We start from the raw sequence: 49,067 nt of genomic DNA, 5'->3' as shown, positions 1-49,067 counted from the left end.
GGAACTCGCCAAGGCCAAGGGCGCCGAGGTGAGCCCCGCCATGCTCGAAGGCTTTGCCGCGGCCAAGGTGCTGGTGGAAGGCCTCAAGCGCGCCGGTCCCAAGCCCGACCGCGCCAAGATCCACGCGGCGCTGGAGACCATCCGCAAGTTCGACATCGGCGGCCTGGAGGTCTCCTTCACGCCCGAGGACCACACCGGCCTCGACTTTGCCGACCTGTCCATCATCGGCACGGACGGACGGTTCCGGCGCTGAGCGCCCTGCGCAGTTCCCCAGCAAAAAAGCCCAGGGCAGAAACCCTGGGCTTTTTGCTGTGCGTGCGGGCCGTGCGGGCCCGCCTGCCCTCACAGTGTGAAGGCATCACTGCGCGCTGGCTGCCGAGGCGGGGGCAGATGCCGGCGCCGCGGGCGCGCTCGCGGCAGGCTCGGGTGCGTGCACGGCATCCGCGCCGTGCTTTTCACCGCCCATGTCGGCCTTGTCACCCGCCGTGATGATCACGTACATCGACAGCGCGGCAAACAGAACGAAGCCAACAACAATCTTCCACATATCAATATCTCCTTGGGATGGTTTGTTCAATCAAGGGGCCTGGGCCGGGCGTTGTATGTCTACTGGATCGGCAGACAAGCCCCTTGATGGAACACAAGGCCCGCCCCTTGCGGAACGGGCCTTGCAAACCGGTCGAAGGCGATCAATGGATACGTGCATCCATCGATCCATCCGTCATCAGTCGTTGGCGTAGATGTCCACGTCCTTGGTTTCCTTGATGAACAGGCCACCGATCACCACCGTCGCGCCGGCAATGATGATGGGGTACCACAGGCCGTTGTACATGTTGCCGGTCTGGGCCACGATGGCGAATGCCGTGGTGGGCAGCAGGCCTCCGAACCAGCCGTTGCCGATGTGGTATGGCAGGGACATGGACGTGTAGCGGATGCGGGTGGGGAACATTTCCACCAGCATGGCGGCGATGGGGCCATACACCATGGTCACCAGCAGCACCAGGTACGTCAGGATCACGGTGACCATGACCTTGTCGATGCGGGCAGGGTCTGCCTTGGTGGGATAGCCTGCGGCCTTCAGCGCATCGGCCACGGCCTTCTTGAACTCGGTGTCCTTCTTCTTGGCTTCATCAGCGGGCAGGCCCTTGCTGGTGTAAGAGGTGATGACGGTCTCGCCGATCTTGATGGTGGCGGGCGTTCCGGCAGCGGCCGTGGCGTTGTCGTAGCTCACCGAAGCGCCAGCCAGCACCTGCTTGGCAATGTCGCAAGAGCTGGTGAACTTGGTCGTGCCGGTGGGGTTGAACTGGAACGAGCACTCCTTGGGGTCGGCCGTGATGATCACCTGGTTCTTGGCCTGGGCTTCAGCCAGCGCGGGGTTGGCCGCCTTGGTGAGCGCACCGAACACCGGGAAGTACGTCAGAGCGGCCAGCAGGCAGCCTGCCAGGATGATGGGCTTGCGGCCGATCTTGTCGGACAGGGCGCCGAACACGATGAAGAAGGGCGTGCCGATCAGCAGGGAAACGGCCACGAAGATGTTGGCGGTCGCGCCGTCCACCTTGAGCGCCTGCGTCAGGAAGAACAGCGCATAGAACTGGCCGGAGTACCACACCACGGCTTGGCCGGCGGTCAGGCCGATCAGGGCCAGGATCACGATCTTGAGGTTCTTCCACTGGCCGAAGGACTCGGTCAGCGGGGCCTTGGAGGTCTTGCCCTCGGCCTTCATCTTCTGGAACGCGGGCGATTCGTTCATCGACAGGCGGATCCAGACCGAGATGGCCAGCAGCAGGATCGACACGATGAACGGAATGCGCCAGCCCCAGTCGCCAAAGGCTTCCTCGCCCAGCACCGTGCGGGTGCCCAGGATCACCATCAGCGACAGGAACAGGCCCAGCGTGGCGGTGGTCTGGATCCAGGCCGTGTAGGCGCCGCGCTTGCCGTGCGGAGCGTGTTCGGCCACGTAGGTGGCAGCACCGCCGTATTCACCGCCCAGCGCCAGGCCTTGCAGCAGGCGCAGGATGATCAGGATGACGGGCGCCGCCACGCCGATGGAGGCATAGGTCGGCAGGATACCCACGATGAACGTGGACAAGCCCATGATCAGGATGGTGACCAGGAAGGTGTACTTGCGGCCGATCATGTCCCCCAGGCGGCCGAAGAAGATGGCGCCGAAGGGCCGCACGATGAAGCCCGCGGCGAACGCCAGCAGCGCGAAGATGAAGGCCGAGCCGGCGTCCAGTCCGCTGAAGAACTGCTTGGCGATGATGGCTGCGAGCGAACCATACAGGTAGAAGTCGTACCACTCGAAAACGGTGCCGAGCGACGACGCGAAGATGACTTTCCTCTCTTCGGGCGACATCGGCCGCGGTGCGGGATGAACGGTTGCCATGTTGGTTGTCTCCAGTGTTGTTGATCAAGACCGGAAGCCACGGGGCCACCGGCAGGGCACGCTGGGGTGCTGGAGCGGAATATCCGTTTGGCATCTGACCGAAAACTGACAGGAAAAATCAGCTATTTCGCTCGGTTACTTGCTCGGCAAATTTGCCTGGGACAAACCCGGGGATTTTTTTTCTCGATGTGAGAAACGCCGGCATTTCGCCCCCCTTCATGGCGTCGAAACCCGCGTTTTCCAAGGGTTAGTACCAACGCCGCGGCTAGGGAAACCCTGCACAGGACAAACCCTAGGAATTTCATGTTGCACTGCCGTAAGAAGGGGGTCAGGGCCCGTTCCCAGAATTCGCTCCGTTTCGTGCATCACCCCGGCCGGGCTCGCGAGAGACGCATTCCGATAACTCAAGGAGATCACCATGACGGATCCCGTGGCAACACGCATCCAGAGCCACCCGCGCTACCGCGAACTCCGGCAAGAACGCAACCGCTTCGGCTGGACTCTCACCGCCCTGATGTTGTTCGTCTATTACGGCTACATCGCACTCATCGCTTTCAACAAGCCGTTCCTGGCCCAGCCCATCGGCGGCGGGGTCACCACCCTGGGCATTCCCCTGGGCCTGTTCGTGATCGTCTTCACCATCGTGATCACCGGCATCTACGTGCGGCGCGCCAACAGCCGCTACGACGCATTGACCCAAGACATCCTTCGGGACGCCCAAAAATGAACACTCCGAACCTTTCGCGCCGCGCCCGCTGGGGTCTCGCGGCAGCCGGCTGCTGCGCGGCCGCGGCCCATGCCGCTGGCGGCGATGTAGGCCAAGCCGCCAAGCAGGCCACCAACTGGACGGCCATCGTCATGTTCGCCCTCTTCGTGGCGGGCACGCTGTGGATCACCAAGTGGGCGGCGGCCAAGACGCGCTCGGCCGCGGACTTCTACACCGCCGGCGGCGGCATCACGGGCTTCCAGAATGGTCTGGCGATCGCGGGCGACTACATGTCGGCCGCCTCGTTCCTGGGCATTTCGGCGGCCGTCATGGCCTCGGGCTATGACGGGCTGATCTACTCCATCGGCTTTCTGGTGGGCTGGCCCGTCATCACCTTCCTGATGGCCGAGCGCCTGCGCAACCTGGGCAAGTTCACGTTCGCCGACGTGGCGGGCTACCGCTTCCAGCAAACTCCGATTCGCGCCTTCGCGGCCAGCGGCACGCTGGTGGTCGTGGCCTTTTACCTGATCGCGCAGATGGTGGGCGCGGGCCAGCTGATCAAGCTGCTGTTCGGCCTGGACTACTGGATCGCCGTGGTGCTGGTGGGCGCGCTGATGATGATCTACGTGCTGTTCGGCGGGATGACGGCCACCACCTGGGTGCAGATCATCAAGGCCGTGCTGCTGCTCGCGGGCGTGAGCTTCATGGCCTTCATGGTGCTGGCGCAGTTCGGCTTCAGCCCCGAAGCGCTGTTTGCCAAGGGCGTGGCCGTGAAGAGCGCCATCGCCAGCAACCAGGGCAAGACGGCCGAAGAGGCCAACGCCATCGGCCTGGCCATCATGGGGCCGGGCGGTTTCATCAAGGACCCGATCTCGGCCATCAGCTTCGGCATGGCACTCATGTTCGGCACCGCCGGCCTGCCCCACATCCTGATGCGCTTCTTCACGGTGCCCGACGCCAAGGAAGCCCGCAAGAGCGTGTTCTGGGCCACGACCTGGATCGGCTATTTCTACGTGCTGATCTTCATCATCGGCTTTGGCGCCATCACCCTGGTGCTCACCAACCCCGAGTTCTCCGACACCGCCAATGGCGTGATCAAGGGCGGCGCGGGCACCGCCAACATGGCGGCCGTGCTGGTGGCCAAGTCGGTGGGCGGCGACGTGTTCTACGGCTTCATCTCTGCCGTGGCGTTCGCGACCATCCTGGCGGTCGTGGCGGGCCTCACGCTGTCCGGCGCCTCGGCCGTATCGCACGATCTGTACGCCACGGTGTTCAAGAAGGGCAAGGCCGACAGCGCCTCGGAACTCAAGGTCTCGCGCATCACCACCTTGAGCCTGGGCGTGATCGCCGTGGTGCTGGGCATCGTGTTCGAGAAGCAGAACATCGCGTTCATGGTGTCGCTCGCCTTCGCGATCGCCGCTTCGGCCAACTTCCCCGTGCTGTTCATGAGCGTGCTGTGGAAGGACTGCACCACCAAGGGCGCCGTGATCGGCGGCTTCCTGGGCCTGGTGTCTTCGGTGGGCCTTACGGTCGTGTCGCCCTCGGTGTGGGAAGCCGTGCTGGGCAACCCCAAGGGCAGCGCGCTGTTCCCCTACACCTCGCCCGCCCTGTTCTCCATGACCATCGGCTTCGCGGGCATCTGGATCTTCTCGCTGCTGGACCGCAGCGCCAGCGCGCAGCGCGAACGCGCCGCGTTCCCAGCACAGCAAGTGCGTTCGGAAACCGGCCTGGGCGCCGCCGGGGCCTCGGGACACTGAGGGACCGCCCGCTGCTTCGTGCCCTGCGGGGCACGCACTTCCTCAGAGCCGGGCCCCTTGCCCGGCTTTTTCTCGCCAGGAGTCTGCGCAGCCGATGCTTCTTCTGCCGCGCAGACTCCCAGGCCTCCGTTGACCCATATCAAGACGCCTTCACCGTCCGCGCCTACAGTGGAGCCCATCGCAGGCATGGCGGTTCAACCCACCCTATCCCCTTCAGCCGCCATGCTCTGCGCCTACATTTCCCATCCGGACTGCCTCCAGCACGACATGGGGCCCGGCCACCCCGAGTGCCCTGAACGCCTTCACGCCATCTCCGACATGCTGCTCAGCAAGGGCTACAGCGACTTCATGGTGCCGTACGACGCACCGCAGGCCAGCGTGGAGCAGCTGACGCGCGCACACTCGGCCTTGTACGTGAACGAGCTGCTGGCCCGCGCGCCCACCGAGGGCTATGAGCGGCTGGACCCGGACACGCTGATGAACCCCCACACCGTGCCGGCGGCCCTGCGCGCCGCCGGAGCCGCCGTGCTGGCCACCGATCTGGTGCTGCGCGGCGAGGTGGCCACGGCGTTCTGCAACATCCGCCCGCCGGGACACCATGCCGAACGCGGCGCCTGCATGGGCTTTTGCTTTTTCAACAACGTGGCCGTGGGCATTCGCCATGCGCTCGATGTACACGGCCTGGAACGCGTCGCGCTGGTCGACTTCGACGTGCACCACGGCAACGGCAGCGCCGACATCCTGGCTGGCGACGAGCGGGTGCTGATGTGTTCGATTTATGAAAAGGGCCTGTACCCACTGGGGCCTGGCGAGCAGCCCGGCGGCAGCAACATGGTGCACGTGGGCATGGACAGCCGCACCGGCAGCGCCGAGTTCCGCGCACTGGTGGACGCCACGTGGATGCCGGCACTCGAAGCCTTCCGGCCGCAGCTGATCTACATCTCCGCCGGCTTTGACGCCCACCGCGAGGACGACATGGGAAACCTGGGCCTGCTGGACGCCGACTACGAATGGGTCACGCAGCGCCTGCTCGACCTGGCCCGCCGGCATGCGCAGGGGCGCGTCGTCTCGTGCCTGGAGGGCGGCTACGTGATGAGCCCCCTGGCGCGCAGCGCCGCCGCGCACGTCAAGGTCCTGATCGGCGCGGACTGACACCGAAACCTATTGCCACCACCATGGACAAGCACTTCCTGCAGCCCCTTTTCAACCCGGCCTCCATCGTCGTGTTCGCTGGCGGCCTGGACCCCGACGCGCTGGAGCCCGGCCCCGCCCGGAATCTGGCCGACCAGCTGCGCAGCTGCGGCTACGGGGGTGAGCTGCGCTTTGTCGACATTCGCATGAGCGGCACGCTGGCCGACCTGGCCCGCTCGCGCGCCGAGCTGGCCGTGATCGCGCTGCCCACGGTGGACGAGATGGACAACGCGCTGGAGGTGGCCGGCCGCATCCGCTGCCGGGCGGCGCTGGTGGTTTCCTCAGGCCTGAACGCGCAGGACGCGGGCCGGCTGCACGCCACGGCCCAGCGGCACCAGCTGCACCTGCTGGGTCCCAACTGCAGCGGCTTCCAGCGGCCCCACCACCACCTCAATGCCAGCACCATCGGCGCGCTGGCCAAGGCCGGGCCGCTGGGGCTGCTGTCGCAGTCGGGCGCGCTCACGGCGTCCACCCTGGACTGGGCGCAGCGCAGCGGGGTGGGGTTTTCGGCCGTGGTGTCCCTGGGGCCGAACACGGCGCTGGACCTGGCAGATGCGCTGGACTTTCTGGCAGCGGACGCGCACACGCACAGCATCGTGATCTACATGGAAGGCATCCGCAACGCGCGCCGCTTCATGAGCGCGCTGCGCGCGGCCGCCAGTGCCAAGCCGGTGATCGTGCTCAAGGCCGGCCGAAAGCCCGCAGGCAACGAGGCGGCGCTCACGCATTCCGGCGCCATCGTGGGCAGCGACGATGTGTTCGACGCCGCACTGCGCCGCGCTGGCGCGGTGCGCGTGCGCACGTTCTCGCAGCTGTTCTCGGCCGTGCGCTGCCTGGCCTCCCGCTACCAGCCCTCGGGGCGCAACCTGGCCGTCATCACCAACGGGGGCGGGCCCGGCGTGCTGGCGGCCGACTGGGCCAACGAGCTGCGGCTGCACCTGGGCAAGCTGGACCACGCCGCGGCCACCGCGCTCGCGCCAAAGCTTTCGCCGCAGGCCTCGCTCAAGGACCTGATCGACCTGTCGGAAGACGCCACGCCGGAGCACTTCACCGCCGCCATCGAGGCCGCGAGCGGCACACCCGGCATCGACGGCATTCTGGTGATCTATTCGCCCAAGCTCGGCGCCGACCCCACCCGCGTGGCGCAGGCGCTGGTGCAGACGCACCTGTCGGTCAGCAAGCCGCTCTTCACCTGCTGGATGGGCGACACCACGGTGAACGAGGCACGCGCGGTGCTGAACGCGGCCTCCATCCCCACCTTCCGCACGCCCGAAGCGGGTGTGGACGCGTTCTCCAACATCGCGAACCACCACGAGAACCAGCTGCTGCTGCAGCAGACGCCGCCCCCGCTGGCGCACGACCTGGCCAAGCCGGATGTGGAGGGCGCACGCCTGCTCATCGAGAGCGTGCTGGCCGAGCGCCGCTACGTGCTCACCGAGCTGGAATCCAAGGCGCTGCTGGCAGCGTTCCACATCCCCGTCACCAAGACCATCCTTGCGCGCAACGCGCACGAGGCCATGATGATCGCCACGCAGCTGGGCTACCCGGCCGCACTCAAGATCGATTCGCCCGACATTCCGCACAAGTCCGACGTGCAGGGCGTGGCGCTCAACATCGCCAACGCCACGCAGGTGCGCGACACCTACAACGACATGGTCAAGCGCGTGGCGCAGCTGCGGCCGGAGGCCCACATCAACGGCGTCACGGTGCAGAACATGTCTGCCCAGCGGCGCGGGCGCGAGCTGTACATCGGCCTGGTGACGGACGACCTGTTCGGCCCGGTGATCACGTTTGGCGCGGGCGGCACGATGATCGAGCTGATCGGCGACCGCAGCATGGACCTGCCGCCGCTCAACCAGTTCCTGGCGCGCGGGCTGGTGCAGCGTGCGCGCGTGGCTGCCACGCTGGGCGAGTGGCGCGGCGCCCCGCCCGTGGACATGGCGGCGCTCGAACACGTGCTGCTGCGCGTATCCGAAATGGTGTGCGAACTGCCCCAGCTGCGCGAGATGGACATCAACCCCATCATCCTGGACGAGTCCGGCGCGCTGGCGGTGGATGCGCGCATCGTGGTGCAGCCCACCTCCGCGCACGGGCAGCACTACGGGCACCTGGCCATCCTGCCCTACCCCTCGCACTTCGAGCAGGAATGGCCCATGCGCGGCGGCGGCCTGTACACCGTGCGCCCGGTGAGGCCGGACGATGCCTCGATGCTGCAGGCGCTGGTCAAGGGCCTGTCGTCCGAAAGCCGCTACTTCCGGTTCGCCTCGTCCATGCCCGAGCTGCCCTCGCGCATGCTGGCGCGCTTCACGCTCATCGACTACGACCGCGAGATGGCCCTGGTGGCCGTACACCGCGAACGCAAGCTAGGGGCCGATGGCGAGTTCATCGACACCGAGCGCATCATCGGCGTTTCGCGCTACGTGACCAACCCGGACCTCCGAACTTGCGAGTTCTCGCTGCTGGTGGCCGACGAATTCGCGGGCCAGGGCCTGGGCTCGCGGCTCATGGCCGCCATCACCGAGTTCGCGCGCAACAAGGGCCTGGCGCAGATCGAGGGGCTGGTGCTGGCCCACAACAGCAACATGCTCAAACTCATGCGCCACCTGGGTTTTCAGATCAAGCCCTTTGATGAAGATCCGGACTTCAAGCTGGCGGTGAAGGTGCTGTGAGCGAGGCTGGAGGCCACTCGCGCCGGGCGCGTGTGCGGCCTCCCCGCCGTTCGCCCTGAGCTTGTCGAAGGGCTGCTCAGGCACAGTGCCCTGGCTTCGACAGGCTCAGCCCGAACGGTTGAAGGACAGGCAAAGCACTGCCAAGCCGCAAAAGCTGCTTTAGCGCTTGATGGATAAGCGCAAACAGCTATAAATTAGATAGCAAAGAGGACACAGGAAGTGACCTCACGCCCCGCCCAGCAGCCGCCGCAGCTTGATGAACGCCAGCGCAGCAGTCACCGCGTCGTTGACCGCATCGTGCGCCTCGCGCGGGGGCAGGCCCAGCTCGCGCACCAGGGTGGCCAAGCGCAGGTCGATGTCGGCGTTGGCATGCTGCTGGTAGGGCGGCAGCTGGCGGAACTGGTAGTCGTAGTACAGCGCCGACACCTCGATGCATGGCTGCGGCAGGCCGATGCCCAGCCAGGGACGCACGGCTCGGTTGAGCATGGCCACGTCGAACTCCAGGTAATAGCCCACCAGCGGACACCCGCCGATGAAGCGCAGCAGCTGGGGCAGCAGTGCCTCCAGCGGCAGGGCCTGCGCCACGTCCTGGGCACGCAGGCGGTGGATGCGCACGCTCTGCGCGGGCACGGGCCCGGCGGGCCGCACCAGCAGTTCCAGCCGCTCGCTGGCCACGATGCGCTGGCCGCACACACGCACGGCGCCAATGGAGACGACTTCGTCCGTGCGCACGTTGAGCCCCGTGGTCTCGCAGTCCAGTGCCACCCACTCATCGGGCGGCCCCGGCTCCAGAAGAAACGCGTACTCGGGCCGGCGCAGACGGTGCTGCAGCCAGCGGCGGCGCGCAGCGGACCAGGGGCTGTGCAGCGCCATTTAGAGCATCCCCAGATGAAAGCGCGTGCGCAGCATCTGCTGAAAGCGCTTGACCACGCCGAGCGCGTCCTTGAGCAGATCCCGGTCCAGGCTCCCCAGCTGGTCGGGCGCCACCGTGCCGGTGACGGGGCGCTGCTGCTCGCGCTCGGCCAGCCCCGCTTTCAGCCGCAGGGCCATCAGCACTTGCAGAGCCTCGGCCAGGTCCTCCCCTTCGCCGGGGCTCAAGGCGCCCAGGGCCACCAGCGCCTCGATGCGGTCGGTGGTGGCGGTGACGGTCACCCGGTGGGCCAGTGCCAGGCTGCGCACGCCGTGCACCAGCGGGAACAGCCCTTCCTTCTTGATGTGCCAGGGCTCGGGCGCGGCGCCGGGGGTCAGCAGCCGGCTCCACCAGCTGGAGCTGCTGACATGACCAAATGCGTCGATGGCGGCCGCAAAGCGGCTCTGCAGGCCTTCATGGTCGGTGGCCAGCGACAGCAGATGGGACCGCGCCGCGTCCAGCAGCGCGGCGTCGCCCGCCACGGCGTGTGCGTCCAGAAAGATCGCGAGGTGCATCAGCGCTTCGCCCTCGGGCCGCCACACCCAGTCCTGAAGCTGGCGCGCCCATTCGCTGCCGGTGCGCCGCCACAGCGGCTGGCTGAGCATGATGCCGCCGGGGCACGGCGGGTAGCCGAAGCGGCCCAGCGCCTGCGAGAAGCGTTCGCAGATTTCGGCCAGATCGTGCGGCGGCGCGTACCCGTCGCGCAGGATCAGGCCGTTGTCCTGGTCGGTCTTGAGCAACTGCTCGCCCCGGCCTTCGCTGCCCATCACGAACAGGCAGCTGTTCGCCACCAGGTCCGGTGGCGCGATCAGCTGCCAGGCGCGCAGGAACAGGCGCGCATTGAGCTGCTGCACCAGGTGCGCCACCAGCCCCACCCGCGTGCCGCTGCGGAACAGCACGGTGACCACGCGGTCGATCTGCGCCGCAGCATCGGCGAGCGCATCCAGCGAGGTGGCGTTGTCGATCTGCAGCGCCACCAGGTGCGAAGGGTTGGACACATAGCTCAGCAGGTCCAGCGACTCCAGCATGCCCAGCGTGCGCTCGCCATCCACCACCACCAGGCGGTGAATGCGGTGGCGCAGCATCAGCGCCATGGCATCGCCCACGGCATCGCCTGCACGCACCTCGATCACCGGGAAGCGCGCCCAGTCGCCCACGGGCATCTGGTCCAGGGGCCTGCCCGACAGGATGGCGCGCTCGAGCAGCGTGCGGCTGAAGATGCCGCGGCGCGGCGGGGTGGCAGCATCGTCGCGCACCAGTACGCTGGCCGTGTGCTCGCGGTGCATGTGGCGCACGGCGCTGAGCACGTCCAGCGTGGCGGGCACCTCGTGCACTGGCCGCAGGAAGGCATCGGCCACGCGCGACAGGCTGAGCGAGGGCACATCGCGCGGGTGCTGGCGCTCGGCCAGCACGCTGAGCTTGTGGCCCAGGTCCGAAAACAGCAGCGCACCGAACGTGGCGTTGCGCGCGATCAGCTCCAGCACCGTGGCGCGGGCCAGCTCGTAGGTGATGACCTCCTCGGTGGCCACGAAGCGGCTGCTGGCGCGGCCTGCGACCAGACTGCGGCCGTCAAAGCAATCGTCGGGGCCGTAGGTGACGACCGCGTCGCCCTGGTCTTCTTGCACCACATGGCCCTTGACGACCACGAACAGGTGCGAGGGCGCCGCGCCGCGCTCCAGCAGCACCTGGCCGGGCGCGTAGTAGCCGATGTCGACGTGGTCGCGCACCATGCGCTGCTCGTCGGGCTCCAGACAGTCGAAGGGCGAATGGACAAAGGAGAAGGCGTTGGGCATGCGGACCTCGGTGGCGGCGAGGCCATTGCACCACCGGCCCCTTGCGGGGCGCTTGCATTGCTACGGGTGCGCTGCGGGAGTCCTTGCGCCAGCGCAACAAAGGCGCAGGCGGTCCGGTCGCCGGCTTTTTCGGCAGCGGTATTTTCCACACTGCAAAACCGTTGGGCTGAGCCTGTCTGCGCCTCGCGCGGCACTTCGACTGCGCTCAGTGAACGGTTTTTGAAGGGCTGACCGAACGAATCAACGAGCCACGGGCGGCAGCCCCGACGGCGTGCGCGGGGCGGCGTCCCAGTCCGGCCCGTCGAACCAGGCATCGCCCTCCAGATAGGCGCGCAGCATGGGCAGCGCGTCCAGCCCCCAGAACACCTTGCGGTCCACCACAAAGGCGGGCACGCCAAACACGCCCGCGGCCTGCGCCGCCTCGGTGTTGGCGCGCAGCAGGGCCTTGGGCTCGGCGCTGTTCACGTCCTGCCCGGGCCGGATCTGCTCGGCCAGCTCGGCCGCGAGAGCAGCCAGGCGCTCAGGGTCCAGCGCATCGCGCCCGCCTTGCCATACATGGCGCAGCACCGTGCCGGCCACGAAGCGGTTGACAAAACCGTCGTCGCTGCATGCCAGCGCCTGGCGCAGCAGCGGCAAGGGGTTGAACGGGTGGCGCAGCGGCATCTGCAGCGGCGTGCCCTGCGCATGGCCCAGCCAGGTCACATGGCGGTAGGTCCAGTCGCGCTTGGGTGCGATGCCCGCCGGGCCGGGGTTGGCGTGCTGCTGCAGCAGCGCTCCCAGCAGCACGGGCCGGTAGGCCACGCTGTAGCTCAGACCCGCCAAGGCCTCCGGCAGGCGCTCGAAAGCCAGCCAGGCATACGGCGATACGAAGTCCAGGTAGAAGGTGATGTGCTTCATGGCTGGGGCTCCGGATGGGCGGCCATATCGGTCAGCGGTGCAGGCAGCGGGACACCGGCGCGCCCAAGCAGCTGCACCCAGATGGCACGCCGCTGCGCGCTGTCCGCGCCGGACCAGGCCCGGATCTCCTCCAGCGTGCGAAAGCAGCCCACGCAGCCGCTGCGATCATCCGAGAGGCGGCAGACCGAGATGCAGGGCGAGGGCACCACCTCGTCAGACTGCTGATCAAAATAGCCCGCATCGCTCATCAGATGAGCGCGAGCAGCTATGGATTCAGTAGCATTCATGGTGCGGAGGCTCCCGGCGCCTCGGCCGCCATGGCCTGCACCACGTCCACCACCGGCGCGCCGGTCAAGCGCTGCAGGTCGCTCGGGTGCAGCGCAAACACGCCGTGCGGGTGCCCCGCCGCCGCCCACACCACGTCAAAGCGCAGCAGGTCCTGGTCGATCAGCGTGACGGGCGGTGTGGCATGCGCCACGGGCGAGACGCCGCCAATGGAGAACCCGGTCCGGCTCTTCACAAACTCCGCATCGGCGCGGCCGATCTTGCTGCCCACATGGGCCTCCACCTTCTTCTCGTCCACGCGGCGGTCGCCCGAGGTGACCACCAGCACCGCCGCGTCGTCGCTCTTGCGGCGGAAGATGATGCTCTTCGCGATCTGCCCCACGGCAATGCCCAGCGCATCGGCTGCCTGCTGCGCGGTGCGCGCGGCGTCGTCCAGCATCTGCGGGCGGTGGGGGTGGCCCAGGGATTCCAGCGCTGCAGCCACGCGCTGCACGCCTTCGGGCAGGTTTTTCACTTCAGCTCCACACATCGTTGCTCACTCCGGAATCAAAGTCGTTCCACCCATTTTCCACACCGCCAATAACCTCTGCGAACCCACGGCTCCCCACAAGGGACGCAGCCCCGCCGAAAGACGGGGAGAAGACGCCGAACGCGCCTCCCGAGATGCCTCACCCCATTCGCTTGGTGAGCAGGGCGTTCGCTGCGCGCGAGTTGGGTTTGCGGCCTAGAAAGTCGCTGATGTACGCGCCCGCGTCAATCAGCTTGTCGAGGTCGATGCCCGTCTCGATGCCCATGCCCTGCAGCATGTACACCACGTCCTCCGTGGCCACATTGCCGGTGGCGCCCTTGGCATAGGGGCAGCCGCCCAGCCCGGCGACAGACGACTGGTAGTTCCACACCCCCATCTCCAGCGCCGCCAGCGTGTTCGACAGCGCCTGGCCATAGGTGTCGTGGAAGTGGCCCGACACTTCGTCGATGCCGAAGTGCTGCAGCGTGGCCTCGATGGCGCGCTGCACCTTGCGCGGCGTGCCCACGCCAATGGTGTCGGCCACGTCCACGCGTTGCACGCCAATGCCCTTGAGCAGGCCTGCCAGGTAGGCCACGCGCTCGGGGGCAATGTCGCCCTCGTAGGGGCAGCCCACGGTGCAGCTCATGGCGCCGCGCACGCGGATGCCGGCGGCCAGCGCCGCCTCCACCACGGGCGCAAAGCGCTCGATGCTCTCTGCAATGCTGCAGTTGATGTTGCGCTGGCTGAAGGCCTCGCTGGCCGAGCCGAAGACCACGATTTCGTCGGGCCGGTCGAGCACCGCCGCCTCATACCCCTTGAGGTTGGGCGTGAGCACCGAATACGCCACGCCGCTGGCGCGCGCAATGCCAGCCATGACTTCGTGGTTGTCGGCCATCTGCGGCACCCACTTCGGGCTCACGTAGCTGGTGACTTCGATCTCGCGCAGGCCAGCCTGCTGCAGGCGGTGCACCAGCTCGATCTTCACGGCGGCGGGCACGGGGGTCTTTTCGTTCTGCAGGCCGTCACGGGGGCCGACATCGATGAGGTTCACGCGGGAAGGAATGCTGCTGCTCATGGGGGGTGCTTTCATCAAACAAAAAGGAAGACGGCCAGCGCCCCGTCAATCCAGGGTGGCGTGGGCCGCGATGGCGATGGACCTGGGCCGCAAGCGCAGCAGCAGCCAGCCCACGAGCACGCCGATGCCGCTGAACAGCAGCAGCACGCCGCCGCCCAGCACCTTGACCGTGGTGGAACTGCCGATCTCGGCCCGCGAGGGATCCTGGGCGTCATAGCGCACCGTGACGGTCTCGCCGATCTTGTGCATCGCGAGGCCTTGGCGTGCCACGCCGTCGGTGAAGCGCTGCGTGCGCCCGTCGCCCGTGGCGAACTCGACAATGCTTTGCCGGGCCAGGCTGCGGCGCCCCTGCGAGCCGAGGGTCACGTCCTGGTGCGCCACCACGCGGCCCGTGGCCGTGTGCGTGCCACCCAGCATGCCCAGGCCCGAGGCCAGCATCCACGCCGCGCCCAGCGCCGTGAGCGCGCTGGGAACCAGAAGGATCCAGCCCAAAAGGCCAAAGAAACGCCGGACGGTAAAGGTGCTGGAGGTGGTCATAAGCCTGCCATTGTCCGTGCTGCGTGTGGGGACCGCGCCTTCATTCATTCAGTAGCCGCGCCCGGCGTCCACCACGCCGGCCACGGTGGCACCCCGCTGCAGCGCTGCCATCTTGCGTGCGATCTGGGCGATGCTTTCATCGCGCAGCGTGCGCGCCGAGGTGTGAGGGGTGATGGTGATGCGCGGGTGGTTCCAGAACGGGTGGCCGGCGGGCAGCGGCTCGGTGCGGAACACGTCCAGCGTGGCGCCGGCCACATGGCCGCGCTCAATGGCAGCGAGCAGGTCGTCTTCCACCAGGTGGGCACCGCGCGCCACGTTGATGATGTAGGCCCCCGGCTGCAGGTGCGCCAGTGTGTCCGCGTTGATGACATCGGCCGTCTCGGGCGTGAGCGGAAGCAGGTTCACCAGCACACGGCTGGCCGCCAGGAAGTCGTTGAACTGCTCTGTGCCGCTGAAGGCCCGCACGCCCTCGATGGCCTTGGGGCTGCGGCTCCAGCCGTTGATGGGGAAGTCGAACTGCGCCAGCGCCTTCGCCACGCGCTCGCCCAGCACGCCCAGGCCCATCACGCCGATGGGGAAGTCGCTGCGCAGGCGCGGCTTGCGGTAGCCCCAGCGTCCCGCTGCCATGTCAGCCTCGTAAGCATCGAACTCGCGGAAGTGGCGGATGACCGCGTGGCACACGTACTCGGCCATCTGCACGGCCATGCCCGCATCGTCCAAGCGCACCACTAACGCCTGGGGCGGCAGGCGCAGCTTGAGCAGCGCGTCCACGCCCGCGCCGATGTTGAACAGGGCTTTCAGGCCCGGCTGCTCGTCCATGAACTGCTGGGGCGGCGCCCAGACCACGGCGTAGTCGGCCTGCGGTGCGCCGGGCTGCCACACGGCGATGTCGGCGCCGGGCAGCGCGGCGGCCAAACCCTGGAGCCAGGGCTCGGCCTTGGTATCGGTACAGCAAAAGGTGATTTTCATGGATGCCGAGCGTACCGCGCCCTGCCGCTGCGTGCTGTCACACCGTTGCGTTGGACAGTTTGAGCAGTTCGGCCCCTTCCGTCACCTGGTCGCCCGGGGCGTACAGCAGCTCCTGCACCACGCCATCGGCCGGCGCGGCGATGGTGTGCTCCATCTTCATGGCCTCCATCACCGCCAGCGGCTGGCCCTTGGTGACCGCATCGCCTGCCTTCACAGCAAACGACACCACCTTGCCGGGCATGGGGGCCGTGAGGCGCCCGCCTTCGGCCGCCACCTCCCCCGCATGCGCCAGCAGATCGATGGCGGTGATCTGCGTAGCGCCCAGCGGGGTAAAGACATGGTCCACCTCGCCCTGGGCATACACGGCAGCGCGGGTGCGTTGGCCGGCAAACTGCAGCTCGATGCCATCGGCCTGCGGGGCAAACACCAGTGGCCCGGCCACGGCGGTTTCGCCCTCACCCACGGCCAGATGCAGGCTGCCACCGCGCTCATAGGTGAGCCAGGCCTTGGCATGCTCGCCGCCAAATTCAAACTCGAAGCGGCGGCGGTTTACCCCATGCGAATGGAAGCCATCGCGGCGGCTGAACGGGTCTGCGCCTTCGCTGGCGCGCTCGCGCAACAGGGTCTGGGCCACCGCAGCGGCGGCGGCCAGCGGCAGGCCCACGGGTTCCTGGTGGAACAGCACGGCCTGCTCGCGCGGGATCAGCGCGGTGTCGAGCTTGGCTTGTGCAAACGCATCCGTCTTCGCCACGCGGCGCAGGAACTGCACGTTGGTCGCCAGGCCCACGATGTGCGTCTGCGCCAGGGCCTCGTCCAGCCGTGCCAGCGCCTGCTCGCGCGTATCGCCGTGCACGATGAGCTTGGCCACCATGGAGTCGTAGAACGGGCTGATCGCATCGCCCTGGCGCACGCCGGAGTCCACACGCACCGTACCTCTTTCAAACGTCACGCACTCGGGCAGTGCATACACATTGAGCGCGCCCGTGGCGGGCAGGAAGTTGTTGTCGGGGTTCTCGGCACAGATGCGGGCCTCAATGGCATGGCCTTGGATGCGCAGGTCTTGCTGCTGCAGGGGCAGCGGTTCGCCCGAGGCCACACGCAGCTGCCACTCCACCAGGTCCAGGCCGGCGATGGCCTCGGTCACGGGGTGCTCCACCTGCAGGCGGGTGTTCATCTCCATGAAGTAGAACTTCATCTGGTCGGGCCGCTCGTAGCCGCCCGGCTGCTCCACGATGAATTCCACCGTGCCCGCGCCCACGTAGTTCACGGCCTTGGCGGCGGCCACGGCGGCCTCGCCCATCTGCGCGCGCAGTGCGGGCGTCATGCCGGGGGCCGGGGCCTCTTCCAGCACCTTCTGGTGGCGGCGCTGCACGGAGCAGTCGCGCTCGAACAGGTAGACGCAGTTGCCGTGCGTGTCGCCAAACACCTGGATCTCGATGTGGCGGGGGCGCTGCACGTACTTTTCGACCAGCACTGCATCGTCGCCAAAGCTGTTGATGGCCTCGCGCTTGCACGACTCGAGCGCGGCGGCGAAGTCTTCGCTCTTGTCCACCGCCCGCATGCCCTTGCCGCCACCACCCGCGCTGGCCTTGATGAGCACGGGGTAGCCAATGCGGTCGGCCTCGCGCTGCAGCAGGGCCGGGTCCTGATTGCTGCCATGGTAGCCGGGCACCAGGGGCACACCGGCCTTTTCCATGAGCTGCTTGGACTCGGCCTTCAGGCCCATGTCCTTGATGGCTGAGGCGGGCGGGCCGATGAAGACCAAGCCTGCCGCTGCGCAGGCCTGGGCGAAGTCCTCGTTTTCCGATAGGAAGCCGTAACCGGGGTGGATGGCCTGTGCGCCCGTGGCTTTGGCGGCCTCGATGATGCGCTCCCAGCGCAGGTAGCTGTCCTTAGGCGCACTGCCGCCGATGTGCACGGCCTCGTCGCACACGGCCACGTGCTTGGCATTGGCGTCGGCATCGGAGTACACGGCAACAGTCTTGACACCCAGGCGCTTGGCGGTGGCAGCTACACGGCAGGCGATCTCTCCACGATTGGCAATCAGAATCTTTTTGAACATTTAAGCCACCTTGGCAGAACCAGAAAAGAAAGAAGACAGGCGCCGCACCACGGCGCGCAGAAACTTGAACAGCACCACCAGCAGCAGCACCGACACGGCCACCATCAGCACCAGCGCGATGCCGAAGGCCACCGGGTGCTGGGTGGCGAGCCACACCACGGCGATCACCAGGCCATCTTCAAAGAACGACAGCCCCCAGTTGGAGAACGGCTCCGGCGAGGTGTTGGCCGCGGCCCGCGTGGTCATCTTGGTGGCCAGCGATGTGGCGGCGAGCGACCCGCCCAGCAGCCCGGCGACCACGCCCATCGTGGCGTTGTCGGCACCGAAAACGCCTGCGGCCAGCAGAGCACCCCCCGGCACGCGGATGAACGCGTGCACGGCGTCCCAGGCGCTGTCCACCCACGGCACCTTGTCGGCGAAGAATTCGACCAGCATCAGGCTGCCGGCCACCAGCAGCACCAGGGGGCTTTGCAGCACCTGCAGGCCGGGCGGCAGCGCGAGCCAGCCGAGCGCACCCATGCCGCCCACGATGAAGACCACGGCATACAGCCGAAAGCCGCTGGCCCAGCCCAGTGCGGCGGCGAGCGCCAGCAGGCTGGGCATGTCGAGCTGCGCCGTGGCACGCGCCGCGCCCGCGGCCACGTCGCGTGCGGTGCCGGCATCGACGTGCAGCCCCAGGGTGTGGAGCCACTGAACGATGGTGAGCCAGAACTGGTCCATGATGGTACGCCCTCAGCCCGTCAGCCGGCCAGCCAGGCCGGCTTGCGCTTGTTCAGGAAGGACTGCACGCCCTCTTTGCCTTCATCGCTGGCGCGGATGTCTGCAATGCCCTGTACCGTGGCGGCGATCAGACCGGCGTTGATTTCGCGCTCGGCCACATCCAGCACCAGCTTCTTGCAGGCGCGCACGGCGTTGGGGCTGGCGCTGGTGAGCGCCTTGAGCAATTCGTCCACCTTGGCATCGAGCTGCTCGGCCGCCACCACCTCGTGCACGAAGCCGATGCGCAGCGCCTCGGCCGCGCCGAAGCGCTCGGCCGTGAGGAAGTAGCGGTGCGCGGCGCGCGGCCCCATGGCGCGGATCACATAAGGGCTGATGGTGGCGGGGATGAGGCCGAGCTTCACCTCGCTCAGGCAAAAGCCCGCCGTGTCCACGGCAACCGCCATGTCGCACGCGGCCACCAGGCCCATGCCGCCGGCATACACATCGCCCTGCACACGCGCGATGGTGGGCTTGGGGCACTCGTAGATCACGCGCAACATCTCGGCCAGCTTGCCTGCGTCGGCCAAGTTTTCGTCGCGCGTGTAGTCGGCCATGCGGCGCATCCAGTTGAGGTTGGCGCCCGCGCAAAAGGCCGGGCCTTCTGCCGCCAGCACGACGGCGCGCACGTCGGGGCGGCTGCCCACGTCCGTGAAGGCGGCGGTGATCTCGGCGATGACTTCGTCGCTGAAGGCGTTGCGCACCTCGGGCTGCGTCAGCGTAATGCGCGCCACCGCGCCGGATTGGGTGATCGTCAGGTTCTGGCTGCTCATGGCTGGGATGGGTTTTGCAAAAAGTAGACAAGGTCCAGCTCGGGGCTGGGCTGGCCCAGGGCCGTCAAGGCCGCCGTGATCTGCCCCCGGTGGTGTGTACCGTGGTTGAACACATGGGCCAGCGTGGCCGCAAACGGCAGCGATGCGGCCGTGCCGCGCATGGTGGTGTAGTCGAGCGTGCCGTCCCACCGGCCGGGCGAGAACGACGCGATCAACGGCGCCCAGCGGGCCGCCCCTTCCCGCAGCCGAGCATCCAGCCGTGCTCGGTCGGGCTCCACCTCGGCGTTCAGCGCCACCGTGGGCGAGCGGCCTTCGGCAAACCGGACGAACCACAGCAGGTGCTCGCCCACCAGCAGGTGGTTCAGCGTGCCGTGGATGCTGTGGAAGAACAGGCCCACATCGCGCCGGTAGTTATCTTCCGGCAGCGCCCGCACGGCATCGAGCAGACGGGCCGTGGCCCATACGTTGTAGCGCGCGAGCAGGTCGAAGTGCGCGGTCCAGGCTGTGCTCATGGCGCGGCACGGGTGGCCAGCACCCGGCTCCAGAATGCATCGAGCGCAGCCAGTGACTTGGCACGCGCTTGCGGGTTGCCACCCTGGTGCACGCCCTGCGGGGAGGTCCCGTTGGGCACATCCGCGCGCAGGCGCACCGGGGCAATGCCGTCAAAGCCGTGGTAGCTGTCTTCGTACACCTGCACGGTGACATCGCTGCCACCACCGCGTGCCTGAAGGCTGCGTGCAAAGTCCACGCAGGGCTGGACCGGCGTCCAATCGTCCAGGGCACCCAGCAGCATCAGCAGCGGCGCGGCCTCCAGCACCGCGTGGCGCCTGGCCAGCGGGCCACAGCCAGGGTAGAAAACGGCCGCACCCGCGATGCCGGGCTCGCCCGGCTCGGGGTGGGTGCGGCGTTGCTCCAGCAGGTTCAGCGCGGTGGTCGCCCCATTGGACCACCCCAGCACACCGATGCGCTGAGCATCCACCTGCGGCTGGGCCGCCAGCCAGGCCAGCGCAGCGCGCGCGTCCTGCACGCGCTGGGCCACGTCCACGCTGCGATCGCGGTAACGGGTCTGGCAGATGTCGCGCAGGCCGCGGGAACCGAAACTGTCGGGCATCAGCACGGCGTAGCCCGCGGCGTGCAGCCGATCGGCGGTCTCGCGATAGCGTGCGGCCAGACCACCGCCGCGGGCGTACAAACCACCACAGCCATGCAGCGCCAGCACCGCCGGGCGACGCTCCGCGTCTTCGGCGGGCAGCCAGTGCGCGCGCAGCACCCCGCCGGAGGGCAACGGCTGCAGGTCCACCTGCTGCAATGCGGGTGCGGCCACGGCGCCCACCGCTGCCCACCAGAGGGCGGCAGCGGGCAATATGCGGCGAAGGACTGCGGCGAGCATGGCGGTGTGTGGGAGACCGTGCCGGACTACATCCGGAAGATACCGAACTTGGTGTCCTCGATGGGCGCATTGCGCGTGGCCGACAGGCCCAGCGCCAGCACGCGGCGCGTGTCGGCCGGGTCGATCACGCCGTCGTCCCAAAGCCGCGCCGTGGCGTAGTAGGGGTGGCCCTGCTCTTCGTACTGGCGGCGGATGGGGGCCTTGAAGGCTTCTTCTTCCTCCATGCTCCACTGGCCGCCCTTGGCCTCGATGCCGTCGCGCTTGACGGTGGCCAGCACGCTGGCGGCCTGCTCGCCGCCCATGACGCTGATGCGCGCGTTGGGCCACATCCAAAGGAAGCGGGGCGAATACGCACGGCCGCACATGCCGTAGTTGCCCGCGCCAAAGCTGCCGCCGATGATGATGGTGAACTTCGGAACACTCGCCGTCGCCACGGCCGTGACCAGCTTGGCGCCGTGGCGGGCGATGCCTTCGTTTTCGTACTTGCGGCCCACCATGAAGCCGGTGATGTTCTGCAGGAACACCAGCGGAATCTTGCGCTGGCAGCACAGCTCGATGAAGTGCGCGCCCTTTTGCGCGCTTTCGGAAAACAGGATGCCGTTGTTGGCGATGATGCCGACGTGCATGCCTTCGATGCGCGCAAAGCCGCACACCAAGGTGCTGCCGAAGCGGGCCTTGAACTCGTCGAACTCACTGCCATCCACCACGCGGGCAATGATCTCGCGCACATCAAAGGGCTTGCGCGTGTCCACGGGGATCACGCCGTACAGCTCTTCTGCCGCAAATTTAGGCGCTACCGGCGCTTGATCCGCAAGCGCGGGAGCCTTGTTTTTATTCAAATTGCGCACCGCCGTGCGTGCCAGCTGCAGGGCATGCAGGTCGTTTTGCGCCAGGTGGTCGGCCACACCCGAGAGGCGCGTGTGCACGTCGCCACCGCCCAGGTCTTCGGCGCTTACCACCTCGCCCGTGGCGGCCTTCACCAGCGGCGGGCCACCCAGGAAGATGGTGCCCTGGTTCTTGACGATGATGGATTCATCGCTCATGGCGGGCACATAGGCGCCACCGGCCGTGCAGCTGCCCATGACCACCGCGATCTGGGCGATGCCCTGGGCGCTCATGTTGGCCTGGTTGTAGAAGATGCGGCCGAAGTGGTCGCGGTCGGGAAACACGTCGTCCTGGTTGGGCAGGTTGGCGCCGCCCGAGTCCACCAGGTAGATGCAGGGCAGACGGTTCTGCGCGGCCACCTCTTGGGCGCGCAGGTGCTTCTTCACCGTCATGGGATAGTAGGTGCCGCCCTTCACCGTGGCGTCATTGCACACGATCATGCAGTCCACGCCGCTCACGCGGCCGATGCCGGCGATCAGGCCCGCGCCCGGCGCATCGTTGTTGTACATGTTCAGCGCCGCCAGCGGAGCCAGCTCCAGGAAGGGCGTGCCAGGGTCCAGCAGGTTGGCCACGCGCTCGCGCGGCAGCAGCTTGCCGCGTGCGGTGTGCTTGGCGCGGGCTGCCTCGCCGCCGCCCTGGGCGACCTTGTCCAGCTGGGCGCGCAGGTCGTCCACCACGGTGCGCATGGCAGCAGCGTTAGCCTGGAAGTCCGCGGAGCGGGGGTTGAGTTGGGTGTCGAGAATCATGCAAGCTCCATCGATATCTTGGGTTTACGTAGCGCCACCGGCTGGCCGGTGGCACTGAAGGCCGCGGAGCAGGCCATGCGCGGGCCGCCGTGGAACCGGCTTTGCCGGGCCAGTGGCTGCGTCCCCCCTGGAGGGGGAAGACGCGAAGGGGCTCAGGGGGTGTTTCATTGCATCAAGCGGTTTTCTGTTCTTCCAGACCCAGCTGGTCCTTCATCTCATCGCGGATCTTGAACTTCTGGATCTTGCCCGTCACCGTCATCGGAAAGCTCGTCACAAAGCGGATGTAGCGCGGCACCTTGTAGTGCGCGATCTGGCCTTTGCAGAAGGCGCGAATGTCGTCCTCGCTGGGCTACGTGCCGGGCTTGGCGATGATCCAGGCGCAGAGTTCCTCGCCGTACTTCTGGTCGGGCACGCCCACCACCTGCACGTCCTGCACCATGGGGTGGCGGTACAAGAATTCTTCGATCTCGCGCGGGTAGATGTTTTCGCCGCCGCGGATCACCATGTCCTTGATCCGGCCGACGATGTTCACGTAGCCCTCGGCGTCCATGGTGGCCAGGTCGCCGGTATGCATCCAGCCGCCTTCATCAATCGCCTCGCGGGTCTTGGCCTCGTCGCCCCAATAGCCGTGCATCACCGAATAGCCCTTGGTGCAGAACTCGCCGCGCTGGCCGATGGGCACCACCGCACCGGTGTCGGGGTCGACGATCTTGATCTCCAGGTGCGGCTGCACCTGGCCCACGGTCGATACGCGCTTGGAAAGCGGCGTGTCGGTGCTGCTTTGGCAGCTCACGGGGCTGGTCTCGGTCATGCCGTAGGCGATGGTGATCTCGCGCAGGTTCATCTGCTCCACCACGCGCTTCATCACCTCGGTGGGGCACGGCGATCCGGCCATGATGCCGGTGCGCAGGGTGCTGAGGTTGAACTCGGCAAAACGCGGATGCTGAAGCTCGGCAATGAACATGGTCGGCACGCCGTGCAGGCCGGTGCAGCGTTCGTCCTGCACCGTCTGCAGCACCGTGAGCGGGTCAAACCCGTCGTTGGGGTAGACGATGGTCGCACCGTGCGTGAAGCAGGCCAGGTTGCCCAGCACCATGCCAAAGCAGTGGTAGAGCGGCACGGGGATGCACAGCCGGTCGGCGGGCGTGAGCTTCATGCATTCGCCGATGAAGAAGCCGTTGTTGAGGATGTTGCGGTGCGTGAGCGTGGCGCCCTTGGGAAAGCCCGTGGTGCCGCTGGTGAACTGGATGTTGATGGGGTCGGTGGCCTGGAGGCCCGCCGCGACCTGCGCCAGGCGCGGGTCGGCCGCGTTGCCGCGTGCAATCAGCTCGGTAAAGCGCAGGAGACCGGGCTCATCGGCGGCCTGCCCTGCTTCGTCATCGATCCACACCACCGTCTTCAGCTGCGGCAGCTTGGCCGCATGCAGGTGGCCCGGCTGCTGGCCTTGCCACTCGGGCGCCAGCTCACGCAGCATGCCCAGGTAGTCGCTGGTCTTGAAACGCGCCATGCTCACCAGCAGCTTGCAGCCCACCTTGTTCAGCGCGTATTCCACCTCGGCCGTGCGGTAGGCCGGGTTGATGTTGACCAACACCAGGCCCACCTGCGCAGTAGCCAGCTGCATCAGCACCCATTCGGCGTTGTTGTGCGACCAGATGCCCACGCGGTCACCGGGGGTGAGCCCCATGCCCAGCAACGCGCTGGCCAGGCGGTGGGCCTCGGTCTGCAATTGGGCATAGGTGTAGCGGCGGCCCTGGTGCACGCTCACCAGCGCCTCGCGCTCAGGCTGGCCGGCCACCATGTCGGCAAAAAAGGCGCCGATGGTCTGCTCGATCAGGGGAACGTCGGTGGCGCCACGGGCGTAGCTGTCCACCAGCGGTGCGGAGTTCTTCGTCGTTGCGGCTGCGCTGCTCGTCACAGGGGTTGTCTCCTTGGCTCTGTCATCCGGCCCTGCGCCGCAAGAAGATGCAGGCGGGCGATCCGTAAGCATAGAAGCGCCTGCCCTGGCCGGGTTGCCACAATGGTTGCAAATCGTGCCACCGCTGGCACACTTTGCGGCGTGAAACCCGCTGCCCCCACCGCCCCTCGCCTGCCCCCACCCGCCAACGCTCCGGCGGCCACGCCCGTCGCATTCGTACGCGCCATCGTGCTGGCGTACGAGCGGCGCGGCCTGAGCCCCGAGCGCGCCCTGGCCCAGGCACAGATTGCGCCGCAGCTGCTGCAGGACGACAGCGCCCGCATCACCGCCTGGCAGATGGAGCGCATCTCCGACGCCGCCATGCAGGAGCTGGACGACGAAGCCCTGGGCTGGTTCACCCGCCGCCTGCCCTGGGGCAGCTACGGCATGCTGGCGCGCGCCAGCATCAGCTCGCCCACGCTGCAGGTGGCCCTGGCCCGCTGGTGCCGCCATCACGGGCTGCTGACGGACGACATTGCCCTGCACCTGACCACCGAGGGCGACACCGCCACCCTGGCCATCACCGAGGCGCGCGACCTGGGCGCGCTGCGCGAGTTCTGCCTGGTGTCGGTGCTGCGCAATGCCCACGGCCTAGCCTGCTGGATGGTGGACTCGCGCATTCCGCTCATCTCGGCCGAGTTTGCGTTTGACCCGCCGCCGCATGCCGATGCCTACGCCGTGCTGTTCCGGGGCCCCTTCACCTTCCACGCGCCGCGCACCGCCATCCACTTTGACGCCCGCTACCTGCACCTGCCCCTGCGCCGCGACGAGCAGGCCCTGCGCCAGATGCTGCAACACGCCCTGCCCCTGACGGTGCTGCACTACCGCCGCGACCGCCTGCTGGTGCAGCGCGTGCGCCAACTGCTAGCCGCGCCCCTGCCCGGCCAGCCCGCCCACGCCCTGCCCCAGCACAGCGCCGAATCCCTGGCCGCGCTGCTGCATGTATCGCCGCGCACCCTGCACCGGCAGTTAAAGGAAGAAGGCGCCACGCTGCAGGGCTTGAAGGATGAGGTGAGGCGCGCCCGCGCGGTAGAGCTGCTGCACCGCACGCAGCGACCCATCAAGCAGGTTGCGGAGGCGGCGGGGTTTGAAAACGAGAAGAGTTTTATTCGCGCGTTTAGGGGGTGGACGGAGCAGTCGCCGGCGGAGTTTCGGCGAAGCAGAGTCCCATAGCAACTACGGGCCAGACCCTACATCACCTGCTGCGTGCGTTCGCGCGGATTCTGAAGAGCTACAACGCGATAGAAATTTAACGATAGACGTCTAGAAGCAAGATATGGACACCACTAAGCATTGGCTCGACTACGTTACGGCAATAGGTTCCTTGGCAACTCCGCTTATTGTTTTACTCCTCACTGCAGTCGGCTGGAAACTGAGGCAGTCAATTGAGCGACGACGCGACCTGGAAAACAAATTGCACGCCGACAGAATCGATACCTACAACAAAATCCTAGAGCCATTCATCATTCTTTTGATGTCGGACACCGCTTGGGGGCACGACATCAAACATAAGGGGCAAGATAAAAACGACTTTGCAATGGCAAAGATGATGTCCCTCGAATGCAGAAACACGAGCTTCAAACTCTCTCTAGTTGGTTCAGATGCCGTGGTAACGGCATTCAACAATCTATTCCAGTTCTTTTTCGAACAAGGATCCGATTCAGTGCAACCACCAGATCGACTGAGACATATGTTGTCCCTGCTTGGTACGTTTCTCCTAGAAATTCGCAGAAGCATGGGAAACGAGTCATCGAAACTCACAAACTGGCAAATGTTGGAGTGGTTCATTACTGATGCGAGAAAGTACAGCAAGTAGGGGGTGGCCAACGCCCACAACAATCTCGCAGCTTGTTACCAAAATTCAAATTCCATGCTCCACCTCCACCACTGCATCAGCGCCCGCTCCTTCCGCCCCCTGTGGATGCTCGAAGAGCTGCAACTCCCCTACCAGCTCCACATGCTGCCCTTCCCACCACGCGCCAAGGCGCGGTGGTTTCTGGACGAGAACCCGCTGGGCACGGTGCCGCTGCTGGTGCAAGGCGATGTGCGCATGACCGAATCCGCCGCAATGTGCCAGTACCTCGCAGCGACGCACCCCGACGCGGGGCTGGACGTGGCGCCCACGCACCCGGCGTATGGCGCGTACCTGAACTGGCTGCACATGAGCGATGCCACGCTGACCTTCCCGCAGACATTGGTGCTGCGCTACGGCCGCTTTGAGCCCGCCGAACGTCGACAGCCGCAGGTGGTGGAGGACTACACCCGCTGGTTTCTGGCGCGGCTGCGGGCGGTGGAATCTGCCATGGCGCACGGCGAATACCTGTGCGCGGGCCGCTTCACGGCGGCGGATGTGGCGGTGGGGTATGCGCTGCTGCTGGCGCAGTACCTGGGGCTGGTGCCGCAGTTTGGCCCGGCCACGCAACTTTACTGGCACCGGCTGCAGCAGCGGCCCGCGTACCAGCGGGCCATGGCGGTGCAGTCAGAAGCGGCTGAGGATCAGGATGTTCCCTTGACGCCGGCATCAGACACGCGGCCTTGAACGGGCGCGCGTCCGAGCGCTCGGCGTTCACTCCCTCAAGACGCGTTCTTACCGCCGCCCATCGTGCCCTGCAGCACAGCGATCAGGTGCTCTTTGGCCTCGGCCAGCTGTGCCTTGTCGGTATCGTGCACCTTGCGGAAGAACGCAGCGCATTCGGCGGAGCCGGCCGCTTCGGCGTCTTTGATGTACTGGTCGTAGGCCAGCAGGGCCTGGGCCTTGTTCTGCATCAGCGTGATCCAGTCGTACGCTAGGTTGCTCAGGGGATGAGGATCACTGGATTTCTCTGGCATGGTTTTGCTCCCGGTAGGGGCTGCACCGGCACAGCCCCGGGTGAAAAAAATATGCGGCAGCACCGCAGCAGTGGCTGCAGGAATGTCCTGGCTCAAGAAGCGTCTGCACGCATCCTCGTGCGGTGTGCCTCTGCAGGCCCGGGCCGTCCGCTGCGCAAGCAACCCTCGCGGCAGCTAGGGCTACGCGGCGCAATGCGCTTAGCGGTGCGTGATGACCCGCATCGCACACCTTGAGCTTGATGCGTGCACAGGCTCCTTAGCGGCCGTCGCGGTCCGAATCGCCCGGAATGGCGCGCTCGGCAGCGTTGCTCACGCGTTGCCACGCGTCGCGCGAGGCGTGCTTGGCGTTTTCCCATTCCAATGAAGAGCGCCCACGGGCCGTGCCCCAATCCCGGCTCAACTCGGGCTCTACGTCATCGAACGAGCGGTTGGGATAGCGCGAGTACGAATCCAGGCCATAGCGGTAGGCTGGCTGGTAGTCGTCGTAAGTGGCGCCCGTGTTGGCATAGGGGCGCGATGTGTAGTTCTCGCGCCAGTAGGCGTCTTCGGCTGCGGGGTCCACCTTGACATTGCGGCCCATCACCGCCCCTGCCACAGCACCTACCGCGGCGCCGATGGCCGCGCCCACGGGGCCCGTCACACCGCCCGCCAGGGCGCCAGCCGTGGCACCACCGGCCACGCCGCCCACTGCGCCGCCGAGCACGGCGCCGGTGCCCGTCTTTGTTTCGGGCTCCATGTTGCTGGAGTGGGTCATTGCATCGTTGCGATCGCTCATGGTGGTTCCTTTCGGGATATGCAGGCTACGCAGCTGAAGGCTGCGCGGTGCCGGCGGGTTGGAAAGGTTTCACCGTAAAGCCGTGGCGGCCGCGCGGGCCGCCGCAAGTTCCCAAATGCATGAAGGCGCAGGACTACACCGATGGGTCCGCAAGGCGGCATCGGTGAAGCGGCATTGCAAAAAGCGCACTGCCTTCTCGCGCTGATGGAGAACCGCGCGCTGCTAGCAGCCCAGCAGCGCCGGCAGCTCGGCCATGCTGCGGAAAACGTGCGACGCGCCTGCAGCCCGCAGTGCGCCGCCGTCGTCCAACGGTGCATAGGCGAACACCGTGGCGCCAGCGGCCACGCCAGCCGTCACGCCCGTCACCGTATCTTCCACCACGGCACAGCGGGTGGGGAGTGCTTGCAGCGCGGCGGCGGCGGCCAAGTACACATCGGGCGCGGGCTTGGTGGCGGGCATTTCGTGGCCGCTGAAAACACGGCCGTCAAAGAAGGGGGCCAGGCCCACCTTGGCCAACTGCATTTCGACCTTGAACCGGTCGGCACCTGAGGCACAGGCGATGCGCCCGCCGTGGTGTGCATGCACGCGCTCGATGGTGGGATGGATGTGGTCGATGGCCGTGAGGCGCTCGGCCAGCGCGGTGTTGCGCCGGGCGTAGAAAGCATTCATCCACGCGTCGGTGAGCGGGCGGCCGGTGTGGGCCTCGATCCGGGCCGCCTCGCTGCGCACCATCTTGCCCACGAAGAGGCGCATGCATTCGTCGGCGGTCAGCGCCCAGCCGGCTTCTTCGAGCATGTCGCGCAGCACGCCGTTGGTAATGGGCTCGCTGTCCACCAACACACCGTCGCAGTCAAACAAGATTGCTTCAAATTTCATAGCTTATTGCGTTTGTCTAGCAAGCGCTAGGAAGGTCCTGCATAAGCCTCGCGAGTCCGAGGTAGTGCGGATCGGGATGGGCCGCAAGGCGTCTTTTCTTGCCAATAGCCCGGCTATGGGCAAGAAAAGCAACGCAGCGGACCGCCCGAGGCCGTGCTAGCACGGACCGCAGGGAGTCATGCAGGACGTTCCCAGGGGTCGATTTCATCTAAAACTACGGCGTCAGGTCGCCATCCACGTAGAACCAGCGCCCGCCCTCGCGCACAAAGCGGCTGGTCTCTTCCAGCCGCACGGCGCGGCCACCCACGCGGTAGCGTGCGACGAAGGTCACCTCGGCCCGGTCGGCACCCGTGGTGCGGTGGCTGCGCACCGTCAGGCCCAGCCATTTGGCGCCCGCATCGAACTCCAGCGCGGCGGGGCGGGTGGTGGAATGCCAGGTGGCCTGCAGGTACTCGGCCCGCTCGGCCACAAACGCCGTGTAGCGCGATCGCATGAGGCTTTCGGCATCCGGTGCGGGCGTGGCGTCCCAGTGGTCCAGGTAACGGCCGCAGCAGTCGGCGTAGGCCAGGGCCTTTTGGCGCGCGTTGAGCCGGCCGCAGGGGCAGGGAGCGATGCTGTTCATGGGCAGATGCAGTGAGGACCCGCGCAAGACTCACGCGCAATCATTGATCGAGACTCGCGCGGCTCAGCGCCAGTGCACCCGTGGAACTGGCTTTGCCAGGCCACAGGGTGCATCCCCCTCCCGCACAGCGAGAGAGAGGGAAGGCGCCAAAGGCGACTCAGGGGGTGCTTCATTTCAAGACGCCGAAGACCTTGCGGACGATGGCACTGCCTGCACCTGCGGGGTTCTGGCGGATGCGCCGCTCTTCCTCCCCGATCATGAAATACAGGCCATCCAGCGTCTTGCCGGTGACGTACTGGCCCAGGTCGGCATCTTCGGGGCGCAACAGGCCGAAGCTGGCGGCCTTGCCGGCGAAGGCGTTGTACTTCTGCGCCAGGCCAACCTTTTCGATGGACTGGTGCACCACGGGCCGGAAGCGCTCAGACAGCGGCGCGCGCGTCTTCTCGGCAAAGAACGCGGTGACCGAGGTGCTGCCGCCTGTGAGGATGTTCTTGGCATCCACCACCGTCATGTTCTGCACGGCACGCACCAACAGGTCCTTGCCCAGGGGCACGGCGGCTTCCGCGGCGCGGTTGATAGCGGTGACGAGTTCGTCCACGCGCCGCCCCTGCCCCAGCGACTTCATGACCTTGGCGGCATCGTCCAGATAGCCCGGCAGGCCGATGCGCACCTGGGGGTTGCCCAGGAAGCCGTCCGGCCGCCCCAGCAGCGCCACCGCCACCTGGGCGCCCTGCCCCAGCGCCGCCTTGACGCCGCTTGCGGCATCGGCCCTCGACAGGTCCGCCAGCGACAGGGCCTGGGCCGGCCGGGGGATGGCCGCCAGCAGGGGCAGCAGCAGCGCGCTGGCAAGCGTTCCCGCGGTGGCATGGTGGAACTGGCGGCGTTGCATGAGGGGTATCAGTCTCTCGGTAGGGGGTTTCGGACCGTGGCAAGCAGCGCGGCCAGGATGGCCGCCACCGCGGAGGCGGGGGCGCTATTTTCGCCCACGCGCGCAGGCCGGCGCCGCTGATTACCATCGTGCCCGCAGCCCATACAGAACAGAAGGAGTCGAGCGATGTGGACAACCAGCGTGCCGTGGTGGGAGTTCGTTGTGCGGGGAGCGGTGGTCTACGTTTTCCTGCTGGTCTTTTTGCGCCTGACAGGCAAGCGCCAGACGGGCCAGTTCGCGCCGTTCGACCTGGTGCTGCTGCTCATCCTGTCGAATGCGGTGCAGAACTCGATGAACGCGGGCGACAACTCGCTCATCGGCGGCCTCATCTCGGCGACCACGCTGATCATCTGCCACGTGGCGCTGGCCTGGCTCACCTTCCGCTTCCCCCGCGTGGAGCGGCTGGTGGATGGCAGGCCGCAGGTGCTGGTGCAGGACGGTCAGCTGGACAGTGCGCTCATGCGCCAGGAGCTGCTGTCCACCAGCGACCTGCAGGCCGCGCTGCGGGCCGGTGGATGCCTGGAGCTGCACGAGGTGGAACGCGCGACCATCGAGACGAACGGCCAGATCACGGTGGTGCTGAAGCGGCGCGAGAGCGCCCGCTGAATAGCAGGCAGCGTTCCCGGCCCCTCACCCCCGCGCCGGGAACACCGGCCACTGGTCCACGATGCGCCCCCGCTCGTACACCGCGATGTCGCCAAACTGCTGCAGCACGGCCTCGCTCTGGCGGGGGCGGAAGAACACCATGTCGTCCGGCCGCAGGGCCTGCGTGCCGGAGCCGATCAGCAGCTGCTGGTTGGACGACAGCCCCATGAGCACGCTGGTGGAAAGCCCCGGCGGCGACACCGGGTCCGCCAGCCAGTGGCCGCCGTGGATGAAATGCGCGGTGCGGTGGTTGATGTCCCACGCGCGCGCCAGCCGGCCCAGCGCGCCCACACCCTCGGGCGCGGCGAAATCACTGACCTTGAGCACCGGCGTGGCGATCCATGTGGCGGGCTCCAGGTCGGCCAAAAGGGGGGTGTCAAAGTCGGATGGCAGCACCATGGCCGAGCCCACGGCCACTTCGTTGGCGGCACCGCTGCCGTCGTGCAGGCGGAAGGTGGGCGAGCCGGCCGTGTTGAAGGTGAGCGGCCCGGCCTGCGGCATCAAAGGGCTGCCGCGCAGCACGTCCACCAAGCGCTGGTAGGTGGCCAGCGCCTCGCGGTGGGCCCGCTCGCGCGCGCCGGCGATGTCCGGGATCTTCTGCGTGTGCGCGTCGTAGCCCATGAAGCCCGCGAAGCGCAGCAGCGGCTCCTCCCGCACCATCTGCAGCATGGAACGCAGCGTTTCTTCGTCGGCCACGCCGCCGCGGTGCAGGCCCACGTCGATCTCTATGTTGATGCGCAAGGGCTGGCCGCGCCCGCGTGCCAAGTCGCGGTACTGCGCCAGGCGATGCGGGCTGTCCACCAGCCACTGCAGCTGGCGTGTGGGATCAAAACCGGACGCGGGCGGTGCGGCCAGAAAGGCCGCTGCCGCCGCTGCTGGCAGGGGCTTGCCCAGCAGCACGTCGGTCTGGGGACGTTCCCGGGCGACCAGCGAGAGATAAGGCAGGCTGAACACCATCTGGCGCGCGCCCGGTGCGGCGGCACCGACCTCGTCCAGCAAGCGCAAGCTGGGCAGGGACTTGTTGACCAGCCGCAGCGCGAGCCGGTGGTCTTGCGCATGCGCCTGCACTTTGGCCGCGTTGGCGCGCAGCCGGGCCCGGTCCACCACCAGCGTGGGCTGGGCGGCCAGGCCAGCGGCCTTCAGTGCCCGGGCGATGGCTGCGAACTCGCCGGCATGGGGCGCGCCCTGGTCGGCCGGGCGCGCCGCCAGCAGCGCGGCGCCCGATGCCGCGAACGCCCCCGCCGCCACCACGCGGCGGCGGTTGAGTCCTTGCCGTTGTTTCATCCTGCACTCCCTCAGGTGATGCCGAACAGCGACCGCAGGTGGGCATTGAGCATGCGCCCCTGCGGATCGAACGACTGGCGCAGCGCCAGAAAATCGCGCCAGCGCGGATACAGCGGCGCCAGCGCGGGCGCCGCCAACGGGTGCATCTTGCCCCAATGCGGGCGTCCGCCGTGGGCCTGGCAGATGCGGGCGCCAATCTGCACGAGGTAGTCATACGACTCGCCCGCCGCGGCGTGCAGCGCAATGGAGCAGCTGTCGCGGCCATGGAAGGGGCTAAGCCACGCGATGTCGCCGCGCACCCAACGGAACTCGATGGGGTAGAAGGCCTCGTTGTGCTGGTGGATGGCGTCGATCACCTGGCGCAGGCAGGCGATGCCGTTCTCGGCCGGCACATGCCACTCCGTCTCGTTGAAGCGCGACGAGCGCACGGTGGAGAGCAAGCGGTGGGCGCGCTCGCGGGCTTCTTCCGTCTGCTGCGGGTCGATGAAGCGTTGCGCGGCCCAGGTGCGCAGCGCTGGAAAGCGGCCCAGCCAGTCGCGCAGGCGGCGCAGGTCGGCCAGCATGGTGTCCTCGGCGGAGCTGGGCAGCAGCATGTCATTGCCCTCGTACACCTCGTGCATCACGCCGGCCGCGTAGCCGGTGAAAGGCAGCACAAACATCTCGAAATGCCGGTGCTTGGCAGCCAGGGCCGGCGCGTCGCGCAGCAGGTCGTCGATGGGCTGCAGCCACACCTTGCGCCGCAGGTTGAATGCGGGCACCACGCGCAGCGTGAGCTGCGACACCACACCCAGGCTGCCCAGCGAGACGCGGACGGCAGCCAGCGCATCCGCATCGCGCGGGCCGGCCAGCTCCACCACCTGCCCGTCGGGCCGAACGAGCCGTGCGCCCACCACGCCATCGTGCACGGCGGGTAGTTGGGCCCCCGTGCCGTGCGTGCCGGTGGCAATGGCGCCGGCCAGGGTTTGCGCATCGATATCCGGCAGGTTGGGCAGCGCCAGGCCCTCGGCATCCAGCGCACGGGCCAGCGTGCCCAGGCGCGTGCCGGCGTGCACGGTGGCGGTCATCGCGGCCTTGTCGATGCGCACGATGCCGGAGAGCTTGTCCAGCGACACCAGGGTGCCCGGCGTAGGCACCAGCGCGGTAAACGAGTGCCCTGCCCCCGCCACCCGGACCTCGCCGCTGGAGCGCTTCAAAAGCGCGGCCAGCTCGGCCTCGCTGGCGGGTATGGGACGCGCGCTGGGCTGCGCGCGCTGCACGCCCGACCAGTTCTGCCAGGGCGGGGGCGAGGCGACCGCTGGCGGGGCACTGGTGGCAGATGCGCCTTGCGCGCTGGCGGCGCCCATCATCAGCGGCTGGGCCAGCAGCCCCGCGACCACGGCGGATGCGCTCGTAGCCACTGCGCGGCGGCGGGTAACGGTGGCAGGAGTGGGGTGGTGGGCTGGCATGGTCATTCACTGGCCTCGGATCACAAAGTCGATGAGTTGGCGCAGCTCGGCATCGCTGCAGTCGGTGCACAGGCCCATGGCGGGCATGGCGTTGAGTCCGTCGCGAACATGGGCGAGCAGCACCCCCTCGCCCTGCGCCACGCGCTGCTTCCAGGCAGGCTCAAAACCTACCAGCGGTGCGCCGCTGCGCACGCCGTGGCACAGCAGGCACGAGCGCTCGTACTTGGCGGCCAGCTGCGCGTCTTGCGGGCGCCTGGCCTCGGCCGCGCGCACGTCGGAATCGGTAGCTGCAGAGGGAGTTCCGGCGTTGCAGCCGGCCAGGGCCAAGGCCAGCGCAGCGCAACAGGCCAGGAGGGAACGGGAAAGCATCGGCATGGTCAGCGAAGGACTTGCGGTGCCGTTCATGGGCGCTGGCTGGGCGGTTTGGACGCCTCGGCGGCCTGCGCAGCGCCTTCCACGCCCACGCCGCGCACCGAGGTGGCGTCGGCCGCGCGGGCTTCGCAACCAGACGGCACCTCGGCCACCCGGGTGAAGATTTCGGTCTCGCCATTCACTTCGCTGCCCACGTAGGCGCGCATGTGCAGGTAGCCGCCCTTGAGGCGCAGCTTGGCGCTGTAGAACTTGCGCTTGCGGGTGTCAAAGGCCCAGCCTTCGGACCAGGCCGTGCCGTCAAACTTGGAGGCTTCGAACACCTTGCGGTTGCAGTCCAGCGCGGACTTGCGCGTGGGGTTGTTCACCTCCGCATCCCACACCACCACGCCGCACAGCGCAGTAGGCGGCGCGTTCTTGAACAGCGGGCAACGCTTGAGCTGCACGATGCCGTCGCCCTCTGCCGTCTTCCAGTAGCCCACAAATTCGTCGGCGCCGTCTTGCGCCCATGCAGGGCCCGCCATGCCTGCCGCCGCGAGCATGGCGGCGGTGCACCAGGATTTCAGGTTGGGTTTCATAGGTTTTGTCTTCTCGTCGTTGTCGCTTGTCCACGTTCACATCCAGCGCAGTGCCTTCACCAGGGTGGCGCTGAGCCATTGCCGCAACCCGGTGTAGGGCGCAAAGAAAAGGCGCACCACCGTGAACGGCCCGGCGGCCAGGCAGGCGCGCTCATGCGAAAACGCCTTGAAGCCGTAGAGGCCATGCGCGTTGCCGATGCCCGACTGGTTGACCCCGCCAAACGGCAGCCCGCCGTGCGCGTACTGCTGCACGCAGTGGTTGAGGCAGATGCCGCCCGAGCTGGTCTGCCCCGTGACGCGCGCCTGCGTGGGCCGGTGGCGGCTGAAGAGGTACAGCGCCAGCGGCTTGGGTTGGGCGTTGATGCGGTCGATGACGTCCTGCAGTTCGTCATACGGCTCGATGGGTAGCACGGGGCCAAAGATCTCTTCGCCGCTGATGCGCGCGTCGGCGGGCACATTGCCCAGCAGCGTGGGGGCCACATAGCGTTCGTCCGCGTGGTGCGCGCCACCCGCAAGCAAGGTGGCGCCGCGCGCCAGCGCGTCGTCGATCAGCGCGCCCAGGCGCTCCGCATGGCGGCGCGTGACCATGCGCGCCAGGTCGGGACTGGCCCGCACGGCCGCGTCGGTGGCGCCGTAGCGCTCGGCCAGGATCTGCTGGCACAGCTGCACAAAGCGGGCCTGCACGCTGCGGTGCACGTACACATGGTCGGGCGCCACGCAGGTCTGCCCGCCGTTCGTGAACTTGCCCCACAGCACCAGCTCGGCCGCGCGGCGCAGGTCGGCGGACGCGTCCACGATCACCGGCGACTTGCCACCCAGTTCGAGCGTGACGGAAGTGAGGTGCTGCGCGGCGGCAGCCATCACGATCTTGCCCACGGCGGGCGAGCCGGTGAAGAACACGTGGTCGAACGGCAGCGCCAGCAGGTGCTGCGCGGTGGCCACGCCGCCGGGCACCAGCGCCACCTCGGCGGGGTCGAACAGCACGGCCATCAGCTCGGCCACCACGGCGTTGACGTGGGGCGTGAACTCCGAGGGCTTGAGGATCACCGCATTGCCCGCCGCAAGGGCCGACACCAGCGGCCCCAGCAAGGTGTTCACCGGGTAGTTCCACGGGCCGATGATGAGGCAGCGCCCGCGCGGCTGGTACAGCACCCGGGCGCGCGTGCCCAGCGTGGTGAGCGTGGGCCGCACGCGGCGCGGCTTCATCCAGCCCGCCAGGTGTGCAATGGCATGGCGCGCCTCGTCCACCACGGGCAGCAGCTCGGTCAGGTCCACCTCCAGCGGGGGCTTGCGCAGGTCGGCGGCAAAGGCGGCGTACAGCGCCTCGCGCCGCTCCAGCAGTGCGTCGCGCAGCCGCTGGAGCTTGGCCACGCGCTCGCGCGCGGTGGAGCTGCGCAGGGCCAGCGCGGTGGTGGCTTGGCTGTCAAACAGGCGCTGGAGCACCTGCGGGCCGGTGTCCTCGACGGGCATCGTTGTGGTCATGGCCGAGGCTTTCACGCGGCGGGCCGCGCGGTGGCGGGCAAAGGAGGCACCTCGCTGCGCAGGATGCGCGTGGTCCAGCGCTTGGGCAGCAGCAGCGACAGCCGCACCAGCCACGCCATGCGCCAGGGGAAGAGGTAGTCCAGCGGCTCGCGGCGCAGCGCGCCCAGCATGTGCTCCACCGCCTGCGCCTCCGACAGGGCCATGGGCGCGGGCATGCCATCGCCCGCCACGGCCTCGGTGGTCACAAAGCCGGGGTAGAGGGACACGAAGCGGATGCCCAGCGGCCCGAACTCGACCCGGCAGGTGTCGATGAGCAGCCTGAGCGCGCCCTTGGCCGCAGAGTACGGCCCCTGCAGCGGCACGCCCAGCCAGCCCGCGAGGGAGTTGGTCTGCGCCACCAGCCCGCCACCCTGGCGCACCATCTGGTGCAGCACGGGAAAGAGCACATTCACTGCCACGTCGTAGTTCGAGCGCATGTAGGCCGTGACTTCTCGCGCCTCCATGGCGCGCATGTCCAGCGCGGGTGCACCCCCGGCGTTGAGCAGCACCAGGTCGATGCGGCCGAGCTGCTGCACTGCGTGCTGCACCAGCTGCTCTGCCGCGGCGGGGTCTTGCGCGTCGGCGGCGATGGCCAGGCACCGGCCGCCGGCCTGCGCGATCTCGGCCGCAAGGTTGTCGAGCTTGTCCTTGCGCCGAGCGGTGGCCACCACGTGCGCCCCTTCGGCCGCCAGGCGCAGCGCGAGCGCGCGGCCCATGCCCGATGACGCGCCCACGATGAGCACCACTTGGTTCTTGAAATCCATGGTTCAGGGTCCTTGGGAGATGCGCACGCCCCCACGCCGGGGCGCGCCAGGCATGCGCAGGTGGAACAGACGTCGGAGGACTAGCGGAGCGCCGGAGGCGGCGAAACGGCCTTCAGGGCAACGCCCCTGCGGCGGGCGCGGCGTACCGCACGCGCCCCAACACCACGAGCACGCCTGCAGCGAGGGCAAACCCGGCGCTGAGCAACGGCACGGCGCTGGCGTTCTCGCCCTTTACGATGAACGACGCCATGAGCGGCCCGAACGCGCTGCCCAGAAGCTGGGCAGCAGGCACCAGGCTGGCGAGACGCCCGCTCGCGTCGGCACGGAAGGCCAGCCCGATCTGGAACGGCAGCATGAAGAGCCACACAAAGCCGAACAGCAGGCAGGCCAGTGCGAAGTCCCGCGTGCTGCCGCCGGGCAGTTCGTAGACGGTGCCGGTGACCGCGGCCAGCGCCAGCGAACACGCCGCCAGCGTGGGCACCACGGGCAGGCGGCGGACCGCAAAGGTGGCCACGCTGCCGGCCACCACTTGCGTCGCCAGCACGGCGGCAATCAGAGTCTGCGCACCGCGACCGTCAAACCCGGCGACCTTGCCCAGGGGCTCCAGGTATGCCCAGAACGAACCCAGCGTGGCCAGCTGCAGAAACGCCACGGCCAGGGGCTGTGCCGTGCGCACCGACCAGCGGAACCCCGACACCGCAGGCGGCGCCAGCGCAGCCAGGCGCGAGGGCTGCGCGAACGCCAGCAGGCAGCACGACAGTGCCAGCATGCCCAGGGCCGTGAAAGCCCCCTGCCAGCCCCACCGCGGGATGATGGCGTTGGCCAGCAACAGGCCGACGAGCGCCTGGGCCAGCGTCTGGAGCACAAAGAAGATGCCGCCCACGCGCGCCGGGTTGGCCGTGCGCACGATGACGCCGGTGGTGCCCCACACCAGCACGCCTTCGGCCAGCCCCGCCGCCGCGCGCACCGCCGTCATGGCGCCATCGCCCGTGGCCCGCAGCGTGAGCCCGTCCAGGCCCGCTGCCGTCAGCGCGGCGGCGATGGTGATCCAGCGCAACTGGCCCACGGGCAGCAGCGCGTCGCCCAGCACCACGCCCAGACCCAGCAGGATGATCTCGGCCATGGCCACGATGCCCACGCCCTCCAGGCTGACCTGGTGCGCCTCCACCAGTTCGCCCAGCACAATGGGCTGGATGCCCACCATGAGGACGGCGATGGTGCCGATGGCCAGCGCGGCGACCACCTGCGGTGCGGGGATAGATTCGGTGTGGTGCGTACTCATGGGATCCCTCGTTGTGTGAGATGGGTCGCTCAGTAGCCCTTGCTTTCCTCGGGCAGCAGCCCCTGCTGCAGCCGGGCCGCCGCGCGCTGCTGGTCTTTGCCCAGCCGCCGGTTGGCCACCAGGCGCACGATCCACGGCAAGGCCCGCACGCGCCCGCCGCCCGCCACGGCCAGCACATAGGCCTTGGCACATTTTTCGAACAACTCGGCATTGAGCGCAAGGCGCATGGCAGTCATGCCCAGGCAGAGGGGGCGCCCGGCCACCAGCGCCACATTGCCGCGGCCGTGCAGCGCAGCCGCCGCCGTGCCGCCCGGACGCATCGGGCCCAGATGGCGCGCCTGTTCATCAAACACCTGGGGCATGGCACCGCCAAAGTCCGCCAGGCAGGGGCCGAACGCGCCGCCACCCCAGGCCACGGCCCCCACATCGTCGCGCTGTGCATAGGCCGCGGCATGCACCTCGGCTTGCGCCGGGACGCCGCGCAATGGCAGGCGCTGTGGCGCCGCGTCGGTGGCGCGGCCGAACCACATGGCATCGCTGCCGGGAATGCGCAGCGAGAGGCTGGCGCCCTCGCCCCGCAGCAGTTGCTTGGCCTGCAGGCGGTCGCGCAGGGCGGACCATTCGGTGCGCAGTTGGTCTTCGGTGCTCATGGGGTCACACCAGCTTGAAGACGTCTTCAAAACGATTGAGCGCATCGTCGATCACGGCGTCGGTGTCGGCCAGGCTCGTGTAGATGCGGCTGCCGGCCAGCGTGATGAGGCCGTGGGCGGTGTAGGCCGCGCCCATCTCTTCCATCATGTGCTTGCGGCGCTTGGCTTCGTCCTTCACCTTGAAGAGCTTCCACAGGCTGCTGGTGTCCAGCAGCAACACGCCCGAGGTCTGCAGGTGCACGATGGAGCCCAGGTTGTAGGTCACGTACGGCAGGCCCAGGCGGTTGATGATGCCTTCGAGCCCCTGGCGCAAGCGGTCGCCCGCACGGCCGGCCACGCCCGCGGCATCGGTGCGCTGCGCTTCCAGCAGCGCGTAGTAGCCCGCCACGCACGACAGCGGGTTGGCCGAGAGCGTGCCGCCCACGAACGCTCGCTTGGTGGTGGCACCGATGCCACCCACCAGCATCATCATGATGTCCTTGCGGCCACCGATGGCACCGGCCATGGGGTAGCCGCCGGTGAGGCACTTGCCCAGCACGGTGAGGTCGGGCTTGACGCCGAAGTAGGCCTGCGCGCCGCCCATGCCGATGCGAAAGCCCGTCACCACCTCATCAAAGATCAGCAGCGCACCGAATTCGTCGCACAGCGCCCGCACCTGGCGGTTGTAGTCGGGGTGCACGGGGCGGGTGCCGCTCTCGGGACCCAGGGGTTCCACCAGCACGGCTGCGGTGCCGCCGCGCAGGCGGTTCCACCGCAGCTGCCTGCGCAGGGCGTCCAGGTCGTTGGGGTTGCATTCCTGCGTGTTGCCAGTGGCCCCGCGCGGGATGCCCACGGCCTCCATGCGGCCGGTTTTCGGCAGGCGCATGCCGTAGACCAGCTGGTCGCTCCAGCCGTGGTAGGCGCCGCCCACCTTGATGATGCGTTTCTTGCCGGTGTAGGCCCGCGCCAGGCGCACCGCGCCCATCACGGCCTCGGTGCCCGAGCCCAGCAGGCGCACCATGTCCACGCCGGGCATGCTCTGGCACACCAGCTCGGCGAGCTTGACCTCGTATTCGTGCAGCAGGCCGGTGACGGGGCCGCACGAATCCAGCACCTCGTTCACCTTCTGGCGCACGGCCGGGTGGTTGGAGCCCAGCAGCGTGGGGCCGCCCGCCTGCAGGAAGTCGATGTAGCGGTTGCCGTCCACGTCGGTCATGTGCGCGCCATCGGCCTGCGTGATGGCGAGCGGGAACGGGTGGTTGAAGGCCAGGTTGTGCTGCACGCCGCCAGGGATCACGGCCTTGGCGCGCTCAGACAAGCGTTTGGAGCCTTGGCAGCGCTCGTCGAAGTAGCGCATCACCTGCGGCATCTTGTCGGCGCGGATGGGGCGCATGGGCTGCTTCACCAGATCGGCAAAGCGGCGGTACAGATCGTCCACGTTGGGCCAGGCGGAGATGGCGGGGCGCGGAGTGGTGGCGGCGGCCGATGCCGCGGTGTGGATGGGGGCGAGGTTGCTCATGGTGCGAACGGAGTGCAAGGGTATGGAGATAGGAGATCAGGCGTGGAGGGCATCGGCGACCCGTTGCAGCGCGGCCTGCAGGTCGGGCTCGAGCCGGGCGCGATCGGCCATGGCCTGCAAGAGCTGCTGCTGGCACAGCGCTTCCAGGTCTTCCACCGCCTGCACGGCAGCCCAGGTGGTGGGGCCGCAGCACAGCACGCCGTGGTTGAACATGAGGTAGGCGTTGGTGTCCGCGCGCAGCGCGCGGGCCAGCCTGGACGACAGCCAGCCGCTGCCCGAGGGCGCATAGCCCACCACGGGAATGCTGCGCCCCAGCGTGGTCTGCATGTGGCCGGGCGGCACGGCCAGCGGCCGGCCCAGCAGCGCGCAGGCGCTGGCGACGGGCTGGTGGGTGTGGATGCTGGCGTTCGCGTCGGGCCGGGCGCGCAGCACCTTGGCGTGCAGGCCGCTTTCGACCGACGGGGCGCGTGCGCCAGCCACCTGCTGCAGGTCCGAAAGGCGCAGCACGCAGATGTCGTCGGCCACCATGGTGAGGTAGTCGGTAGCGGAAGGCGTGACGGCGATGTGCTCGGCGTCGATGCGCAGCGCGATGTTGCCGCCCGTGCCCGAGAAGTGGCCGCGGCGCGACAGCTCCTGGCACAGTTCGACCACGCTCTGGCGGATGCTCAAGGTGGCAGGGGTGTGGTTCATGCGGCGGCTCCTTGCGGGGCACTTGGTGCGTTAATGCGGTGATACAGCGGCGCCAGGCGCGTGCGCACTTCCTTGAAGGTTTCGAACTGGTCGCCATACAGGCGGCGCAGCGCGCTGCGGGGTTCGTACACGGCGCGCTCGCGTCGCAGGTGGGCCAGGTCGGCAAAGGCATAGGCACCCAGGCCCACGCCGGCGATGAAGGTGGCGCCGATGGCGTTGGTCTGGATGGGGCTCTGCAGCTGGCGCACGGGCTGGCCCGTGACGTCGGCAATGATCTGGCACCACACGTCCGACTGGGCGCCGCCGCCCACGGCGTTGATGGTGCCGGCGTCGCGCCCCAGCAGGCGCGCAAAGGGCTCCAGCATCCAGCGGGTGTTGAGCGCCACGCCCTCCAGAAACGCGCGGAAGATGTCTTCGCGCGTGTGCTCCAGCGACATGTTGAGCAGGCCGGCGCGCAGGCGCGGGTCGTCCACCGGCGTGCGCTCGCCGAGCAGCCAGGGCGTGTAGATCAGGCCCCGTGCGCCCGGCGGCACGCGCGCGGCAATGCGGTTGAGCACTTCATAGACGGCGGGATGTTCCTCGTCGCTCGCCAGTTCGTCCGGGTGGTAGAGGATGCGGTCGCGCAGGAACGACAGGTTGGCCCCGGCCGTGGACTGCAACGCCATGGCCAGGTAGCGGCCGTCCACGGCGCTGGGGATGGCGGCGATCTTGTGGCGCACGTCGGTCTTCATGAAGGGCACGTGCGCGCCCAGCCACGACGAGGTGCCCAGGTACAGGTGGCTTTCGAAGTCGGCCACGGCCGCGCCCACGGCTACGGCTGAGGTGTCCACAGCGCCAGCGACAACCACGGTTTTTGCGTCCAGCCCCAGCGCCTGCGCCACCTTGGGCAGCAAGGGACCCAGCACGTCGGTGGAATGCACGATCTCGGGCAGCTTGGCGGCATCCAGCCCCAGCAGTCGGATGAGGCCTGCGTCGTAGCGCACCCGGTGCGGATCGCGGTTGTCGGTGATCCAGGAGGTGACCGCGGAATCCTGCGTGGCGCAGAAGCGGCCAGACAGACGCAGGTTGAGGTAATCCAGCACGTTGAGGAACTTGTGCGTGCGCTCGTAGCGCGCGGGCTCCTCGTCGCGCAGGTAGGCCATGTGCCCTGCCGAGTCGCGCCCCGACAGCGAGGGCGCCCCTCCCGTGAGCCGCAGCCAGCGCCAGAGCTTGAGCGGCGCGTAGCCTTCGATGTTCGGACCCCGGCCGCGCACGCGGCGTGCGATGGCTGTCGCGCCGCGCGAATCCAGCCAGGTCAGTGCCGGGCCGATGGCATGGCCATCGCGGTCCACGCACACCGTGCCTTCGGTCTGGGTGGAGCAGCACACGGCCACCACACGCTCGCGCAGGCCGGGCTCCGCGCCCAGGATCTCCTGCGCGCTGTGGAGGAAGGCCTGCCACCAGTCTTCCGGGGCCTGCTCGGCCAGCGCGCCTTGCACCTGCAGGCGCACGGGGCGGAAAGCCCAGGCGTGCACGGTGCCGTCCAGGCCGACCAGGGCGCATTTGCAGCCCGAGGTGCCCAGGTCCACCGCCAGCACGAGGCGCGAGTCGATCATGGCCAAGTTCCTGTCAGAAGCTGCGCGAGACCGAGAGAACCACGCGGCTGTTGTCCGTAGCGCGGGGGCGGGTGCCGTCCATGGCGACATAGAGCTCGCGCACCCGGGTGCGGGTGGTCATCCATTCGGCGCCCCAGAGGAAGCCCCAGTGCTTGTGCGTGATGCCCACGGAATAGTCCGAGAAGTTCGCCTCCTTGAAGTTGGCGATGCGCTGATAGCCCGCGTGCAGGTGGAGCGTGGTGGTGGGGTTGAGCGCGTGCTTGTAGCCCACATCGAACAGCCAGCTGCCGCGCGAGTTGTGATCGCCGCGCGCGTAGCACGCCAGCGCGGGCGTGGGGTCAGCCATCAGTGAGAGCATGGTGCCGCACACGCCGCCGGTGTTGGCGCCGCGGTAGGTCTTGGAGATCACGTTCATCACCCGAGCCTCCAGGTTGCCGTAGCCGATCTCGGCCACGGCGAAGGCGCTGTGGTAGCGGGTGCTGCGCCAGTCTCCGGGCTCGCCGGTTTCCATGTTGAAGCTGTGGGGCGCCTGGAATTTCGCGCCCGGAAACAGCTCGGTGGCCAGCCCCAGGCCGTAGTGCCAGCCCTCGGGGTCGCCAAACCGGTAGCCGCCGGCCAGCGTGATGCCCAGGCCCGCGCCGTCCAGGAACTGCTTGCGGCTGACGGTGGCGAACTCGGCCAGGCCGACCAGGCCGCTTTCATGCGCCACCTGCACGCTGACCTTGGCGCCAGGGCGGTTGAACGAGTCGGACACACCCCGGCTGCGCTGGTCGGTGGTGAGCTTCACGTCGGTGGTCACGGCATAGCTGGCGGTTTCCTGCGCATGGGCCGGCAGGGTTGTGGTGGCGGCCAACGCGGCGGCAAGGGCTGCGGGAACAAGGCGGATCGGTGTCATGGTGGGCTCCTTGATGGGTAGGACGGAACGGGTGGGTGATGGCATCGCGGGCGGCAAACCGGGCGCGCAGTTCAGGAGCCGGGCTCGCACACGGGCTTGGGCGGCAGGACGGCCACGCGCTGGAGCTGCTCGGTCTGGCCCAGGACCTCCACCCCGACGAAGGCGCGGATGCGCAGCTCGTCCCCTTTGGCGCGCACGGCGCCCTTGTATTTCTTGTTCTCGCGCGGATCGAACACCCAGCCGTCGCGCCAGGCGTCGTCCGCATACCGGCCCAGCTGCGCGATGCGCACGTTGCAGGTGCTGGCGGGCGTGCCCGCGTCCTTGTCCCACACGATGGTTCCGCACAGCGCGGCCGGGGCATCGGCGCAGGGTGCAAAGCGGATCACCGCATCGCGCTCGGCCGTCATCCACAGGCCCTTGGCATCGTCAGGCCCGGCCGCCTGGGCCGCCGTCACCAGGGCAACGCCCACGAGGGCCAGCAAGCACGTCATCGAAGTCTTCATCGGGTGCGCCTTTCTTGAACCAGGACACAAATCAATTAAGTAGTTATGACTAGTTTATAGTGATGACTATCTTTTTGGACAAAAAAATTACCTGGGACAATCCCTGATGCCATCCCCAAGCCTCCAGATGCCCGCCACCCGACGCGCCCCGCCCTCCCTGGCCACCAAGAAGCAGCCCGCACAGCAGCGGGCTGCCGAGACTTATGAACGCATCCTGGAAGTGACGGCCCAGACGCTGGCCGACGTGGGCATCGAGCGGCTGTCCACCAACCTGGTGTGCGAGCGCGCGGGACTCACGCCGCCGGCGCTGTACCGCTACTTCCCCAACAAATACGCGCTGCTGTCCGAGCTGGGGCAGCGCCTGATGCAGGCGCAGAACGCGCGCGTCGACCGCTGGATCACGCTGGAGGTATTTGCAGGGGGTGTGGAGAGCCTGGAGCGCGCGCTGGAGGGGCTGATCCTGGACACCTACGAAGCCACGGTACAGACCGTGGGTGGGGTGTGGATCATGCGGGCGCTGCGCGCGGTGCCCGCGCTGCAGGAGGTGCGGCTGGCATCGCACGCCGCCGTCACGCAGGAACAGGCGCGCCTGCTCGCCCAGGCGCTGCCCGACGCCGACGCCGCCGAGCTGCAGCTGGTCAGCCGCATCGTGGTGGAGCTGATCTATGCGACGGTGGAGCTGATCTTTGACGAGCCGTTGGACGTGAAGGCGGTTGCGCGCACCGTGGCGGGCATGGTGGCCAGCCACCTGACGCGGGTACAGCCTGGCGCTGAGGTGGCCGCGGAGGCCAAACGCCCGCGTGCTGCACGCGCAGTGGCGCGCAAAACGCCCGGCGCGGCTTGATCCTCGTGCCCAGCAGCCGGGAGCGCTCGGCGCGACCGGGCCGCCTCATTGGGCATAAAAACAGCTCCTAGCGCTTGTCCATCAAGCGCAAGTAGCTATTGTTAATGTAGCAATTTGACACGGAATGCCGCGCGGATGAACCTCACGCCAGCGCGCGCTGGATGATGATCTTCTGCACGTCGCTCGTGCCCTCATAGATCTGGCACACGCGCACGTCGCGGTAGATGCGCTCCACCGGGAAGTCGTTCACCACGCCGTAGCCGCCCAGCGTCTGAATGGCGGCGCTGCACACGCGCTCGGCCATCTCGCTGGCAAACAGCTTGGCCATGGCGGCTTCCTTCAAGCAGGGCTTGCCCGCATCACGCAATGCGGCGGCGTGCCAGATGAGTTGGCGCGCCGCCTCGATCTGCGTGGCGCATTCGGCCAGGCGAAAGCCCACGGCCTGGTGGTTGAAGATGGCAGTGCCGAAGCTCTCGCGCTCCTTGGAATACGCCAGTGCCGCGTCGAACGCGCTCCTCGCCATGCCCACGCTTTGCGCGGCAATGCCAATGCGCCCGCCTTCCAGCGCACCCAGCGCGATCTTGTAGCCCTCGCCTTCGGCGCCGATGAGGTTCTCGGCCGGGATGCGGCAGTTGTCGAAGTTGATCTGCGCGGTGTCGCTGCTGTGCTGGCCAAGCTTGTCTTCCAGCCGCGCCACCACGTAGCCCGGCGTGTTGGTGGGCACCAGAAAGGCGCTCATGCCCTTTTTGCCCGCACCCTTGTCCGTGACGGCAATGACGATGGCCACATGGCCGTTTTGGCCGCTAGTGATGAACTGTTTGACGCCGTTGATCACGTATTCACCGCCTTGCTTGACGGCCGTGGTGCGCAGTGCGGAGGCGTCCGAGCCCACATGCGGCTCGGTCAGGCAGAACGCGCCCAGCATCTCGCCACGCGCCAGCGGCGTGAGCCAGTCGCGCTTTTGCTGCGCGTTGCCATAGCGCATGAGGATGGCGTTGACGGGGCAGTTGGTCACGCTGATGGCGGTGCTGGTGCCGCCGTCACCGGCGGCGATTTCTTCAAGCACCAGCGCGAGCGTGACGTAGTCGAGGTTCGCCCCACCGAACTCCTCGGGCACGCAGATGCCGTAGGCGCCCAGCGCGGCCAGGCCCTGGTGGGCCTCCTTGGGGAAGTAGTGTTCCTTATCCCAGCGCGCAGCGTGGGGCCAGAGTTCGGTCTGCGCAAAGTCGCGCACCGCGTCGCGGATCATTTCCTGGTCTTGGGTCAGCAGCATGTTGTCTCCTTCAGGATCGTCGGGGCGGTTGGGCGCCCCAAGGTCGGCACCTGCCCGCAAGTCAACATGCAATTTTGCCCGCGTGCGCTGCTGGTCCGCCCTCGGGCCGCAGCCTACGTGCTCTTGCGTACCCCGCCGCCGGCAAGAGGATGCCGAGGCGCTACACCAGCGCGACTTTGCCGCTGGCCAGGTCGTACACCCCACCCACCGCGCGCACGGCACCGCTGCCCATGCGCCCGGCCAGGATCGGCTCGGCCGTGGTCAGCCGGGCGACGTTGAGGCGCACGTTCTGCTCGGTGGCCGCGTTCAGCAAGTTGGCGGGCTGGCGGCGCTGCGCAGCCTCGACGGCGGGGCGGATCGCGTTGACCAGGCTCGGCAGGTGGCCGGGCAGCTGGGTGCCCTCTTGCACCACCTTGATGGCGGCCGACACGGCGCCGCAGTTGCTGTGGCCCAGCACCAGGATGAGGGGCACTTGAAGGAACTGAATGGCGTATTCCATGCTGGCCAACGCGTCTTCGTTGACGAAGTTGCCCGCCAGGCGCACCACGAACAGGTCGCCCGGTCCCTGGTCAAACGCCAGCTCGGGCGCGATACGCGAATCCGCGCAGCTCAGGATGGCCGCGAACGGGCGCTGCCCGGTGGTACGGGCCACGCGCCCCACCGAGAAGTCGCGCTGCGTGGAGCGGCCTGCCACATAGCGTGCGTTGCCCTGCACCAGCCGCGCCAGCGCGGCATCGGGGCCAATGCGGTTGTCGGGCAAAGGGGTGTCGGCCGCCAGCACGCGCGCGCTGGAAGCGAGGGCGGCCAGGGCTGCGGCCCCGCCCAGCAGGCGGCGGCGGGACGGCGCAGGCGCCGCAGGGGTGGAAAGGCAATTGCACATTTGAAACTCCCGGTGGGTTGCAGTGGCGAGCCCTCTCTTCGGCCCGCGCGCCGCCAGCCAGGATGGGGCTGACAGCGCAGCGCCATTCTGCGAGCCTGCTCCCCGGGGCGCCAGTCCAAATCTTGCATGGACCTGCTCCCGCCCAGAACCCGGCTACCAGTGCGTTGCGCGGCGGCCGTCGTAGTGCAGCAGGCGGCCCTTGTCGGCGGGCGTCACGCCAGCCACCGTGCTGCGCAGCCCGCGCACGCTGTCTTCCACCGTCAGTGGAGCCCCGCCGCCGCCCATGTCGGTCTGCACCCAGCCGGGGTCGATGGAGACCAGCGTGGCTTCGGGATAGCTGCGCTGCGCGGCGGCCACGGCCATGTTCAGCGCTGCCTTGCTGGTGCGGTACAGCCACGCATCGCTGCCCGGCACGCTGCCAATCTGCGACATGGATGAAGACAGGAACGCGAACACGCCTCCCGCGTCCGCCACCAGCGGTGCGACCTGGGGAATGGTCTGCATGGCGCCCAGCACATTGGTGTGCATGACGGCATCGAAGTCCTGCTGCGTGGGCGGCGTGCGTGCGTCAGGTCGGCGGATCACGCCCGCCACATACCAGGCGATGTCTATCTTTTCGCCATCCAGCTGCCAGGCCAGGCCGCTCACGCTGGCGGGGTTGGCCACGTCCACCGTCAGCGCTTCGGCGCCCAGCTCCTGCACGCGCTCGCGGCCCGCGCCGTCGCGCACGGTGGCGATCACGCGGCGGCCCACTTCGGTGTATTGGCGCACCAGTTCCAGGCCGATGCCTCGCGATGCGCCGATGATGAGGATGGTGTTCATTGTTAGTTGAATATAGACCCCGCGCTTCTGCAGCAAGCGCAAGAAGCTATAAAAACAGGAGCATTTCACACAGTGCAAGGCCCTAGCCGTGCACGGCGATGGGGGCGGATCGGCTGGGCCGGGACAGCCGCCCCTTCGGCATCACCGCAGTTACAGCACTTCCAGCGCCACCGCCGTCGCTTCGCCGCCGCCGATGCACAGCGTGGCCAGGCCCTTGGTCAAGCCGCGGGCCTTGAGGGCATACATCAGCGTGACCATGATGCGCGCGCCGCTGGCGCCGATGGGGTGGCCCAGGGCGCAGGCACCACCGTTCACGTTGACCTTGTCGTGCGAGAGGTTCAGCTCCTTCATCAGCGCCATGGGCACCACGGCAAAGGCTTCGTTGATCTCCCACAGCTGCACGTCGCCCACCTGCCAGCCGGCCTTGGCCAGTGCCTTTTGCGTGGCACCCAGCGGGGCGGTGGCAAACCACTCGGGCTCCTGTGCGTGCGTGGCGTGGCTCACGATGCGGGCCAGGGGTTTGCAGCCGAGCTTCTTGGCGGTGGACTCGCGCATCATCACCAGTGCGGCAGCGCCGTCGTTGATGCTGGAGCTCGACGCAGCGGTGATGGTGCCGTCCTTCTTGAACGCGGGCTTGAGCGTGGCGATCTTTTCGAGCTTGACCTTGCCGGGACCTTCGTCCACGGAGACGACGGACTCGCCCGCGCGGGTCTTGACAGCGACAGGCACGATCTCGGCCGCGAAGGCGCCGGACTCGGTGGCCGCCTTGGCGCGCTGCACGCTGGCGGTGGCAAAGGCGTCCTGCTGCTCGCGCGTGAACTGGTACTTGGCGGCGCAGTCTTCACCAAAGGTGCCCATGGAACGGCCGGGCTCGTAAGCGTCCTCCAGGCCGTCGAGCATCATGTGGTCGAAGATGCGGTCGTGGCCCAGCCGGTAGCCGCCACGGCCTTTTTGCAGCAGGTAGGGTGCGTTGGTCATGCTCTCCATGCCGCCGGCCACCATCACGTCGTGCGTGCCGGCCAGCAGCATGTCGTGCGCCATCATGGCGGCCTTCATGCCAGAGCCGCACATCTTGCTGAGGGTGACGGCGCCTGCCTCCTTGGGCAGGCCGCCCTTGAACGCGGCCTGCCGCGCGGGAGCCTGACCCTGGCCCGCCATCAGGCAGTTGCCAAACAGCACCTCGCCCACGGCATTGGGCGACACACCCGCGCGCTCGATTGCGGCCCGGATGGCAGCGCCGCCCAGGTCGT

Annotated in this window: 48 protein-coding genes and 1 pseudogene; 10 read left to right on the top strand and 39 right to left on the bottom strand. The window is 67.9% G+C overall.

Translation table 11 applies throughout. The features are described 5' to 3' along the window. The coding region (locus MRY84_RS15220) for an ABC transporter substrate-binding protein (RefSeq protein ID WP_291506550.1) at positions 1-253 on the top strand (253 nt) is incomplete at its 5' end. Positions 254-358: 105 nt separating this feature from the next. Here MRY84_RS15220 and MRY84_RS15215 read toward each other — a convergent pair. Then, complete coding sequence (locus MRY84_RS15215) at positions 359-547, bottom strand: hypothetical protein (protein WP_291506549.1); 189 nt, start codon at positions 545-547, stop codon at positions 359-361. 177 nt (positions 548-724) lie between these two features. Beyond that, on the bottom strand, positions 725-2,386 hold the full coding sequence (locus tag MRY84_RS15210; RefSeq protein ID WP_291506548.1) for an MFS transporter: 1,662 nt from the start codon (positions 2,384-2,386) through the stop codon (positions 725-727). 418 nt (positions 2,387-2,804) lie between these two features. On the opposite strand from MRY84_RS15210, the gene MRY84_RS15205 reads away from it, so the two are divergent. From MRY84_RS15205 to MRY84_RS15190, 4 genes are all read left to right on the top strand, one after another. Further along, positions 2,805-3,113 (top strand): DUF485 domain-containing protein, encoded by a 309-nt coding sequence (locus MRY84_RS15205; protein ID WP_291506547.1) that lies wholly within the window; start codon positions 2,805-2,807, stop codon positions 3,111-3,113. Continuing rightward, on the top strand, positions 3,110-4,849 hold the full coding sequence (locus MRY84_RS15200; protein WP_291506546.1) for a cation acetate symporter: 1,740 nt from the start codon (positions 3,110-3,112) through the stop codon (positions 4,847-4,849). The genes MRY84_RS15205 and MRY84_RS15200 overlap by 4 nt, the downstream gene beginning before the upstream one ends. Before the next feature lie 222 nt (positions 4,850-5,071). Next, positions 5,072-6,001 (top strand): histone deacetylase family protein, encoded by a 930-nt coding sequence (locus MRY84_RS15195; protein ID WP_291506545.1) that lies wholly within the window; start codon positions 5,072-5,074, stop codon positions 5,999-6,001. A 23-nt stretch (positions 6,002-6,024) separates the two neighbouring features. After that, positions 6,025-8,709: a bifunctional acetate--CoA ligase family protein/GNAT family N-acetyltransferase gene (locus MRY84_RS15190; RefSeq protein WP_291506544.1), complete on the top strand. Its 2,685-nt coding sequence runs from the start codon at positions 6,025-6,027 to the stop codon at positions 8,707-8,709. Between the two features lie 225 nt (positions 8,710-8,934). Here the strand turns inward: MRY84_RS15190 and MRY84_RS15185 are convergent, their stop codons facing one another. The 15 genes and pseudogenes from MRY84_RS15185 to MRY84_RS15115 all read right to left on the bottom strand — a co-directional run bounded on the left by MRY84_RS15185 (position 8,935) and on the right by MRY84_RS15115 (position 24,210). Then, positions 8,935-9,582, bottom strand: a complete 648-nt coding sequence (locus MRY84_RS15185) for a 3'-5' exonuclease (RefSeq protein ID WP_291506543.1) — start codon at positions 9,580-9,582, stop codon at positions 8,935-8,937. Continuing rightward, entirely contained in the window at positions 9,583-11,412 is a 1,830-nt protein-coding gene (locus MRY84_RS15180) for a DUF294 nucleotidyltransferase-like domain-containing protein (protein WP_291506542.1), read from the bottom strand. A gap of 240 nt (positions 11,413-11,652) precedes the next feature. Next, positions 11,653-12,309 carry a 2-hydroxychromene-2-carboxylate isomerase gene (locus MRY84_RS15175; protein ID WP_291506541.1) on the bottom strand — a complete coding sequence of 219 codons (657 nt, stop codon included), beginning with the start codon at positions 12,307-12,309 and terminating at the stop codon, positions 11,653-11,655. Further along, positions 12,306-12,596: a DUF1289 domain-containing protein gene (locus tag MRY84_RS15170; protein ID WP_291506540.1), complete on the bottom strand. Its 291-nt coding sequence runs from the start codon at positions 12,594-12,596 to the stop codon at positions 12,306-12,308. The genes MRY84_RS15175 and MRY84_RS15170 overlap by 4 nt, the downstream gene beginning before the upstream one ends. After that, entirely contained in the window at positions 12,593-13,123 is a 531-nt protein-coding gene (locus MRY84_RS15165; protein ID WP_291506539.1) for a YbaK/EbsC family protein, read from the bottom strand. The genes MRY84_RS15170 and MRY84_RS15165 overlap by 4 nt, the downstream gene beginning before the upstream one ends. Before the next feature lie 139 nt (positions 13,124-13,262). Next, entirely contained in the window at positions 13,263-14,177 is a 915-nt protein-coding gene (locus MRY84_RS15160; RefSeq protein WP_291506538.1) for a hydroxymethylglutaryl-CoA lyase, read from the bottom strand. A gap of 45 nt (positions 14,178-14,222) precedes the next feature. Further along, complete coding sequence (locus MRY84_RS15155) at positions 14,223-14,714, bottom strand: DUF3592 domain-containing protein (protein ID WP_291506537.1); 492 nt, start codon at positions 14,712-14,714, stop codon at positions 14,223-14,225. 48 nt (positions 14,715-14,762) lie between these two features. After that, on the bottom strand, positions 14,763-15,683 hold the full coding sequence (locus MRY84_RS15150) for a glyoxylate/hydroxypyruvate reductase A (RefSeq protein ID WP_291506536.1): 921 nt from the start codon (positions 15,681-15,683) through the stop codon (positions 14,763-14,765). Positions 15,684-15,720: 37 nt separating this feature from the next. Then, complete coding sequence (locus MRY84_RS15145; protein WP_291506535.1) at positions 15,721-17,745, bottom strand: acetyl/propionyl/methylcrotonyl-CoA carboxylase subunit alpha; 2,025 nt, start codon at positions 17,743-17,745, stop codon at positions 15,721-15,723. Next, positions 17,746-18,465 carry a DUF4126 domain-containing protein gene (locus MRY84_RS15140; protein WP_291506534.1) on the bottom strand — a complete coding sequence of 240 codons (720 nt, stop codon included), beginning with the start codon at positions 18,463-18,465 and terminating at the stop codon, positions 17,746-17,748. A gap of 20 nt (positions 18,466-18,485) precedes the next feature. Further along, entirely contained in the window at positions 18,486-19,274 is a 789-nt protein-coding gene (locus tag MRY84_RS15135; RefSeq protein WP_291506533.1) for an enoyl-CoA hydratase/isomerase family protein, read from the bottom strand. After that, positions 19,271-19,786, bottom strand: coding sequence for a DinB family protein (locus MRY84_RS15130; protein WP_291506532.1), 516 nt, complete (start codon positions 19,784-19,786; stop codon positions 19,271-19,273). The genes MRY84_RS15135 and MRY84_RS15130 overlap by 4 nt, the downstream gene beginning before the upstream one ends. After that, positions 19,783-20,664 (bottom strand): dienelactone hydrolase family protein, encoded by an 882-nt coding sequence (locus tag MRY84_RS15125; protein ID WP_291506531.1) that lies wholly within the window; start codon positions 20,662-20,664, stop codon positions 19,783-19,785. Before MRY84_RS15125 ends, MRY84_RS15130 begins: the two co-directional genes overlap by 4 nt. 26 nt (positions 20,665-20,690) lie before the next feature. Continuing rightward, positions 20,691-22,295 carry a carboxyl transferase domain-containing protein gene (locus tag MRY84_RS15120; RefSeq protein WP_291506530.1) on the bottom strand — a complete coding sequence of 535 codons (1,605 nt, stop codon included), beginning with the start codon at positions 22,293-22,295 and terminating at the stop codon, positions 20,691-20,693. Between the two features lie 172 nt (positions 22,296-22,467). Continuing rightward, a pseudogene (locus MRY84_RS15115) lies at positions 22,468-24,210 on the bottom strand (AMP-binding protein). Positions 24,211-24,312: 102 nt separating this feature from the next. Here MRY84_RS15115 and MRY84_RS15110 point away from each other — a divergent pair. From MRY84_RS15110 to MRY84_RS15100, 3 genes are all read left to right on the top strand, one after another. Next, the gene (locus MRY84_RS15110; RefSeq protein ID WP_291506529.1) at positions 24,313-25,422 is read left to right on the top strand and encodes an AraC family transcriptional regulator; all 1,110 of its coding nucleotides are present in this window, start codon (positions 24,313-24,315) and stop codon (positions 25,420-25,422) included. Between the two features lie 103 nt (positions 25,423-25,525). Beyond that, on the top strand, positions 25,526-26,065 hold the full coding sequence (locus MRY84_RS15105) for a hypothetical protein (RefSeq protein WP_291506528.1): 540 nt from the start codon (positions 25,526-25,528) through the stop codon (positions 26,063-26,065). Between the two features lie 54 nt (positions 26,066-26,119). After that, complete coding sequence (locus MRY84_RS15100; RefSeq protein ID WP_291506527.1) at positions 26,120-26,788, top strand: glutathione S-transferase family protein; 669 nt, start codon at positions 26,120-26,122, stop codon at positions 26,786-26,788. A gap of 35 nt (positions 26,789-26,823) precedes the next feature. Here MRY84_RS15100 and MRY84_RS15095 read toward each other — a convergent pair whose 3' ends face one another. The 5 genes from MRY84_RS15095 to MRY84_RS15075 all read right to left on the bottom strand — a co-directional run bounded on the left by MRY84_RS15095 (position 26,824) and on the right by MRY84_RS15075 (position 30,240). Beyond that, a complete protein-coding gene (locus MRY84_RS15095) occupies positions 26,824-27,078 on the bottom strand; it encodes a hypothetical protein (protein WP_291506526.1) in 255 nt (84 codons plus the stop codon). A gap of 256 nt (positions 27,079-27,334) precedes the next feature. Further along, positions 27,335-27,853: a glycine zipper domain-containing protein gene (locus MRY84_RS15090; protein WP_291506525.1), complete on the bottom strand. Its 519-nt coding sequence runs from the start codon at positions 27,851-27,853 to the stop codon at positions 27,335-27,337. Positions 27,854-28,075: 222 nt separating this feature from the next. Next, positions 28,076-28,729: an HAD family phosphatase gene (locus MRY84_RS15085; protein ID WP_291506524.1), complete on the bottom strand. Its 654-nt coding sequence runs from the start codon at positions 28,727-28,729 to the stop codon at positions 28,076-28,078. A 214-nt stretch (positions 28,730-28,943) separates the two neighbouring features. Then, positions 28,944-29,351 carry a YchJ family metal-binding protein gene (locus MRY84_RS15080; RefSeq protein ID WP_291506523.1) on the bottom strand — a complete coding sequence of 136 codons (408 nt, stop codon included), beginning with the start codon at positions 29,349-29,351 and terminating at the stop codon, positions 28,944-28,946. Between the two features lie 169 nt (positions 29,352-29,520). Continuing rightward, positions 29,521-30,240, bottom strand: a complete 720-nt coding sequence (locus tag MRY84_RS15075) for a DUF4197 domain-containing protein (protein WP_291506522.1) — start codon at positions 30,238-30,240, stop codon at positions 29,521-29,523. 165 nt (positions 30,241-30,405) lie between these two features. Here MRY84_RS15075 and MRY84_RS15070 point away from each other — a divergent pair, with 165 nt between their 5' ends. After that, a complete protein-coding gene (locus MRY84_RS15070) occupies positions 30,406-30,885 on the top strand; it encodes a YetF domain-containing protein (protein WP_291506521.1) in 480 nt (159 codons plus the stop codon). A gap of 24 nt (positions 30,886-30,909) precedes the next feature. Here the strand turns inward: MRY84_RS15070 and MRY84_RS15065 are convergent, their stop codons facing one another. The 13 genes from MRY84_RS15065 to MRY84_RS15005 form a co-directional block, all read right to left on the bottom strand. Beyond that, positions 30,910-32,208, bottom strand: a complete 1,299-nt coding sequence (locus MRY84_RS15065; RefSeq protein ID WP_291506520.1) for an alanine racemase — start codon at positions 32,206-32,208, stop codon at positions 30,910-30,912. An 11-nt stretch (positions 32,209-32,219) separates the two neighbouring features. Beyond that, positions 32,220-33,659 carry a D-arabinono-1,4-lactone oxidase gene (locus MRY84_RS15060; RefSeq protein WP_291506519.1) on the bottom strand — a complete coding sequence of 480 codons (1,440 nt, stop codon included), beginning with the start codon at positions 33,657-33,659 and terminating at the stop codon, positions 32,220-32,222. After that, a complete protein-coding gene (locus MRY84_RS15055) occupies positions 33,660-34,028 on the bottom strand; it encodes a c-type cytochrome (RefSeq protein WP_291506518.1) in 369 nt (122 codons plus the stop codon). Between the two features lie 26 nt (positions 34,029-34,054). Further along, positions 34,055-34,600 (bottom strand): DUF2147 domain-containing protein, encoded by a 546-nt coding sequence (locus MRY84_RS15050; RefSeq protein ID WP_291506517.1) that lies wholly within the window; start codon positions 34,598-34,600, stop codon positions 34,055-34,057. 36 nt (positions 34,601-34,636) lie between these two features. Next, positions 34,637-36,082: an aldehyde dehydrogenase family protein gene (locus MRY84_RS15045; protein ID WP_291506516.1), complete on the bottom strand. Its 1,446-nt coding sequence runs from the start codon at positions 36,080-36,082 to the stop codon at positions 34,637-34,639. A gap of 11 nt (positions 36,083-36,093) precedes the next feature. Further along, the gene (locus tag MRY84_RS15040) at positions 36,094-36,885 is read right to left on the bottom strand and encodes an SDR family NAD(P)-dependent oxidoreductase (RefSeq protein ID WP_291506515.1); all 792 of its coding nucleotides are present in this window, start codon (positions 36,883-36,885) and stop codon (positions 36,094-36,096) included. A 112-nt stretch (positions 36,886-36,997) separates the two neighbouring features. Continuing rightward, positions 36,998-38,167 carry an MFS transporter gene (locus tag MRY84_RS15035; protein ID WP_291506514.1) on the bottom strand — a complete coding sequence of 390 codons (1,170 nt, stop codon included), beginning with the start codon at positions 38,165-38,167 and terminating at the stop codon, positions 36,998-37,000. Between the two features lie 29 nt (positions 38,168-38,196). Then, complete coding sequence (locus MRY84_RS15030; protein ID WP_291506513.1) at positions 38,197-38,817, bottom strand: hypothetical protein; 621 nt, start codon at positions 38,815-38,817, stop codon at positions 38,197-38,199. A 4-nt stretch (positions 38,818-38,821) separates the two neighbouring features. Then, the gene (locus tag MRY84_RS15025; RefSeq protein ID WP_291506512.1) at positions 38,822-40,315 is read right to left on the bottom strand and encodes an aminotransferase class III-fold pyridoxal phosphate-dependent enzyme; all 1,494 of its coding nucleotides are present in this window, start codon (positions 40,313-40,315) and stop codon (positions 38,822-38,824) included. Positions 40,316-40,351: 36 nt separating this feature from the next. After that, positions 40,352-41,005, bottom strand: a complete 654-nt coding sequence (locus MRY84_RS15020) for a class II aldolase/adducin family protein (protein WP_291506511.1) — start codon at positions 41,003-41,005, stop codon at positions 40,352-40,354. After that, the gene (locus MRY84_RS15015) at positions 41,002-42,600 is read right to left on the bottom strand and encodes an FGGY-family carbohydrate kinase (protein WP_291506510.1); all 1,599 of its coding nucleotides are present in this window, start codon (positions 42,598-42,600) and stop codon (positions 41,002-41,004) included. The genes MRY84_RS15020 and MRY84_RS15015 overlap by 4 nt, the downstream gene beginning before the upstream one ends. A gap of 13 nt (positions 42,601-42,613) precedes the next feature. After that, positions 42,614-43,495, bottom strand: coding sequence for a TorF family putative porin (locus MRY84_RS15010; protein ID WP_291506509.1), 882 nt, complete (start codon positions 43,493-43,495; stop codon positions 42,614-42,616). A gap of 71 nt (positions 43,496-43,566) precedes the next feature. Next, a complete protein-coding gene (locus tag MRY84_RS15005) occupies positions 43,567-43,986 on the bottom strand; it encodes a DUF2147 domain-containing protein (RefSeq protein ID WP_291506508.1) in 420 nt (139 codons plus the stop codon). 139 nt (positions 43,987-44,125) lie between these two features. On the opposite strand from MRY84_RS15005, the gene MRY84_RS15000 reads away from it, so the two are divergent. Then, complete coding sequence (locus MRY84_RS15000; protein WP_291506507.1) at positions 44,126-44,842, top strand: TetR/AcrR family transcriptional regulator; 717 nt, start codon at positions 44,126-44,128, stop codon at positions 44,840-44,842. A 142-nt stretch (positions 44,843-44,984) separates the two neighbouring features. Here the strand turns inward: MRY84_RS15000 and MRY84_RS14995 are convergent, their stop codons facing one another. The 4 genes from MRY84_RS14995 to MRY84_RS14980 all read right to left on the bottom strand — a co-directional run. Then, the gene (locus MRY84_RS14995) at positions 44,985-46,115 is read right to left on the bottom strand and encodes an acyl-CoA dehydrogenase family protein (protein ID WP_291506506.1); all 1,131 of its coding nucleotides are present in this window, start codon (positions 46,113-46,115) and stop codon (positions 44,985-44,987) included. A 160-nt stretch (positions 46,116-46,275) separates the two neighbouring features. After that, positions 46,276-46,995: a carbonic anhydrase gene (locus MRY84_RS14990; protein ID WP_291506505.1), complete on the bottom strand. Its 720-nt coding sequence runs from the start codon at positions 46,993-46,995 to the stop codon at positions 46,276-46,278. Positions 46,996-47,148: 153 nt separating this feature from the next. After that, the gene (locus MRY84_RS14985) at positions 47,149-47,817 is read right to left on the bottom strand and encodes an SDR family oxidoreductase (RefSeq protein WP_291506504.1); all 669 of its coding nucleotides are present in this window, start codon (positions 47,815-47,817) and stop codon (positions 47,149-47,151) included. A gap of 150 nt (positions 47,818-47,967) precedes the next feature. Beyond that, a partial coding sequence (locus MRY84_RS14980; protein ID WP_291506503.1) for an acetyl-CoA C-acyltransferase occupies positions 47,968-49,067 on the bottom strand: 1,100 nt, incomplete at its 5' end.

It is taken from the genome of Acidovorax sp., from assembly GCF_022763525.1.
Lineage (GTDB): Bacteria > Pseudomonadota > Gammaproteobacteria > Burkholderiales > Burkholderiaceae_C > Acidovorax.
This window is presented reverse-complemented; position numbering and strand designations above follow the sequence as displayed.

Excerpts from the sequence above, each read along its gene's own strand:
- MRY84_RS15215 (WP_291506549.1), bottom strand. The coding sequence starts at position 547 with ATGTGGAAGATTGTTGTTGGCTTCGTTCTGTTTGCCGCGCTGTCGATG.
- MRY84_RS15210 (WP_291506548.1), bottom strand. The coding sequence starts at position 2,386 with ATGGCAACCGTTCATCCCGCACCGCGGCCGATGTCGCCCGAAGAGAGG.
- MRY84_RS15205 (WP_291506547.1), top strand. The coding sequence starts at position 2,805 with ATGACGGATCCCGTGGCAACACGCATCCAGAGCCACCCGCGCTACCGC.
- MRY84_RS15200 (WP_291506546.1), top strand. The coding sequence starts at position 3,110 with ATGAACACTCCGAACCTTTCGCGCCGCGCCCGCTGGGGTCTCGCGGCA.
- MRY84_RS15195 (WP_291506545.1), top strand. The coding sequence starts at position 5,072 with ATGCTCTGCGCCTACATTTCCCATCCGGACTGCCTCCAGCACGACATG.
- MRY84_RS15190 (WP_291506544.1), top strand. The coding sequence starts at position 6,025 with ATGGACAAGCACTTCCTGCAGCCCCTTTTCAACCCGGCCTCCATCGTC.
- MRY84_RS15185 (WP_291506543.1), bottom strand. The coding sequence starts at position 9,582 with ATGGCGCTGCACAGCCCCTGGTCCGCTGCGCGCCGCCGCTGGCTGCAG.
- MRY84_RS15180 (WP_291506542.1), bottom strand. The coding sequence starts at position 11,412 with ATGCCCAACGCCTTCTCCTTTGTCCATTCGCCCTTCGACTGTCTGGAG.
- MRY84_RS15175 (WP_291506541.1), bottom strand. The coding sequence starts at position 12,309 with ATGAAGCACATCACCTTCTACCTGGACTTCGTATCGCCGTATGCCTGG.
- MRY84_RS15170 (WP_291506540.1), bottom strand. The coding sequence starts at position 12,596 with ATGAATGCTACTGAATCCATAGCTGCTCGCGCTCATCTGATGAGCGAT.
- MRY84_RS15165 (WP_291506539.1), bottom strand. The coding sequence starts at position 13,123 with ATGTGTGGAGCTGAAGTGAAAAACCTGCCCGAAGGCGTGCAGCGCGTG.
- MRY84_RS15160 (WP_291506538.1), bottom strand. The coding sequence starts at position 14,177 with ATGAGCAGCAGCATTCCTTCCCGCGTGAACCTCATCGATGTCGGCCCC.
- MRY84_RS15155 (WP_291506537.1), bottom strand. The coding sequence starts at position 14,714 with ATGACCACCTCCAGCACCTTTACCGTCCGGCGTTTCTTTGGCCTTTTG.
- MRY84_RS15150 (WP_291506536.1), bottom strand. The coding sequence starts at position 15,683 with ATGAAAATCACCTTTTGCTGTACCGATACCAAGGCCGAGCCCTGGCTC.
- MRY84_RS15145 (WP_291506535.1), bottom strand. The coding sequence starts at position 17,745 with ATGTTCAAAAAGATTCTGATTGCCAATCGTGGAGAGATCGCCTGCCGT.
- MRY84_RS15140 (WP_291506534.1), bottom strand. The coding sequence starts at position 18,465 with ATGGACCAGTTCTGGCTCACCATCGTTCAGTGGCTCCACACCCTGGGG.
- MRY84_RS15135 (WP_291506533.1), bottom strand. The coding sequence starts at position 19,274 with ATGAGCAGCCAGAACCTGACGATCACCCAATCCGGCGCGGTGGCGCGC.
- MRY84_RS15130 (WP_291506532.1), bottom strand. The coding sequence starts at position 19,786 with ATGAGCACAGCCTGGACCGCGCACTTCGACCTGCTCGCGCGCTACAAC.
- MRY84_RS15125 (WP_291506531.1), bottom strand. The coding sequence starts at position 20,664 with ATGCTCGCCGCAGTCCTTCGCCGCATATTGCCCGCTGCCGCCCTCTGG.
- MRY84_RS15120 (WP_291506530.1), bottom strand. The coding sequence starts at position 22,295 with ATGATTCTCGACACCCAACTCAACCCCCGCTCCGCGGACTTCCAGGCT.
- MRY84_RS15110 (WP_291506529.1), top strand. The coding sequence starts at position 24,313 with ATGGTTGCAAATCGTGCCACCGCTGGCACACTTTGCGGCGTGAAACCC.
- MRY84_RS15105 (WP_291506528.1), top strand. The coding sequence starts at position 25,526 with ATGGACACCACTAAGCATTGGCTCGACTACGTTACGGCAATAGGTTCC.
- MRY84_RS15100 (WP_291506527.1), top strand. The coding sequence starts at position 26,120 with ATGCTCCACCTCCACCACTGCATCAGCGCCCGCTCCTTCCGCCCCCTG.
- MRY84_RS15095 (WP_291506526.1), bottom strand. The coding sequence starts at position 27,078 with ATGCCAGAGAAATCCAGTGATCCTCATCCCCTGAGCAACCTAGCGTAC.
- MRY84_RS15090 (WP_291506525.1), bottom strand. The coding sequence starts at position 27,853 with ATGAGCGATCGCAACGATGCAATGACCCACTCCAGCAACATGGAGCCC.
- MRY84_RS15085 (WP_291506524.1), bottom strand. The coding sequence starts at position 28,729 with ATGAAATTTGAAGCAATCTTGTTTGACTGCGACGGTGTGTTGGTGGAC.
- MRY84_RS15080 (WP_291506523.1), bottom strand. The coding sequence starts at position 29,351 with ATGAACAGCATCGCTCCCTGCCCCTGCGGCCGGCTCAACGCGCGCCAA.
- MRY84_RS15075 (WP_291506522.1), bottom strand. The coding sequence starts at position 30,240 with ATGCAACGCCGCCAGTTCCACCATGCCACCGCGGGAACGCTTGCCAGC.
- MRY84_RS15070 (WP_291506521.1), top strand. The coding sequence starts at position 30,406 with ATGTGGACAACCAGCGTGCCGTGGTGGGAGTTCGTTGTGCGGGGAGCG.
- MRY84_RS15065 (WP_291506520.1), bottom strand. The coding sequence starts at position 32,208 with ATGAAACAACGGCAAGGACTCAACCGCCGCCGCGTGGTGGCGGCGGGG.
- MRY84_RS15060 (WP_291506519.1), bottom strand. The coding sequence starts at position 33,659 with ATGACCATGCCAGCCCACCACCCCACTCCTGCCACCGTTACCCGCCGC.
- MRY84_RS15055 (WP_291506518.1), bottom strand. The coding sequence starts at position 34,028 with ATGCCGATGCTTTCCCGTTCCCTCCTGGCCTGTTGCGCTGCGCTGGCC.
- MRY84_RS15050 (WP_291506517.1), bottom strand. The coding sequence starts at position 34,600 with ATGAAACCCAACCTGAAATCCTGGTGCACCGCCGCCATGCTCGCGGCG.
- MRY84_RS15045 (WP_291506516.1), bottom strand. The coding sequence starts at position 36,082 with ATGACCACAACGATGCCCGTCGAGGACACCGGCCCGCAGGTGCTCCAG.
- MRY84_RS15040 (WP_291506515.1), bottom strand. The coding sequence starts at position 36,885 with ATGGATTTCAAGAACCAAGTGGTGCTCATCGTGGGCGCGTCATCGGGC.
- MRY84_RS15035 (WP_291506514.1), bottom strand. The coding sequence starts at position 38,167 with ATGAGTACGCACCACACCGAATCTATCCCCGCACCGCAGGTGGTCGCC.
- MRY84_RS15030 (WP_291506513.1), bottom strand. The coding sequence starts at position 38,817 with ATGAGCACCGAAGACCAACTGCGCACCGAATGGTCCGCCCTGCGCGAC.
- MRY84_RS15025 (WP_291506512.1), bottom strand. The coding sequence starts at position 40,315 with ATGAGCAACCTCGCCCCCATCCACACCGCGGCATCGGCCGCCGCCACC.
- MRY84_RS15020 (WP_291506511.1), bottom strand. The coding sequence starts at position 41,005 with ATGAACCACACCCCTGCCACCTTGAGCATCCGCCAGAGCGTGGTCGAA.
- MRY84_RS15015 (WP_291506510.1), bottom strand. The coding sequence starts at position 42,600 with ATGATCGACTCGCGCCTCGTGCTGGCGGTGGACCTGGGCACCTCGGGC.
- MRY84_RS15010 (WP_291506509.1), bottom strand. The coding sequence starts at position 43,495 with ATGACACCGATCCGCCTTGTTCCCGCAGCCCTTGCCGCCGCGTTGGCC.
- MRY84_RS15005 (WP_291506508.1), bottom strand. The coding sequence starts at position 43,986 with ATGACGTGCTTGCTGGCCCTCGTGGGCGTTGCCCTGGTGACGGCGGCC.
- MRY84_RS15000 (WP_291506507.1), top strand. The coding sequence starts at position 44,126 with ATGCCCGCCACCCGACGCGCCCCGCCCTCCCTGGCCACCAAGAAGCAG.
- MRY84_RS14995 (WP_291506506.1), bottom strand. The coding sequence starts at position 46,115 with ATGCTGCTGACCCAAGACCAGGAAATGATCCGCGACGCGGTGCGCGAC.
- MRY84_RS14990 (WP_291506505.1), bottom strand. The coding sequence starts at position 46,995 with ATGTGCAATTGCCTTTCCACCCCTGCGGCGCCTGCGCCGTCCCGCCGC.
- MRY84_RS14985 (WP_291506504.1), bottom strand. The coding sequence starts at position 47,817 with ATGAACACCATCCTCATCATCGGCGCATCGCGAGGCATCGGCCTGGAA.